Source organism: Bizionia saleffrena (assembly GCF_008086175.1).
GTDB lineage: Bacteria > Bacteroidota > Bacteroidia > Flavobacteriales > Flavobacteriaceae > Bizionia > Bizionia saleffrena.
On the sequence record NZ_VSKM01000005.1, the window covers coordinates 1 to 57,671 of the forward strand.

General features: G+C 36.3%; 41 protein-coding genes (1 of these 41 running past the window's edge). 29 read left to right on the forward strand and 12 right to left on the reverse strand.

What is annotated here, in order from left to right:
* From ES676_RS15060 to ES676_RS05610, 3 genes are all read right to left on the reverse strand, one after another.
* Nucleotides 1–5,449, reverse strand: a 5,449-nt coding sequence (locus ES676_RS15060; protein ID WP_246130312.1) for a choice-of-anchor L domain-containing protein, incomplete at its 3' end; no start/stop codon positions are given.
* Between the two features lie 161 nt (nucleotides 5,450–5,610).
* Nucleotides 5,611–7,962 (reverse strand): penicillin-binding protein 1C, encoded by a 2,352-nt coding sequence (pbpC, locus tag ES676_RS05605; RefSeq protein WP_148369207.1) that lies wholly within the window; start codon nucleotides 7,960–7,962, stop codon nucleotides 5,611–5,613.
* Between the two features lie 73 nt (nucleotides 7,963–8,035).
* On the reverse strand, nucleotides 8,036–13,615 hold the full coding sequence (locus tag ES676_RS05610; protein WP_148369209.1) for an Ig-like domain-containing alpha-2-macroglobulin family protein: 5,580 nt from the start codon (nucleotides 13,613–13,615) through the stop codon (nucleotides 8,036–8,038).
* A gap of 274 nt (nucleotides 13,616–13,889) precedes the next feature.
* Here ES676_RS05610 and amaB point away from each other — a divergent pair, with 274 nt between their 5' ends.
* The 3 genes from amaB to ES676_RS05625 all read left to right on the forward strand — a co-directional run bounded on the left by amaB (nucleotide 13,890) and on the right by ES676_RS05625 (nucleotide 17,198).
* Nucleotides 13,890–15,443, forward strand: a complete 1,554-nt coding sequence (gene amaB, locus ES676_RS05615) for an L-piperidine-6-carboxylate dehydrogenase (RefSeq protein WP_148369211.1) — start codon at nucleotides 13,890–13,892, stop codon at nucleotides 15,441–15,443.
* Between the two features lie 193 nt (nucleotides 15,444–15,636).
* The gene (locus ES676_RS05620; RefSeq protein ID WP_148369213.1) at nucleotides 15,637–16,569 is read left to right on the forward strand and encodes an OmpA family protein; all 933 of its coding nucleotides are present in this window, start codon (nucleotides 15,637–15,639) and stop codon (nucleotides 16,567–16,569) included.
* Nucleotides 16,570–16,583: 14 nt separating this feature from the next.
* Nucleotides 16,584–17,198 carry a hypothetical protein gene (locus tag ES676_RS05625; RefSeq protein WP_148369215.1) on the forward strand — a complete coding sequence of 205 codons (615 nt, stop codon included), beginning with the start codon at nucleotides 16,584–16,586 and terminating at the stop codon, nucleotides 17,196–17,198.
* Between the two features lie 217 nt (nucleotides 17,199–17,415).
* Here the strand turns inward: ES676_RS05625 and ES676_RS05630 are convergent, their stop codons facing one another.
* Together ES676_RS05630 and ES676_RS05635 are read right to left on the reverse strand one after the other, a co-directional pair.
* On the reverse strand, nucleotides 17,416–18,549 hold the full coding sequence (locus ES676_RS05630) for an ATP-binding protein (RefSeq protein WP_148369217.1): 1,134 nt from the start codon (nucleotides 18,547–18,549) through the stop codon (nucleotides 17,416–17,418).
* A gap of 62 nt (nucleotides 18,550–18,611) precedes the next feature.
* Complete coding sequence (locus ES676_RS05635) at nucleotides 18,612–19,364, reverse strand: SDR family NAD(P)-dependent oxidoreductase (protein ID WP_148369218.1); 753 nt, start codon at nucleotides 19,362–19,364, stop codon at nucleotides 18,612–18,614.
* A 299-nt stretch (nucleotides 19,365–19,663) separates the two neighbouring features.
* Between ES676_RS05635 and ES676_RS05640 the strand changes: the two genes are divergently transcribed.
* The 11 genes from ES676_RS05640 (at nucleotide 19,664) to ES676_RS05690 (ending at nucleotide 31,955) form a co-directional block, all read left to right on the forward strand.
* Complete coding sequence (locus ES676_RS05640; protein ID WP_211357867.1) at nucleotides 19,664–20,668, forward strand: AAA family ATPase; 1,005 nt, start codon at nucleotides 19,664–19,666, stop codon at nucleotides 20,666–20,668.
* A 97-nt stretch (nucleotides 20,669–20,765) separates the two neighbouring features.
* A complete protein-coding gene (locus ES676_RS05645) occupies nucleotides 20,766–21,632 on the forward strand; it encodes a DUF58 domain-containing protein (RefSeq protein ID WP_148369220.1) in 867 nt (288 codons plus the stop codon).
* A 7-nt stretch (nucleotides 21,633–21,639) separates the two neighbouring features.
* On the forward strand, nucleotides 21,640–23,316 hold the full coding sequence (locus ES676_RS05650; RefSeq protein ID WP_148369572.1) for a BatD family protein: 1,677 nt from the start codon (nucleotides 21,640–21,642) through the stop codon (nucleotides 23,314–23,316).
* Complete coding sequence (locus tag ES676_RS05655; RefSeq protein ID WP_148369222.1) at nucleotides 23,316–24,320, forward strand: vWA domain-containing protein; 1,005 nt, start codon at nucleotides 23,316–23,318, stop codon at nucleotides 24,318–24,320. The genes ES676_RS05650 and ES676_RS05655 overlap by 1 nt, the downstream gene beginning before the upstream one ends.
* 30 nt (nucleotides 24,321–24,350) lie before the next feature.
* Nucleotides 24,351–25,388: a vWA domain-containing protein gene (locus ES676_RS05660; RefSeq protein WP_148369224.1), complete on the forward strand. Its 1,038-nt coding sequence runs from the start codon at nucleotides 24,351–24,353 to the stop codon at nucleotides 25,386–25,388.
* Nucleotides 25,389–25,469: 81 nt separating this feature from the next.
* Nucleotides 25,470–26,297 (forward strand): tetratricopeptide repeat protein, encoded by an 828-nt coding sequence (locus tag ES676_RS05665; RefSeq protein ID WP_148369226.1) that lies wholly within the window; start codon nucleotides 25,470–25,472, stop codon nucleotides 26,295–26,297.
* Between the two features lie 57 nt (nucleotides 26,298–26,354).
* Nucleotides 26,355–28,127, forward strand: coding sequence for a BatD family protein (locus tag ES676_RS05670; protein WP_148369228.1), 1,773 nt, complete (start codon nucleotides 26,355–26,357; stop codon nucleotides 28,125–28,127).
* Between the two features lie 46 nt (nucleotides 28,128–28,173).
* A complete protein-coding gene (locus ES676_RS05675) occupies nucleotides 28,174–28,926 on the forward strand; it encodes a tetratricopeptide repeat protein (protein ID WP_148369229.1) in 753 nt (250 codons plus the stop codon).
* 58 nt (nucleotides 28,927–28,984) lie between these two features.
* Nucleotides 28,985–29,278 (forward strand): hypothetical protein, encoded by a 294-nt coding sequence (locus tag ES676_RS05680; RefSeq protein WP_148369231.1) that lies wholly within the window; start codon nucleotides 28,985–28,987, stop codon nucleotides 29,276–29,278.
* Between the two features lie 175 nt (nucleotides 29,279–29,453).
* Nucleotides 29,454–31,316 (forward strand): SulP family inorganic anion transporter, encoded by a 1,863-nt coding sequence (locus ES676_RS05685; RefSeq protein ID WP_148369233.1) that lies wholly within the window; start codon nucleotides 29,454–29,456, stop codon nucleotides 31,314–31,316.
* 12 nt (nucleotides 31,317–31,328) lie between these two features.
* Nucleotides 31,329–31,955, forward strand: a complete 627-nt coding sequence (locus ES676_RS05690; protein ID WP_148369234.1) for a carbonic anhydrase — start codon at nucleotides 31,329–31,331, stop codon at nucleotides 31,953–31,955.
* 70 nt (nucleotides 31,956–32,025) lie between these two features.
* Here ES676_RS05690 and ES676_RS05695 read toward each other — a convergent pair whose 3' ends face one another.
* The 3 genes from ES676_RS05695 to ES676_RS05705 all read right to left on the reverse strand — a co-directional run bounded on the left by ES676_RS05695 (nucleotide 32,026) and on the right by ES676_RS05705 (nucleotide 38,224).
* Nucleotides 32,026–34,896, reverse strand: coding sequence for a T9SS type A sorting domain-containing protein (locus ES676_RS05695; RefSeq protein WP_148369235.1), 2,871 nt, complete (start codon nucleotides 34,894–34,896; stop codon nucleotides 32,026–32,028).
* A 91-nt stretch (nucleotides 34,897–34,987) separates the two neighbouring features.
* Nucleotides 34,988–36,079 (reverse strand): HmuY family protein, encoded by a 1,092-nt coding sequence (locus ES676_RS05700; RefSeq protein WP_148369237.1) that lies wholly within the window; start codon nucleotides 36,077–36,079, stop codon nucleotides 34,988–34,990.
* Between the two features lie 12 nt (nucleotides 36,080–36,091).
* Nucleotides 36,092–38,224 (reverse strand): TonB-dependent receptor plug domain-containing protein, encoded by a 2,133-nt coding sequence (locus ES676_RS05705; RefSeq protein WP_148369239.1) that lies wholly within the window; start codon nucleotides 38,222–38,224, stop codon nucleotides 36,092–36,094.
* A 104-nt stretch (nucleotides 38,225–38,328) separates the two neighbouring features.
* On the opposite strand from ES676_RS05705, the gene ES676_RS05710 reads away from it, so the two are divergent.
* Genes ES676_RS05710 through ES676_RS05730 form a run of 5 tightly spaced genes read left to right on the forward strand, consistent with a single transcriptional unit; the run spans nucleotide 38,329 to nucleotide 43,784 of the window.
* Nucleotides 38,329–39,234 (forward strand): DUF6607 family protein, encoded by a 906-nt coding sequence (locus ES676_RS05710; protein WP_148369241.1) that lies wholly within the window; start codon nucleotides 38,329–38,331, stop codon nucleotides 39,232–39,234.
* A gap of 4 nt (nucleotides 39,235–39,238) precedes the next feature.
* On the forward strand, nucleotides 39,239–40,717 hold the full coding sequence (locus tag ES676_RS05715) for an ankyrin repeat domain-containing protein (protein WP_148369243.1): 1,479 nt from the start codon (nucleotides 39,239–39,241) through the stop codon (nucleotides 40,715–40,717).
* Between the two features lie 8 nt (nucleotides 40,718–40,725).
* Nucleotides 40,726–41,211, forward strand: coding sequence for a DUF2271 domain-containing protein (locus ES676_RS05720; protein WP_148369245.1), 486 nt, complete (start codon nucleotides 40,726–40,728; stop codon nucleotides 41,209–41,211).
* Nucleotides 41,212–41,223: 12 nt separating this feature from the next.
* Nucleotides 41,224–43,419 (forward strand): PepSY domain-containing protein, encoded by a 2,196-nt coding sequence (locus tag ES676_RS05725; protein WP_148369246.1) that lies wholly within the window; start codon nucleotides 41,224–41,226, stop codon nucleotides 43,417–43,419.
* Between the two features lie 17 nt (nucleotides 43,420–43,436).
* On the forward strand, nucleotides 43,437–43,784 hold the full coding sequence (locus ES676_RS05730; protein WP_148369247.1) for a DUF6686 family protein: 348 nt from the start codon (nucleotides 43,437–43,439) through the stop codon (nucleotides 43,782–43,784).
* A gap of 62 nt (nucleotides 43,785–43,846) precedes the next feature.
* Here the strand turns inward: ES676_RS05730 and ES676_RS05735 are convergent, their stop codons facing one another.
* Nucleotides 43,847–44,401, reverse strand: coding sequence for a CvpA family protein (locus tag ES676_RS05735; RefSeq protein WP_148369248.1), 555 nt, complete (start codon nucleotides 44,399–44,401; stop codon nucleotides 43,847–43,849).
* Nucleotides 44,402–44,572: 171 nt separating this feature from the next.
* Between ES676_RS05735 and ES676_RS05740 the strand changes: the two genes are divergently transcribed.
* The 8 genes from ES676_RS05740 to ES676_RS14675 all read left to right on the forward strand — a co-directional run bounded on the left by ES676_RS05740 (nucleotide 44,573) and on the right by ES676_RS14675 (nucleotide 53,556).
* Nucleotides 44,573–44,929, forward strand: a complete 357-nt coding sequence (locus ES676_RS05740; RefSeq protein WP_148369249.1) for a hypothetical protein — start codon at nucleotides 44,573–44,575, stop codon at nucleotides 44,927–44,929.
* Between the two features lie 155 nt (nucleotides 44,930–45,084).
* On the forward strand, nucleotides 45,085–46,101 hold the full coding sequence (gene pheS, locus ES676_RS05745; RefSeq protein ID WP_148369250.1) for a phenylalanine--tRNA ligase subunit alpha: 1,017 nt from the start codon (nucleotides 45,085–45,087) through the stop codon (nucleotides 46,099–46,101).
* A 141-nt stretch (nucleotides 46,102–46,242) separates the two neighbouring features.
* Nucleotides 46,243–46,746: a GbsR/MarR family transcriptional regulator gene (locus ES676_RS05750; RefSeq protein WP_148369252.1), complete on the forward strand. Its 504-nt coding sequence runs from the start codon at nucleotides 46,243–46,245 to the stop codon at nucleotides 46,744–46,746.
* Between the two features lie 11 nt (nucleotides 46,747–46,757).
* Nucleotides 46,758–47,879 (forward strand): efflux RND transporter periplasmic adaptor subunit, encoded by a 1,122-nt coding sequence (locus ES676_RS05755; RefSeq protein WP_148369254.1) that lies wholly within the window; start codon nucleotides 46,758–46,760, stop codon nucleotides 47,877–47,879.
* 4 nt (nucleotides 47,880–47,883) lie between these two features.
* A complete protein-coding gene (locus tag ES676_RS05760) occupies nucleotides 47,884–51,039 on the forward strand; it encodes an efflux RND transporter permease subunit (protein WP_148369257.1) in 3,156 nt (1,051 codons plus the stop codon).
* A gap of 2 nt (nucleotides 51,040–51,041) precedes the next feature.
* Nucleotides 51,042–52,448, forward strand: a complete 1,407-nt coding sequence (locus tag ES676_RS05765; protein ID WP_148369259.1) for an efflux transporter outer membrane subunit — start codon at nucleotides 51,042–51,044, stop codon at nucleotides 52,446–52,448.
* A gap of 516 nt (nucleotides 52,449–52,964) precedes the next feature.
* Entirely contained in the window at nucleotides 52,965–53,360 is a 396-nt protein-coding gene (locus tag ES676_RS05770) for a hypothetical protein (protein WP_148369261.1), read from the forward strand.
* A gap of 40 nt (nucleotides 53,361–53,400) precedes the next feature.
* Nucleotides 53,401–53,556: a hypothetical protein gene (locus ES676_RS14675; protein WP_170234429.1), complete on the forward strand. Its 156-nt coding sequence runs from the start codon at nucleotides 53,401–53,403 to the stop codon at nucleotides 53,554–53,556.
* 189 nt (nucleotides 53,557–53,745) lie between these two features.
* On the opposite strand, the gene ES676_RS05775 is transcribed toward ES676_RS14675, so the two are convergent.
* Nucleotides 53,746–54,747, reverse strand: a complete 1,002-nt coding sequence (locus ES676_RS05775) for an NAD(P)H-dependent glycerol-3-phosphate dehydrogenase (protein ID WP_148369262.1) — start codon at nucleotides 54,745–54,747, stop codon at nucleotides 53,746–53,748.
* A gap of 148 nt (nucleotides 54,748–54,895) precedes the next feature.
* On the opposite strand from ES676_RS05775, the gene ES676_RS05780 reads away from it, so the two are divergent.
* Nucleotides 54,896–55,846 (forward strand): nicotinic acid mononucleotide adenyltransferase, encoded by a 951-nt coding sequence (locus tag ES676_RS05780; RefSeq protein WP_148369264.1) that lies wholly within the window; start codon nucleotides 54,896–54,898, stop codon nucleotides 55,844–55,846.
* A 173-nt stretch (nucleotides 55,847–56,019) separates the two neighbouring features.
* On the forward strand, nucleotides 56,020–56,505 hold the full coding sequence (gene lysM, locus ES676_RS05785; RefSeq protein WP_148369266.1) for a peptidoglycan-binding protein LysM: 486 nt from the start codon (nucleotides 56,020–56,022) through the stop codon (nucleotides 56,503–56,505).
* Between the two features lie 684 nt (nucleotides 56,506–57,189).
* On the opposite strand, the gene ES676_RS05790 is transcribed toward lysM, so the two are convergent.
* Together ES676_RS05790 and ES676_RS05795 are read right to left on the reverse strand one after the other, a co-directional pair.
* Complete coding sequence (locus ES676_RS05790) at nucleotides 57,190–57,414, reverse strand: PLDc N-terminal domain-containing protein (RefSeq protein ID WP_148369267.1); 225 nt, start codon at nucleotides 57,412–57,414, stop codon at nucleotides 57,190–57,192.
* 209 nt (nucleotides 57,415–57,623) lie between these two features.
* A protein-coding gene (locus ES676_RS05795; protein WP_148369274.1) for a TQO small subunit DoxD crosses the window boundary here: on the reverse strand, nucleotides 57,624–57,671 show its 3' portion. The gene runs 984 nt beyond the window's last position; 48 of the gene's 1,032 nt are visible here — the last part of the coding sequence; the start codon falls outside the window, past its right edge; its stop codon occupies nucleotides 57,624–57,626.

A 57,671-nucleotide genomic window follows, 5' to 3' on the forward strand; every position in this document is an offset into this window, starting at 1 on the left:
CGTTAGTATAGTTTGCTCTAGAATATACTTTGGTCCCATATCTATTAAAGATTTCTAAGCTTTGTACATCGAAACTACTTAAGTCGAAAAAATCGTTTTTATTATCTCCGTTTGGCGATATACCTTGTGGAATAATACAATTTTCTAACTCGTAAACTTCTACGTCTTCGCTAGCAGTACAACCAGACGCGATGAATGAAACTTCTACAGTATATGTTCCTTGCGTTAATACTGTACTTAAAGCTAAACTGTTCGCTCCTGGAATTAATACACCTTCGTTATACCATGTAACTGATACTTCCGAAGCGTTGTAATTAACACCTGTAGCAGTTACCGTAATAGGGCTAGAGGCATTAGGACATACTTCGTAAACATTATTAGAGTCGAAAGTAGTCTCTGGTGCATCGGCAAGAATTAAACCTAAAGTAGTTGTTTCAAAACAACCTGAAGTCGCATCCTCCACTCTTACATATACAGTCGTTGGATTTGAATCAAATGCTGTAGGGTCAAGAATAGCATCGGTATTTGTTTCAGCATCAGCTAAAGTGATGTGGTATGTAAAGATATAATCTGAAGCGTTAGTAATAATACTTGCTTCGTTAACCGTTAAATTAAATAGTGAATAACCATCGCCATCATCATCACAACCTTGAACATCTTGCGGCTGTGTTAATACAGGTTTAGGTGCTAAATCGATTTCAAATGAACCTACTCCTGTACAACCCGTTGCTGTGTCTTCGGCAGAAACATAAATAGTTGTTGCTGTAGAATCGTAAGCTGTTGGCGTTGTAATAGGGTCTATTTGGTCTATTGCGTTTTGTTCTGTTAAGTAATAGCTTAATACAATGTCTGTTTGCGTTCCTATAATAATAGCGTCATTAACTGTTAAATTGAATGTTGCTATAGCATCATTACTAGAATCACAACCATAAATGATGGGTGAGTCGTTAGCAATTGGGTTAGGGAAGAACTCCACTATAATTTGATCTGAAGCAAAACAAGAAAAGTTATTGTTAAAAACAAGCTCTACAATATATACTCCTGTTTCAGTCACCTCTACTGTTGGTCCGTCTTCTCCGGCAATAGGTTCTTGAATACCATCAGCTAAAGTATACCAAGTCACTACAGTGTTAGCTGGCACAGGTACACCGACATCTAAAGTAACAGCGTCACCTTCACAGTTAGCATTACCGTCTGCTAATAAAATATCTGCCCCTAGATCTACTTCTCCAATTTGGAAACTACTCGCTGCAAAGAAAACCGCTGAATCATGCGATGTATCACCGTCATCGGCAATAACCAATTTAATATGGTATTGACGGTTAGGCACTACAGTAGAAAACGCCGTAATAGGTACCGTTCTTCCTACAAAGTTAGTAGGACTTGTAATAGGAGGCAAACCAGCACCACCATAGAATTCGCCAAACAATGCTGGATTTTCCGAAGAACAATTTCCGTTGTAAGCATTATCTCTAATTGTAAATACTGATATAGGTGTAGTCGTTCCTGGAACCACTGCGATGTTTGTTGTTACTCCTGTAACCGTATCTGTTAATAAGAAAGCAAAAGCATCAGAATACCCACATTGGAATGTTCCATATTCTTCAGCAGCAAAAATAAAGTCGAATGACATTTCGTCTATTAACGGTACGAAATCAAATTCTATTATAGAGGCATTATTACTTGAAACATTAGGTATTTCATTCTCTAAATCTGTATCCCCAGGCCAAAGAGATGTTCCTCCTGCGATGGTTCCTGTTTCAGGACCAGCTGCATCTAATACGTTTCCTGTAGTCATCATAATTCCACTTTCAAAAGGGAAAGAAGACCCGTTCGCTTCGAAGTATCCAATACCATTTACGTCTCCAAAATCTGTTCCTGTAGACCACGTAATGTTAGACACTGTAGAACATGGAGAGTTTATTAAAACATCTTCAACTAATTGATCTACCGTGTACGTAGTATCATCTACTATAATAGCAGGTGGAACACTATAGACACATAAATCGAATGTGATGTCTTGATAGTCTTCGTCTGAATTAGAATTTACTCTAATATAATAGGTGTCACCAATAGTAAGGTTGTTTACAATTAATGTGTCAGTGAACCCACAATCTATATTTGTTAAAGCACTACAATCTGTACCTTCATAAACTCCGTAATTAATAAAGAATGATCCCTGAATGTTACTAACATCAACGGCGTGGTCTGTAGAAAGAGCTTCAAAGCTAAACCAAACGTCATCGTTTGTCGTACCTCCACAATCGTTTGCTTGGGTAGATTCCGTAGCACCAAATAAAGTGCCTGATACATTATTTGTACATGTATCATCTGCATTAGCTAAGAAAGGTGTTGCGTTTATACAATCATCGTTATCTGGAGCACATGCTGGTAAGTTTAGAACGCCACTACTAATTACACAGTCTGTATTTTGATCGTTTGTTATAAAAATATTAACATCTTGGTTAAGAGGGAATGGCCCAACAGGGAAAACATCTAACGTAGAAACCGTTGTTGTTGTCCCGTCAAAATCGTTAGAAATTGTTAACGTTGATGCATCTCCAAGACTCGTTACATCTACATCTACGGTAATCTGATCATTATCACAATCTGGAACAATTGTAAATGTCGCTTCAGCTAGCGTACAAGATAACATCTGCACGTCTAAAGTAAAGTCTAGAGTTACGCCATAAGATCCATTATAACATGGATTTGGAGTCGTCATAAAATCAGCAGTTACGATACGCATTCTGTGCTGACCTATTGGCGCTGTTGCAGGCATAATAAAAGAGGCATCCAATGTTGCAGGATTGCCGTTTGTAGAAGCTCCTTGATAAACAAGTTCTCCAGCATCGAATACTAGGTTGTCATCAAAATCTATCCAGATATAGGTGTCGTAAGTATAGCCAGTTTCAAAAGTAATTTGAAGATTAGTGTTGACACCTTGAAAAACAGTAACCGCAGGCGTTGTGTGGTTTTCGTACGTAACATCTCCAAAACTAGGGAAGGCCGTAGTCGCAATGGTTACGTTACCAACTCCTGTACCATCGTTAGTTGACGGTATAGATTCGCAATACCCCGTAAAGAATGTTTCAGGACCAATCCATATGCTAGTACCATCTGTAGCTCCACAATCTGCTTGTACGTAAAAATCGTAAAATGTATCGGCAGTAAGGCCTGATAAAACAGTAGGATTAGTTGTTGTATTTAAAAGAGTACCTGTCCCTGGAGTAAAACCTTGAGGGCCATACTCGATGTTCCAGTCTGTTGCTGTTCCGTTTTCTGTCCAACTTACTTCAGTAGAGGTTAAAGATAAGTTGTTATATGCTAAGTTACTAACAGATTGACATGTCGGTAAATTATCGAATGTTACATCATCGATAGCAATATCATCAAAATAATCACTAGGATCAATAACTTCAGAGAAGATAAAACGTGCTTGAGCACTACCTGTAAATGTTAAACCACTTAAATCTATAGTTATTAATTCCCAACCATTAGTGTTGGTATTATAAATATCCATAGGGATCCAGTTTGCACCATCCCAAACTTCTACGTCTAATTGTGCGTTTGAAGACCCTTCGTTATCACTAATAATGAAGAATGATAAAGCTGGAGTTGTTAAAGTAGAAAGATCTATTAAAGGAGTAAGCAAAGTGGCAGGAGAATCTGTACCTGAACCATCTGCCCAAGCAAAATAACCACCAGAAGCAGTGTTGCCAGTAAGAGTTCCGTTGTTACCAATATGGTTAAAATCACCGTTGTCACTAAAATTCCAATCCTCACCACCGGTCATAGTCCAACATAATGGAATGTCTCCACCGTTTTCAAAGTTTTGAGTGTAAGGAGCTGTAAATAATGCACATTCCGTATCGAAGTTATAAGGACCTATCCAATCACTATTGTCACTTCCGCAAATAGCTCTAATATATACCTCATAGTTAGTTGCAGGATTTAAGCCTGTTGCTAAATATGGATTTGTTGTAGTAGCAACGCCGTTGGTTGTAGGCGTTCCTGTTCCTACAGTTTGGATTGCAATTTCCCAATCTGTTTCTAAACCATTAGAAGCCCAAGCAATATCTGCAGTGGTTGCAGTAATATTTGATGCAGAAATAGTCGAAGGGTTTGGACAGTTTGGTAACTCATCGAAAGTAACGTCGTCTATTGCAATATCATCGTAATAATCAGCCGTTACAGGCTCAGAGAAAATAAAACGCGCTTGTACGTTTCCGGTAATATTTAGTGTACTAATATTGATGGTTTTCTTTTCCCATCCAATTGTGTTCGTATTGTATGTTCCCATTAAGTTCCAAGCAGCACCATCCCAAACCTCAACGTCTAATTGTGAGTTTGCAAAGTCTTCATTGTCACTAATTTCAAAAAAAGTTATTGATGGTGTTGTTAAGCCTGAAACATCTACGTAAGGCGTCGTTAAAGTTGCAGGCCCTTGTGCTCCAGATGAATCTACCCAAGCAAAATACCCGTTAGAAATAGTGTTACCAGTTATGATACCGTTATCACCAATGTGATTACCGGCTGCAGTATTACTAAATGTCCAATCTTCACCACCACTCATAGACCAACAGGCAGGAATAGCACTAACATTTTCAAAATCTTGAGTGTAAGGTGCTGTAAAAAAAGCACATTCTGAACTAAAATTAAGTGGGCCAACCCACGGACTAAATTCACCGCCACCACAATCAGCTCTTACATAAGCCTCGTAGTCTGTTTGGGCAGTTAAGCCTGTTGCTGTGTAAGGGTTATTCGTTGTCGCATCACCATTGCTGGTTGGTTCGCCAGTTCCTGGTACTTGTACCGCAACTTCCCAATTCGTTTCAGGACCGCCAGCAGTCCATATAAGGTTAGCTTCTGTATCTGTAGCATTAACTAGTGCAAAATCATTAGGTATAGGACATATTGTATTGTAAACCTCTACGTTGTCTATCATCCAGTAGTAACCCCAAACACTATCATTATCGTACGTAAAACGGATTTGCATATTTGCATTAGAATACGCTGTAATGTTGATGTTTTGTTGGTCTGGAGTGGCATAAGATCCAGCATCAGACGTTTGATTTAAAACTTCAATCCAGTTTGTGCCATCAAAAACTTCAACCGAAGTGTACTCCGTAGTAACGCTTCTAAAATATTGAATGAAATCTAAAAATAGTGTAGTAGAACCTGTAGTGTCAAAAGCAGGTGATGTCAACGTTTCAACAAGTGTAACTGCTGAGCCTGCGCTGTCGCTGTCTACAAAAGCAGCACTAGTGCCGTCTAACGATTGTCCTGCTTGCAAGCCCGAGGCCCAAGAGTCTCCAGTTGCCGAACCGGCATCTGTAATGGTCCATGTTGCTGGAATGTTGGTGTTGAAATCCTCTTGAATATAAGTTTGCGCAGTAAGCGATAACCCAAAACAAAGTAATAACAACAGAAGAGTAATTTTTCTCATTATATAGTACAATTTAATTTATATACGGTTTATAAAATAGGCTTAAAGATATGTTAAATGTGGCACATAAAATATAACAATAGATGTAATGTAATTTTTTTCGTTGAAATGAATTTTATTGTGAAGAGTAACCGTCTGAATCACTGTGTAAATACGAGGTCTTATAAGCTTATTACCAGGTGTCTGTTAATTTCATTACCGAATGCATCTACGGCTGTTAAATTATGGGGTCCCTCTTCAGGAATAATCGCTTTTTCGTGGATGTCATTTGTTATACCAATAAAGGAGGAATCTAAATACCAATAGATTGTGGTTTCTGGTTTTGAATGGGCAATTTTCAAAATCAATGGATTGGTGTTTCCATCGAAGTCTTTTGGAAGGAATACAGTTGTCGATTCATTAGGGTAAATAAACTCCATAAACGCGGCGCTATTTGTGTTGCAATCCTCTCGAAACGCTGGTAAAGCTTTATAGAAAGGGTTTTTAGATTTGTAGTAATACGCCATTAAAGGAGGTAATACAAACCACGATTTATGAGTTATTTTGTCTAAATTTTCACAGGAAGAATTAACTTGATACTGTTCCTTTTCATCCAAATGAATTAAAATGTGATAGGGACAAGCTCTTGTTTTAAGTCCGCTAATTTGAATAAAATTCAATTCAATGTCCGGACAAATAGTGGACGCGCGATAACCGCTATTAGAACATATCTTTACCTCCCGCATTTCGTCGTAAGGTGTAGAAAACCATTCGCTTTGTGGTACTACATCGAACACGTCAAAAAGAATAGGGGCTGCAGATTGCACACCTACTAAGCCGGGGCGTCCCTCGCCATCCGCATTACCAACCCACACGCCAACCACGTAATCTTTGGTGGTGCCAATGGCCCAGGCATCTCTAAAACCGTAACTGGTTCCTGTTTTCCAAGCAATCTGTTTCGAATCATCAAAAAACTCCCAGCTCTCATTGCCTTCCGGGCGATTAACCTCTTTTAAACTTTCGTAAGTGAGATAGATAGAAGCGGCATCGAACAGGGTTTTTTCAGACGATTTTTGTCCGAAATCTATAGTTTCTGAAGCTAAAAAAGTAGGTTCGCAAAATTCATTCGAAAAATACTCTGAAGAGCTCGCATTGAAATGATTTAATGTGGAGGATAAGTTGGCATAACTTTTACATAAATCCCATAGATTGCTTTCTGCGCCTCCTAATATTAAAGACAATCCATAATGGTTAGCATTGTATTTTACATCCCGAAGTTTCAAAGCTTTTAAATAATGGTAAAAGCGATCTAACCCAAAATCTTGAAGCATTAAGACCGAAGGTACATTTAGTGACCGCGATAATGCTTTTTTTGCGGGCACTACCCCGTCAAATTCTTTGTTGTAATTTTCCGGAACATAATTCCCGAAGTTTGTGGGCACATCAGCAATTAGGGTATTGGGGAGCAAGTCGCCAGCATCTAAAACAGCCGCGTATAAAAAAGGTTTTAAAATGCTTCCGGTGCTGCGCGGTTTGTCTATAATATCAACATCTTTTTGATGTTTTTTATCGGTGGGTGCATTACCAACATAGGTTAGTACTTGTCGTGTCTTAACGTCTAAAATTAACACTGAAATATTATAAATCTCATTTTGCTTTAATATATTATAATGTTTGGAAACAATCGCGTTAGTTTGCTCTTGGAATTTACTGTTAATAGTTGTTTGCACACGTTCACCACGATGTGTTTTGGCTACTTTCTGAAGGAGATGTGGTGCTATCCGTGGCAGCGGATAAGGTTTTTGTGGTAATCTTTCAGCGATAGATAATCTGTAAGTTAAACTATCAATACTATTATTACTAAGTAGTTTCTTTAAAAGTCGATTTCTTTTGTTTAAAAGCAATTTTTGGTTTTTTCCAGGATAAATTAAGCTAGGAGCATTTGGCAAAACGGCTAAAGTAGCGCTCTCTGCCCACGAGAGTTCTTCTGCATTCCTATTAAAATAACGCCAAGAGGCCGCATCTATACCTACGACATTTCCGCCGAAAGGAGCATAACTGGCATAAAAGGCCAAAATACTTTCTTTACTATACTTTAATTCTAATCGCGTTGCTAAAATTAATTCTTTAATTTTTTCGAAATAGGTCCGCGATTGTCCTTTACGTGAGAGTCTAATCACCTGTTGTGTTAAGGTGCTTCCACCACGTTTTACACTGCCAGATTCTAAATTCTGCCTCAGTGCTTTTGCAATGGAAACAGGATTAAAACCGGGATGCTGATAGAAGTACGCGTCTTCAAAAGCAATAATACACGTTTTAAATTTATCGGGCACACTATCGCTTTTTGGAAACCGCCATTGTCCGTCGCTAGCTATTTTTGCCCCTAATAAGCGATTGGATGCACTTGTAATAACCGTCGCCGTAGGGTCTTTAAATAGCGTTCTTGGCAAACAGAAATAATAAGACACTAAAAGGAGTGCTAGCACTATTGCTTTTAGTTTGTGTCTTTTTACATATAATATAAGGCGTTTCATATATTCTGTCTGTACTAAAATAGCCGTTGCTTTAAAAGCAAAGGCTATTTTTCACTGTCCTTTTATTTGCTCTTTATTTTTCTACTGAGATCCATTTTCCTGCGCCACGAACTAAAAACTCATTATCGTACATTGCTTCAGCTTGAACACCCGGTAAATAATAAGTGCCTAAATAGGAGGCATTAAGTAACACATTAAATGTTTTTGTGCCTTTAGATTTTCCTTTGCTAGGCAAATCGAAATAGAAATTGACACGATCATCACGAATGTCTGTGTAACGTGCTTGGCTAGTAATGCTATTTCCGTAAGCCGTAAAACGTGTGTTTACAATTTCCCATCCCGATGGAAAAATCTGGGTTAAGGCAATATCGTTTACTGTTTCATCTTTTAGATTAGTTACCGTTACCGTCGCCATAAAATCTTCACCTTGTTTTAAATTATCAATAATAATGTTATTTCCTTTTAGATCTTTATAAGCGACATCGACACTCAGACCACGTTGCTCTATGTGCTCTTCGCCTAATGGTAATTTACCGGAATTTAAAACACGAACATAGACCACGTTCTCTTGGTTGTTTTTAAAACTTAAAGAATTTGCGCCGTCTTTAACTGCTAACTCACGCTGGGCAATTGCGCTATTGGTTTTAATCGTTTCTGTTTTACCATTCATAGTGTATTGTAGGTCTAACGATTTCCCGCCATTGATTGTAACCATTTTTGCCATTGCCATCAAACTATAAGCCGTTGTTTGGGTACTCATCCAGCGATCGCTAGATAAGTTTTTTGCGAGATATTTGGCCAATTTGTGCCTTCTTTTATCTTTTGTAAGCACCATAGTTTCCAGAGCCATTGCGCGATTTCTATCTGCCGAGCCATAGGTGTAATAGTTGTATTTAGGCGATTGAAATTCAATAGTCGCCGTTTTGGCAATGGTATTACTCGCTTCAATTTGTCCTGCTAAAGCATAGGCCGCGGCTAGGCGCCATTTCGCTTCGTTTGAAATCTCTGTAAATTCATTTAATCTATTCATAGCACTTAAATCGGCACTTCCGGCTAAAGCTAAGGTATATAATCTGTACGCTTGTGCTAAGTCGCTGTTAGGTGTTTTATAGCTCGGTCTCCAATTTCTAGCGGTTTCTTTTTGATATTTTAACCAATTGTTTTTAAAAGTAATTGGTAACACATAACCTTGCTTTTCGGCTTCAATCATAAAGTGGCCGGCATAACTTGTGCTCCAATCATTAACATAGTTTTCTCCAATCCAGTAGCTCATACCTCCATTTGGACGCTGAAAATTCCCTAACCGTTTTATCGCACTTTTAATATTAGAGTGAAGTTCTTGTTTTCTTTTTATAGGTAAATCGAAAATAGCTTCTAAATATAACTGCGGAAAAACGGCCGATATTGTTTGCTCTAAACACCCGTGTGGATATTGAATTAAAAACTGTAAACGTCGTGTGAAATCCATTGGAGGCATCGTAGAAAATTCTACTGTAGCAAAATTTGAGCCTATAACGCCAAAGGTTTCAAAGTTTAATTCTTCCGAAACTCTTTTTTCTAGAGTGCGATCCAATGCTTTAGAAGTAATCGGGTTTGGGTTTACAACATCAAGCTCTACAATGTAAGATGCTTTTTCGCCATTTCCAGAAGCAATAACTTCTACAGTATTAATGCCTTTTGCCTTGCTTACGTCCAATTGAAAATACGTCATTTTTTCATCTGGTTTAGCAAAAGATAGCGTTTTTGTTGCTTCACCAACGACTGCAATACCGTTGCTAAGCTTAAGTTTTAAAGTTACATTCTTAACGCGTGGTTCCATAGCGAAAACCGTTACGGGTAGGGTTACTTTTTCTCCCGGGCTTAATTTTCGTGGTAACGTTGCTAAAATCATTAAAGGCTTTTTAACTTCTACAGATTTATCGGCACTTCCGTAAGCTTCCATTTCTGTGTTTCCAGCAACCACCATAGTACGCACAGCGCCAATATAATTTGGCATTTTAATCGTGTGCGTTTTCTTGTCATTAGCTTTTAAAGTAAACGGGCCTAAAACAGTAACTACGGGCTTAAAACGGTTGGCTTTTTTTGCTTTTCCAGCAAGGGCATTACCATCTCCACCAATAGCGAAAATTTGTTCTATACTACCGCTGTAAGCACCGATAACAGCGTCGAAAATGTCCCATGTTTTTACCCCTAATGCTTCGCGAGCATAAAAAGCATCCCACGCATTTGGAGTTTTAAATCGCGTTAAATCGAGTAAACCTTCCTCTACAACCGCAATCGTATACGTCATCGCTCTATTGTTTTTTTCTGAGACGGTTACCGTGAAATCTTCTTTAGGGCGCAAGACGTCTGGCATTTTAATTATAGGCTCTAGTTTCGTGTTTTTATCTTCCACTAGAAGCGGGATAACGCCATATAAGCGTAATGGTAAATCGTTTGCTGTGCTGGCGTGAGGTTGTAATAAGGAGATGTTTACAAATGCATTGGGAGTCATATTTTTTGTTACTGGAATATTGACAACTGTTTCACCGTGTTCAGTTTCTACCCATTTATAGTCTAAAACATCGGTACCATTTTCTATACTGACCAAAGCGCGGCCAGCAGTCCCTGAAGGAAAAGTGATTTTTGCTGTTTCACCCACGTTGTATTTTTCTTTATCGGCAGCGAAAACTAGCATTTTTGCTGCTTCCTTATCACCGCTAGGTTGTTTAGACCACCAATTTTTATAAAAATAAGCAGTTCTTCCGGTGGCGTGACCGTTCTTAGGATCGAAAACACGAATTAAATAGCGGCCGCTTTCCGTTTCGGGAACATTAATTTTAAAACTCGCTTTTCCTTTGGCATCTGTGTTTACTGTCGTTTCCATAAATGGTTTATGGTAAGAGCTGGACGTGTATTTTGATAAATTATCTTCAGATGAATTCCACCACCAACGCCATTCAACCTTATAAACTTTTACTTCTAAATTGTTTTGCTGTATGGGTTTTCCTTGGCTGTTTACAGTTATAATATCGAACGTTTTGTCTTCATCTGTAAAAAAGGATCCGTACGCTTTTCCGTCAGGTGATTGTAAACCGACAAATGATTTATAAGGCGCATATTTTTTAGTAAAGGCATCCATTGAAAAATCGCCGCCGTTCTCGAAAGCACGCACTAAAAATTGAACGTTTAACATTCCGGGGGCATTTTTTCCTACTGAAAGTGAGTTTTCAATTTTCGCAAATCCATCGGCATTAACGCGACTTTCAAATACGGAAAGCTCTTCCGAAGAAAAAGTTCTCGAAGGGTCTGAAAACGCATACTTTTTATAGTTAGGAAATGGCTGATACGCATTACTGAATTTCGCTTTTATTTCTGCTTTAACACTTTTCGCCGCTGCGCCGTGCAACCAATTTACTTGCAACGTACCGTTAAGAGGTTTGCTGCTTGTTAACACCGCGTCTGTAAAATCGATCTTAATTTTTAAACGGTTGGGCTTAACGGTTTCTACTTTTAACGCTTTGTAAAAGTGAGCGCCACCAACGCTCACTTTGGCATTCCAGTTTCCGGTTTTACTATCGGTTGTTGTGGGTATAGTAAACGTGTAAAAACTATTCACGTTATTAGCGGTTATTTTTTTGTAGACTAACTTTCCGTTAGGATTGGTTACTTCCATTTTTATAGGATGCCCTTCTGGTATTGCGTTCGCATTATCATCGAGAATAAACGATAAGTAAATAGAATCTCCAGGTCTCCAAACGCCGCGTTCGCCATAAATATAACCTTTTAAGCCACGTTGTAACTGGTTTCCCGAAACATCAAATTTAGATAGGGATAGCGAATTTCCATCGTCCAGTTTAATGTAAGTCGTATTTTTTCCTTTAGTAACAATAGCGAAGGCTGCACGACTTTTAGTAGCGATAGAAGCTATGCCCACTGTGTTTGTTTTTTTTGACGTTATTTTTTGCTGCTGAAAGTTATAGAGTGTTACGCGTGCATTGGGTTCTACGTCGGTATTTAAAATATTTGTAACTGCGAATAAGTAATTAGTATTAGCTCCTTTTTTTACAATTACACCAAGGTTTGAAGCAATCAGATTTTGAGCGATAACCTTATCTTGGTTGTAATATGCATCGTGGCAAGGGTTATCGCGTTCTCTCCAATTATAACTATCGTTGCGATAGCTGTAGCCTAGGTTGTCCCAATAGTTTTCTTCCCGCAGATTTTCTTCATCAGGGCTTAATTCATCGTAATTATTATAGTCGTCGTCGTATGACGTGTTATAATAATGTTCGTTATTTTCGAGATTGGTTATATTATTAGTCACGTTACAATCGTAAAGCGAATAGTCTTTTTTAAAACTGATTTCCACTCGGTATATGGCACCAGGATTCGCGTTAAATAATGTCGATAAATCCACGCTATAGGTTTTCCATTTACTAAGATTGGGCTGGCCGTCCTCGATAAGTGTTATCGTTTTTTTCGCAATGCGGCGGCCGACGTGTCGAATCGCGTAGTTATTGCTGTCTTTTAAATTATTGTCTTGTAAAAATTGAAGCACATTATCTTCAAAGATTTTAATAACTCGAATATCAACAGCTTTTAAGTTAATCGCCTCAAAATTAAATTTTAACTGCTCAGAATTTGGTAAAATAACGCCGCTATTTACTAAACGAACTTCGGGTTTTACCTCTTCAAAAGAAATCAATTCAGAAAACGGTTGCTTTAATTTATAACCATCGGTATTTTGTATGCCTTGAAACACCTCCACTTGAAAATCTCCGTTAATCTTAGACTGCGGATAGGCTTTTAGAATATTACCATCGACAATATATTTAGGGTTTTTACTATCTTGAATACTAATTAACCCATCAAAATTTTGCTGTTTTTTTAAGGGATCAGAAAAGTTAATCGATAAATATTGCTCCGGCTCTTGAATCACATCAATTTTTGTGATGATAAAATTATTAATACCAGGAATTAACACGGTGTTTTCACCGTTATTATCTGCTTTAATAGCCTTTCCGTTCCATTCTAAAACTATTTTAGTGTCGTCAATTTCGCGATGTATGCTATCAATTTTAAATTCAAAATATTTTGCCGGTTGGCTTAATTCATTCCATTCTACGTTTAGTTTTTTACCATTTTGCGACGCTTCAATCAATTGTTTTGCTTGCTTAAGCGCAATATAATCGGCAGATTTTACGGCACCCAGTAGGTATTGCCATTCTTCATTATAAGATTGTAATTCGTTTGTTACAATACTAAAATTTGGTGCGATGGTTTTAAACTGGAACGTGTAACTATTATACTCTTCTGGGAGCTCTTTATAAATTTTTCCTAGAAAAATGGTTACGGCATATTCGGTGTCTGCCGCTAAAGTTTCGTCTGGAATAAAAGAAAAAGTACGTGAATTATTGGCCACTAATGTGCCCGACACGTGTGGCTGTATAGAGAAAATGTCGTCTGTTAGTAGTTCTTTATCTGTTTCCCAACCTTCCACAGGATTGCTTAAGTTTACTTTTATAGGGCTCGAAGCTGAAACTCTACCCGAGGTTGTATAGCTTATATAATCTCTAAATTTGAATAAATTATCGGTTTCTACAGGTGTCTTTTTACAAGAAAACATAAAGAGGACGTAAAGAAGGAGGCTAAAAACGGATTTGATAGACATTGGTTAAAATTTTTTATAAAACTAAATAAATTAGAGTTATAAAAAACACTTTTTTAGTAATTGTATTTGGACTCGCAAGAATTCGTAGTGTAACCGATAGTATTTGTTTTATGCTATAATTTAAGCGAGATAATATAGTGTAAAATTGAATAATAACACGTCCTTTTTAAAAAGTAAAGCTTAGGTTTTTTTTAAGATAGCGATGCCCTGATAAACGGCTAATTATTACTATATTCGCATTGATAATTTAATAATTCGTAAAAAACAATTAAATATGGCAGCAAATTTAGCTGATTTCGGAATAAAAGAAGCACTAAGTGAATTAGGTGTAAAAGACATAAATGAAGGATCCTCTACGGGATCAAATAGTTTTTCTAATGGAGAGCTTATTGAATCATATTCTCCAGTAGATGGAAAATTAATTGCTAAAGTAAAAGCGACGACTCAAGCAGATTACAATAAAGTTATGGATGCTGCAACTTCAGCTTTTAAAGATTGGAGAACAATGCCAGCGCCACAACGTGGTGAAATCGTTCGTCAATTTGGAGATAAGTTAAGAGAGAAAAAAGAGGCTTTAGGTAAGTTAGTGTCTTACGAGATGGGTAAATCGTACCAAGAAGGTCTAGGCGAGGTTCAAGAAATGATCGATATCTGCGATTTCGCAGTAGGTTTATCTAGACAATTACACGGGTTAACAATGCACTCAGAACGTCCAGGACATAGAATGTACGAGCAGTACCATCCAATGGGAGTTGTCGGTATTATTTCTGCCTTTAACTTTCCAGTGGCAGTTTGGGCTTGGAACACGGCATTAGCGTGGGTTTGTGGAGATGTTTGCGTATGGAAACCAAGTGAGAAAACACCGTTATGTGGTATCGCTTGTCAAAATATAGCAGCAGAAGTCTTTAAAGCAAATGGTTTACCAGAAGGAATTAGTAACCTAATTAATGGCGATCATAAGGTTGGTGGAATGATGTCTAAAGACAAACGTATGCCTCTACTCTCGGCAACAGGGTCGATTAGAATGGGTAAAAGTGTTGCTCAAGAAGTAGCAGGTCGTTTAGGGAAATCATTATTAGAATTAGGAGGAAACAACGCTATTATTGTGACTCCAGATGCCGATATTAAAATGACGGTTATTGGTGCTGTATTTGGCGCTGTTGGTACTGCAGGACAACGTTGTACCTCTACACGTCGCTTAATTATTCACGAATCTATTTACGATAAAGTAAAAGACGCTGTAGTAAAAGCTTACGGGCAGTTGCGTATCGGGAATCCTTTAGATGAAAATAATCACGTAGGACCAATTATCGATAAAGATGCCGTAAAAATGTATCAAGCTGCGTTAGATAAAGTAGTAGAAGAAGGCGGTAACGTCGTGGTTGAAGGTGGCGTGCTTTCAGGTGAAGGTTACGAGTCTGGTTGTTATGTAAAACCAGCAATTGCTGAAGCTAAAAACGATTACGAAATTGTACAACACGAAACATTTGCACCAGTATTATACTTAATTAAGTACTCTGGAGATGTACACGATGCCTTAGCCTTGCAAAATGGTGTGGGTCAAGGATTATCGTCTGCAATTATGACAAATAATTTACGCGAAGCAGAAGCATTCTTATCTGTAGAAGGATCAGATTGTGGTATTTCCAATGTAAACATAGGAACTTCGGGAGCCGAGATTGGTGGTGCTTTTGGTGGTGAAAAAGATACAGGTGGTGGACGTGAGTCTGGGTCTGATGCTTGGAAAGTATATATGAGACGCCAAACCAATACAATTAATTATACTGACGATTTACCTCTTGCCCAAGGTATTAAATTCGATTTGTAGTATTTAGATTCATAATATATTGAAAAACCCGCAGCGAAAGCTGCGGGTTTTTTGTTATGATAGCTTTATAATAAACGTTTGCCTATGTAATAGTGTTATTGGTCGAATATTAATGAAACATTAAAACAATAGTTGATTTTATGTCAATATTTTTAATAACTTAATAGTCAGTAACTTAAAAACAACTGCGAAAATGAGTAAAAAATCAACGTACATCTTAGGTCTTTTTCTAACCATTGCTTTGGGTACTTTTCTGTTTTATAATTTATGTTGTTCTACTTTGGGCGACGAAGAGGCGCTTCCGGTAATTACGGAGACGATAGTGGCAAAAGAAGAAGTGCAACCAGCAACCAAAAGTGAGTTCTCGATGGTAGACAATAAAAGTGGAGTATCATTTACGTCAATGGCTAATTTTAATTTCAGATTTTCGAATGCCATAGTGCTAAAACCAGTCGCTGAAGGATTAAAACGAGAAGTCGATAGATTGTCAACTTTTTTAAGTGAGAATTCTTTAAAGACGGCAGAAATTACTGGATTCTATCGCGGCGATGAAGTGAATACTACCGCCTTTCCGAATATAGGTTTGGCGCGCGCAAACGCTGTAAAAAGCTATTTAATATCGCAAGGTGTTTCTTCACGATCTATAAACACCTATGGAGAATTAAATGAAGATATGGTGCCCAATCAAGAGAATGCTTTCTTTGGCCCTTTAAAGTATGTAGTGTCTACACTTGCTGAAAACGATACGAGCTTAAAGGACGAATTAAATAAACTCCAAAAGGACATAAAAGAAGACCCTTTAATACTGTATTTTAACATTGGGAATACAGCTATAAACCTCTCTGAAGCACAGCGTGAAAAAGTAGCCAAAATATCGCGACTTATAGATAAATCTGTAAACGTACAGTTACAAGTGATCGGGCATACAGATAATACTGGCGATCGACAAAATAATATCGATTTAGCATTAAAAAGAGCAGGATTTATAAGAGACTATTTTGTAGATAATTTCATCTCGGAAACTAAAATTGAAACCTCTTCAAAAGGTCCAGATGCTCCTATTGCGAGTAATGATACCGAAGAAGGGCGCTCTAAAAACCGAAGAGTAGTAGTAACCATTAACTAAAAACCATAAAAATTATGAACTGGTGTATATTAATTCCTTTAATAGTAGGGCTTTTAAGTGCAATATTTGGATATTTAATAGGTAAGATTTCTGGTGGAACAACCCCGCAAGCGGAAAGACCTAATACCGATATTTATAAAAATAGAATTGCCAAACTAGAAGCCGATTTAGAGGCGTGTAAAGCAAATAGGATCACCGCTGCAAAACCGGCAGGAAAACCATCGGGAGTCGGAAATTCAGGGGCTGATTCTAGTTTTATGGCTTCAAATTCAGCAAGTCCCAAAGCAAGGGCTAAACCAAATGAAAAACCGCAATCACAAACAACGACACCAACCTTTGATGCTGTCGCTGCAAAAGCAGCTTTAGGCAAGGTTGTAAAACACAACGATTTAAAAATTGTTGAAGGCGTCGGGCCTAAAATCGCAGAATTATTTCATGCTCATAATGTAAAAACTTGGCTTGCTTTATCGCAGTGTAGCGTAGAAAAGTGTACGGAAGTTTTACGAGCTGGAGGTAAGCGTTTCGAAATTCATAAACCCTACACTTGGCCGGAGCAAGCAAAATTAGCGCACGAAGGCCAATGGTTAAAATTAAAAGAACGGCAAGACGCTTTAGATAAGGGACAGTAGTTAAAAGCTGCCGGAATAAATGACAAAAGAGTTCAGTATTTAAAATACCGAACTCTTTTTTTGTAATGTAAACCCTGCTTCAATGCCAAATTTTTCTGGGAGAAACAAGGTTTGTAAAGTTGATTAATAGCTCTGTAAAAATAGTAAATGTGTATATGAATAATTTATGCTAATGTGTGTTTGGTAATAAAAACTGTATAGCTGGTAACGATTTAATTTAACTGTATTTTACTTTCCTTAGAATCCTAACAGCATCCTTGTAATGTGAGTATACGGCGGTACTATGAGATTTTAAATACGGTTTAGCTTCTTCAAGTTTATCGATGGCTTCATGAAATAAATTTAAATAGCAGATAAGGTAGGTTGCGGGTAGATTTAATAAATCTTTTTCTTCTTCTTGATTAAGTGTAGCGTTTCGTTTTAAACGGTCTATTAGGGCATTATTAATGTTGTAAATATGATGCAGAATTTTCTTATCGAATTGCGGGGCTTCAAAAACGAGAAGAGACTCTATAGAGTAGCTGAGGTTGTCGTTAAATTGAATGAGGGTTTCTTCCAAAGGGTAATGTTTAAAGTTATCCTGAAGCCCTAAATGTACATATTCTATAATTTTAAAGCTGTCCTCCGTCATCGTAATAGATACTTTGTCTAAATTAGAATAAAACAAACGGACTTGCTCATTAATGAGTTCTATATCCACTCGTGAGAGGTACAATTCGTTTACTGTTTTCTTCTCTTCCGCAGCCCAGCATACCACGAAATACTCTTTAAACACTTTGTATTGCGGATTGTAATCTTTACGTTTATTCATAAAATCGAAAACACCATCGAGAGTATACCCGATAGTATTCTGCGAATGCTTCTCTATTTCAAAAACCGATTTAGAGTTTACATCGGTAATATCACTTTTAAATACTTTGGGCATACTTATGCTGCCTTCTCTAAAAAAGACAGCGCCACCGTAATATTTCCAGATATTTTTTCTAAGCGAGCTTAAACCTTCGGCTGCTCGAATAGTTACTAATCCTACTACTTTATTTTCAGATAAATGTGGAAACGATACATTTTCGTACTGTATAATGGGCGGATTGTGTAAGTAGGCATTAACCAGATTTTGGATTTTAGAATCGTCAAAAAAATCAACGCCAACAATAGCGCTGTCTTCATCTTCAATCCCAATAACAATAAACGAGTTGTTTTTTGGGTTGCTATTCGCTAAGGCGCACACGTGTTTAAGAAACTTAGCTTTACCTTCTTTATGGCTAATATCAATTTTACGTTTTTTATCGTAAAAACTGTTCTCGTCGTTATGAGCGAGCAGATTCTTAATAAGTAAACGTTTGTTAATCATAATCTTAAGGAGGTGGCTATCGTGAGTTCTTACCTGTGCTTTTGGTTGATATGACGAGTAAGTTACAACTCTTTTTTTACCAAAGTAGCACTCGCTTGCGCTGTTGGTAATACTAATAAGTCGGCAATATTTACGTGTGGTGGTCTGGTAATTGCAAAATAAATAATATCGGCAATATCTTCTGGTTGTAATGCAGCGAAGCCTTTGTAAACATCGTTAGCACTGTGGTCGCCTTTAAAACGCACTTGCGAAAATTCGGTTTCTACTAAACCTGGGTTTATAGCGCCGACTTTTATTCCGAAAGGATTTAAATCCATTCGCATGCCTTCAGTTAATGCTAAAACAGCGTGTTTACTTGCGCAATACACGTTACCTTTTGGGTAGACTTCTTTTCCTGCCGAAGACCCAATGTTTATAATATGCCCCGATTGTCTTTCGGTCATTTGTGGAATCACAGCTTTACTCACATAGAGTAATCCTTTAACATTACTATCCATCATCGCGTCCCAGTCGTCCAAATTACCGTCTTGAATTGGGTCTAATCCGTGAGCGTTTCCTGCGTTGTTAATTAAAATGTCGATGATTTTAAAATCTTCAGGTAAACTGTTTATGGCCTTAAAGACAGCTTCTCTATCTGTGATGTCAAAATTTAAGGTATGTACTCGGCAGTGATTTTCCAGTTCTTTTTGTAAAGCGTCCAAGCGATCTTGTCGTCTTCCGCATACAATTAATGCGATGCCGTGCTTTGCGAATTCGTGAGCTGTGGCTTGTCCTATTCCACTAGTGGCACCTGTAATTAAGGCTGTTTTAGTCATTATTTTTGTTTTATTAATGTTGAGGATACTAAGAAAGGTTGTAATTATGCTAAAAAAACAATAAACCTATAGCATTAAAGCGTTTGTTTTTTTTAAATTGTAAACCCAAAATAGTAAAAGTATTCTGTTTTAAGATTATGAAGTGATTATTACCAATTGTTATTGATTGTTTAAAAATAAGAACTATTTAATATATAATTGGCTATTATCACAGTAATTTTTAACCAATTATTAACACGGTGTCATTAAAAAAATGAACAATTTGCAGAACTTAAATGCGACTTTTAAAAACTAAGGAAATGATAGAAGAAACTAGTACAGTGGATATTAAATCTATAAATGAGAAAATTGAAAGAGAAAGTGCTTTTGTAGACTTATTAATGCTAGAGATGAATAAAGTAATCGTTGGACAAAAGCACATGATCGAGCGGTTATTAGTAGGCTTATTAGGTCGTGGCCATATTTTATTAGAAGGAGTTCCAGGATTAGCAAAAACTTTAGCTATTAATACGTTAGCTCAAGCCGTAGATGGCAGTTTTAGTAGAATTCAGTTTACGCCAGATTTATTACCGGCAGACGTTACTGGAACCCTGATTTATAATATGAAAGAGAATGATTTCTCGATAAAAAAGGGCCCTATTTTTGCTAATTTTGTATTAGCAGATGAGATAAACAGGGCGCCAGCAAAAGTGCAATCGGCATTGTTAGAAGCGATGCAAGAAAAGCAAGTTACTATTGGCGATGAAACGTATATTTTAGATAAGCCGTTTCTTGTTATGGCAACGCAAAATCCGGTAGAGCAAGAAGGAACGTACCCGTTGCCTGAAGCACAAGTCGATCGTTTTATGCTAAAAACAGTAATAGATTACCCTAAACAACACGAGGAACAACTCATTATGAGAGCCAATTTAAAAGGGTCTTGGGAGAAAGTGAACCCTGTTGTTTCAGTAGCACAGATATTAAGAGCACAAGAAGTGGTGCGTGAAGTCTATATGGATGAAAAAATTGAGAAATACATTCTTGATATTATCTTCGCGACACGGTACCCAGAACAATATAAATTAGACGAGTTAAAACCACTTATCACTTTTGGGGCGTCACCTCGTGGAAGTATAAACCTAGCTACTGCAGCAAAATGCTATGCGTTTATTAAACGCCGTGGGTATGTTATTCCAGAAGATGTAAGAGCCGTAGTTTACGATGTTTTACGTCACAGAATTGGGCTTACTTACGAAGCCGAAGCCGAGAATATAACTTCAGAAGACATTATTAGTAAAATTGTAAATGTTATTGAGGTACCCTAAATTTAGTCTTCTTAAAGTCTCGAAAGAGCGATAACCGCACACAGTAATAAGATAAAAACGATTTAAGAATCCTGAGTTTTTAAGGACTTCACTTATAATGGATACTAAAGAATTACTAAAAAAAGTACGTAAAATTGAGATCAAGACACGCCGGTTGTCCGATCATCTCTTTGGAGGGGAATACCATTCTACCTTCAAAGGACGAGGTATGACTTTTTCTGAAGTACGACAATATCAGTTTGGTGATGACGTAAGGAATATAGACTGGAATGTTACCGCACGGTATCATGAACCCTATATTAAGGTTTTTGAAGAAGAACGCGAACTGACAATGATGCTTGTTGTTGATATTTCTGGATCGAATGCTTTTGGAACACAAGAACAATTTAAAAATGAAATGGCAACCGAAATTGCAGCAACTTTAGCCTTTTCGGCAACTCAGAATAATGATAAAATAGGTCTTATTTTGTTTTCAGATGATATTGAGCTTTATATTCCACCAAAAAAAGGACGTTCTCACGTGTTAAGAATTATACGAGAACTTATAGAGTTTAAACCTAAAAGCAAACAAACCGATGTGGCTAAAGCGTTAAAGTTTCTTCATAACGTTATGAAGAAAAAAGCCATTGTTTTTATTTTGAGTGATTTTATCGCTGAAGAGTATAGCCAAACGTTAAAAATAGCCGCCAAAAAACACGATATTACTGGTATTCGAGTGTATGATAAAAGTGAAGAATCAATTCCTAATTTGGGGCTAGTACAAATGGAAGATGCCGAAACAGGAGCCTTACAATACATTAATACAGCATCGAAAAAAGTAAGAACCGAGTACGGTGCGTTTTTCAACGATAAAGAAAATTATTATAAAAACAGTTTTTCAAAATCTGGCGCAGGTTCCATAAGCTGCGCGACACACGAAAGCTATGTAAAAAAATTACTAGGCTATTTTAAACGCAGAGGATAAACAGATGATGACTTTAAAATTACAAATGACAAATCGTTTTATAAAACAACAAAAAGCCAGTGTTTTAACCTTTTTCATTGTGCTTTTCTCCTTGTCTTCTTATGCTCAAGTGTCTAATTCAATAGATTCTACTACCATAAAAATTGGCGAAGAAATTATTTATAAAATCGAAGTTAAAGCCGATTCATCAGCATTGGTTGTTTTTCCTGAAGGTCAGACATTTTCGCCTCTAGAAATGATTTCATCTTACGCTATCGATACGACTAAGCGAGAAGCGACATTTTTATTAATTAAAAAATACGGATTAACGCAATTCGATTCTGGCGCGTATACTATTCCGAAGCAAAAAATAATTATTAACAATACAACAGTTTTTACCGATTCGTTAAGAATTGAGGTTTATCCGGTTGTTATCGATACTACAAAACAAGGATTGTACGATATAAAACCAATGATAGCTGTAGAAAAAGCCGTTGGAAACTGGTGGATATATGGCTTTATCACTATCGCTAGTATCGCGGTAATTGCGTATTTAATGTATTGGTTTATTTGGAGGAAAAAACCGCTAACCGAAGCCGAAGAAATAGCTTTGTTTCCACCTTACGATCGCGCTAAAATGGCGTTAAAGAAATTAGACGATAGTAATTATCTTCAAACTGAAAACTTAAAAGAATATTACTCAGAGCTCACTTTTATTATTAGAAAATATTTAGATGAAAAAGTGTACGACCGTGCTTTGGAAAGTACTACCGACGAATTAGTAGATCGTTTAAAATTATTAAAAGAGGGTAATCAGATTGAGTTAAGTAACAACGATATTAGAAATATTGAAACCATTTTAAAGCGTGCCGATTTAGTAAAATTTGCCAAATCGGCTCCAGATGTTGCGTTAGCTGAAATAGACAGGAAAACGATAGATATAGAAATCGATCAAGTAAAAAGTGCCCTTCCGGAACCTACCGAAGCAGAGAAATTAAAAGATAAACGTTATAAAGAAGAACAAGAGCGACGTAAAAAAAAGAAAAAAGTGGTGCTCACGGTAGTGCTATCTTTAGCTTTAATATTAGCAACATTAATTGGTTTTATTGCCACTTACGGTTTTACTTATGTTAAAGATACCATAATTGGTAACGAAAGTAAAACACTTTTAGAAGGTAATTGGGTAACTAGCGAATATGGTTTTCCGCCTTTAACGATTTCTACGCCTAAAGTGCTAAAACGTAGTGAAGCGCAAACGCCTTCCGAATTGAAAGAGCAAGTTAAAAACACGATGTTTAGCTATGGAGGCTTAATTGAACATCTAAATATTGTAGTAAGCACAACCAAATATACAGCGCCACAACAGCAAACACAACAGGAACAGCAGGAACCTAAAATCGATTTAAATAAAGCAGTAGATAAAGGTTTAAAAGATTGGGAACAAAGCGGCGCTATTAATATTGTACTTAATAAAGAGAAATTTGTAACACCAAGAGGTGCCGAGGGTTTAAAAGCCTTTGGTACGGCCGATTTGCCGACAATACTATCTGGTAAAACAGAAAAAGGAAAATACGTCATTTTAAGTTTTACGAGTCAGAATATACTGCAACAAGTGCGAATTACTTGGAAAAACAATGATGATTACACCGAGGAAATTGTAGAGCGCATAATAAATTCAATAGAATTAAAACCAAAAGCTGAATAATGTTTGAAGGAATAGAATTTTTAAATAAAGCCTTTTTCTGGTTGTTCTTGACACTACCAATAGCTGTGCTATGGTATGTTTTAAAACATAAAAAACAAACAGCGCAGCTTAAAATATCGACTTTAAAAGGGTTTAAGGCATCGGGCTCTCTACTGCCAAAATTTAGGCATTTGTTATTCGTGTTTCGGTTATTAGCTTTAGGCTTTATCATAGTGGCTTTAGCACGACCGCGAACGGTAGACGTGTCCACGAAAACAAAAAACACTCGCGGTATAGATATTGTTATTGCTATAGATGTGTCGGCCAGTATGTTGGCTAAAGATTTAAAGCCAAACCGATTAGAAGCACTTAAAGACGTGGCTTCAGAGTTTATAAAGGGACGCCCAAACGATCGTATTGGTATTGTAGAATATGCCGGAGAAGCGTATACAAAAACACCCATTACTAGCGATAAAAGCATTGTACTTCGCGCACTAAGCGATATTAAATATAATACAATAATTGAAGGCGGTACCGCCATAGGAATGGGGTTGGCAACGTCCGTAAACCGTTTAAAAGATAGTAAGGCAAAAAGTAAAATTATTATTTTATTAACCGATGGAGTTAATAATTCAGGTACAATCAATCCTAAGATTGCGAGCGAATTGGCTGTGGAGTTTGGAATAAAAACGTATACTATTGGAATTGGAAGTAACGGTATGGCGCTATCGCCTGTAGCCTTGCGGCCTAATGGACAATTTCAATATGGAAGAGTAAAAGTTGAGATTGATGAGGTTTTACTAAAAGAAATAGCCCAAACAACTGGGGGAGAATATTTTAGAGCAACAAATAATAAGAAATTACAAGAGATTTACGACGAAATTAATAAGCTAGAGAAAACAGATATTGAAGAGTTTAAGTATTATAACTATCAAGAAAAATTTAGATTTTTCGTGTATATCGCAGGATTATTTTTACTGTTAGAGTTTTTCTTAAGATTTACCGTTTTTAGAAGTTTTATTTAATTTTAAATACATACAAAACACCACTTATAAATGTTTCAATTAGAAGAAAAAATATGGTTTTGGGCACTGTTAATTATTCCGGTAATTATCGTGGTGTTTTTAGCGCTTCAACTTTGGAAACGAAATACACAACGTAAGTTTGCAGATAAAAAACTATTAAACCGATTAAGTCCAGATAAATCGTTGTTTAAATCGGTTTTAAAAATAAGCATTCTCTGTTTGGCATTCGCCTGTTTTGCCATTGCACTAGTCAATCCTAAAGCAGGATCTACTCTCGAAACCGTTAAACGTGAAGGCGTCGATATTGTATTTGCGATCGATGTTTCCAAAAGTATGTTGGCCGAAGACATTGCACCAAACCGATTGGATAAAACGAAGCAATTAGCGACGCAAATTATAAACAATTTGGCAAGTGATCGTGTAGGTATTATAGCCTACGCCGGAAAAGCGTTTCCGCAATTGCCCATTACAACAGATTATAGTTCAGCTAAAATGTTCCTTCAAAATATGAATACCGATATGATGTCATCGCAAGGAACAGCGATTAATGAGGCGATAGAGTTATCTAAAACCTATTACGACGACGACGAGCAAACTAACCGTGTGCTTATCATTATTTCAGACGGAGAGAATCACGAAGGCTCTTCAAGCGCTATAGCAGAGGAAGCAAAAGAAGAAGGCATTCGTATTTATACTATTGGCGTTGGTACCACCAAAGGAGGTACAATTCCTATCCGAAGAAACGGAGTTTTACAAGGGTATAAAAAAGATAGACAAGGTGAAACTGTAATTACACGACTTAACGAAAACACGTTAAAGTCTATTGCTAGTCAAGCCGATGGAAAATATATTAAAGGTGATAATACCGATAAAGTGGTATCAGAAATTAGAACTATTTTAAATACAATGGACAAAACAGAGTTCGAAGCAAAGCAGTTTGCGGATTACGAGTCCCAATTTCAATGGTTTTTAGGTTTAGGGTTCTTACTGTTATTTCTCGATGTGTTTTTATTAGAACGCAAAACAGTATGGCTGAAGAAATTAAACTTATTTAACGAGAATTTATAAAATCTTTAACTATAAGCATCAGAGTAGTTTAATAACTTTATGAATTGCAAAAAACGAATCTTTTTCGTGTCAAAATTAATTATGAAACACAGTCTATTATACTTATTGTTTTTATGTTTTGCCAGTGTGGTCGCGCAAGATGCAGATAAGGCAAAGCAAAAAGCGATTAAAAAAGCAAATGGTTTAGTTTTTGAAGCTAATGAACTGGCTAGCAGTGATGATTTCGTATTGGCAGAAATGGAATATCGCAAAGCCCTATCGGAAGAACCACAAAGTGTTGTTGGAGCCTATAACTTAGGCCTTACCTATTATAAAGAAGGGAATTTTGAAGAAGCGCTATACCGCAATCAACAGGCTATTAAAAATACAGTGTCTAAGTCTGAGAAACATAAAGCATTCCATAACATTGGGAATATTTTAATGAAGAATGAAAAGTGCAGAGAAGCGGTTGAAGCATATAAAAATGCCTTAAGAAATGATCCTTCAGATAACGAGTCGCGATACAATTTAGCGTTGGCTAAAGACTGTGCTAAAGACGAAAAGCCGCCAGAAGAGGAAGACGATAAAAACGATAAGGATAAGGACAAAAAAGAAGACGAAAACAAAAAGGAGAATAAAGACGACGGCCAAAATAAAGAAAAGGACAATAACGAGGGCGATCAAGACAAAAAGGACGGCGATAACGAAAATGAGGATAACGCTAAGCCTAATGACGAAAAAGAGGATAAGGGCGAAGAAGGCGATGATAAGAAGGAGCAAGAAAACCCGCAACAGCAGCCTGGCCAAATGTCGCCACAACAAATAAAAAATCTGCTAGAAGCGATGAATAATGAGGAACAGAAAGTTCAGGAAAAAATGAACGCTCAGAAAGCCAAAGGTGCAAAAGTAGAAACCGAAAAAGATTGGTAACTATAAAAATTGATAGTTTGTAAGTCTTGTATTAACAAGAGTTCAAAGACATAACAAATGAAATTATTTAAACACATTACTGTACTATTGTTTTTACTAAGCACGAGTTTTGTATTCTCTCAGGTAGAATTTGAAGCGCGTGTGAGTAAGAAGAAATTAGGCGTTAACGAGCGTTTGCGTGTCGATTTTAGTATGAACCAAAATGGCGATAATTTTAGTCCGCCAAGTTTTGCAGATTTTGATATTATTGGAGGCCCCAACCAATCAGTTAGTAATTCATGGATTAACGGTAAGCGTACTTTTAAAAAAACCTACAGCTATTTTTTATCGCCAAAAAAACAAGGAAATTATAAGATTGAGCAAGCAACGATAGAAATTGAGGGCGAAACGTACTCAACCTCTGTAATAGCGATTGCGGTAACGAGTGCCGTAAGCAGACCCAACGATCCTAATACTGCCCAAACCATTCCAGAAGGCAGCATTCATTTAGTTGCAGAAGTCTCTAAAACTACGCCATATTTAAACGAAGCCATAACGGTAGTGTACAAACTTTACGTCTCTACAAACACGGGAGTAAGTAATTGGAGAGAAATAAATAGTCCGAAGTTTAACGACTTCTGGAGTCAGAATATAGAAATAAAAGGGCTTAAAATAGAAAACGGAAAATATAAAGGAGAAGACTACCGCTATGTTATTCTTAGAAAAGCTGTATTATATCCACAAAAAACAGGAACATTAGAAATTGAGCCCTTAAGTTTAAACTTAACGATTGATATCCCAACAAACCGTCGTGATATTTTTGGTGGTCGTTTAATGTCTCAAGTGCATAAAACCGTGTCTGCAGGAAGTAGAACAATTAAAGTAAAGCCCCTTCCGGAAACCGGAAAACCCTTAGATTTTGGTGGTGCTGTTGGTGAATTTAACTTTAATGTTACCACCTCTAAAGACGCTTTAAACGCGAACGAATCTTTGCAAGCAAAAGTGGCAGTTTCGGGTAAAGGGAACTTGAAATTATTTCAGCTGCCAAAACTTAATTTACCAAGTTCGCTAGAAGTTTATGAGCCAGAATATAGTGAAAAAATAAACACGTATTTAAGCGGAATGCAAGGTTCTATTACAGATACTTATACGGTTGTACCGCAGTATAAAGGGAAGTACCCGATACCAAGTATATCGTTTTCTTATTTCGATTTAAAAACGGAAAGTTATAAGCGTATTTCTTCTAATGAGGCTATTGTAAACGTTATTGAAGGGCCTGTTTACGGTGCTTCAGATAATAATATTGTAGCTGAAGGTGCACCAAACCAACGCTCTATTTTAAACAACGATGAGTTTGTGTTTGTTAAAACTGAGGCGCAATTGGTTTCAAAAGAAACCAATGATTTCTTTAACTCTACAGGGTTTTGGACCGGTTTATTGGCGCCTCTATTAGCTATTCCCTTCGCGATAGTCTTCCGAAGAAAAAAAGAAGAACGCGCAAACGATGTTGTAGGCAATAGATTAAGAAAAGCCGATAAATTAGCGAAGCGTTATTTAAGTGACGCTAAAAAAGCATTGGGTGATAAAGAAGCATTTTACGTGGCTTTAGAAAAAGCATTGCACAACTATTTAAAAGCGAGACTAAATATTGAAAATAACGCGTTTAGTAAAGAAAAAAGTAAAGAATTATTAGAGGGGAAACAAGTGGACAGCGCAGTTATTTTAGATTTCGATACGCTTTTAGAGAATTGCGAATTGGCACGTTACACACCAATTACAAATGTAGCAATGCAGCAAGATTACGATAAAGCTGCGCGAACAATACATACCATAGACAAGCAGATAAAATAAATTTATTAAGCGACACTATTAGATACTATTAATGTTTTCTAGAATTATGAAAGACATCTTTTTTATTATAATACTCTTTGTTAGTAGTTTGGCTCTAGCACAAAGCAGTGCGCTTTTTGAGCAAGGCAATGCGTTATACAACGATGGGAAATATGCTGAAGCTTTAGATAAATACACCGCTGTTTTAGAAACAAGTAATAAACATTCGGCGGCGTTGTATTTTAATATGGCCAACGCGCATTACAAGTCCAACCATATTGCCCCAAGTATTTATTATTACGAAAAGGCGAAGCAACTCGCACCAAACGATACGGATATTGAAAACAATATGGCCTTTGCAAAAAACATGACTATTGATGCGATTGCCGTAATTCCAGAAGTGGGATTAGCAAAATATGTAAAAAATCTCACCCAAAAACTTTCTTATAACAGTTGGGCTAAAACGGCAATTGGTTTTGTTGTTTTAGGAGTTGCTTTGTTTTTAGTGTATTATTTCTCACAATCGACAGCTATAAAACGTTTTCTTTTTACCGGAAGTTTGGTTTCTGCACTGCTCGTTTTCGTCACTTTAGGGTTAGCAGTTCATAACTATAACGTAGCTAAAAAAGATAATCCAGCCATTGTTTTTGCGGTATCAAGTAGTATAAAAACAGAACCAAACCCAAGAAGTGAAGAAGCCTTTACACTACACGAAGGAACAAAGGTGCAAATATTAGATACTCTAAGCGATTGGAATAAAATTAAGCTAACCGATGGTAAAATGGGTTGGATAAAAAAAGAAGACGTTAAAGAACTTTAAAATTTAAGTAACTTTAATAGCTTGTTTTTACTATTTTTACAATCTGTAATAACACAATATGCCAAAAATATCACTTTCTATTATTCTTACATTCCTATTTATTGGGTTTATTGTTACGCCAACATTTATTGTAGCAATGGATAAGACCGCTGATGTTTCTAGTTTTTATAGTATTACCGAAGAGGAAGAACAAAACAGTGTTTCTAAGAATATTGAAGTTGTACAGAATAGTCAGAACAACGAATTTTTAGTAATACACTTAACAAAAGACAAAGCCGATATTCTTTATCGCTTTAAAAACTACTCGAAACCAAACCTTAATATTATATCTCCACCTCCGGAGTATTTATAATTTTTACGACAGCACAAAATCTTAAAATGACTGCAAAGCACGGGCTTTAATGCATTTTGGTTTTGGCACTCTATACGTGTCGCTCTTGTTTAAAAGATTCAAATAAATAAGATAGTCACTAAACGTATATGAAGTAATTAATTATAAATTCATATAAATTAAGGATTAAAAACGAATGAAAAATTTATTTTCAAATATAAAGGGAGATGCTTTTGGTGGTATTACTGCCGGTATAGTCGCCTTGCCATTAGCTCTAGCTTTTGGCGTATCTTCTGGATTAGGACCTAGCGCAGGACTTTACGGCGCTATATTTATTAGTTTCTTTGCCGCTTTATTTGGTGGTACTAGTACGCAAATTTCTGGACCAACGGCTCCGATGACTGCGGTAAGTATGGTTATTATTGCAGGAATAATTGCTGCTAACGATGGGAGTCTAGAAAAGGCTTTACCTGCTATTTTAACCGTGTTTCTATTAGCGGGAATAATGCAAGTAGGGCTCGGTGTTTTAGGCCTCGGTAAATATATAAGATACATACCCTACCCCGTAGTCTCTGGATTCATGACGGCCATTGGTGTCATTATTTTACTTACACAAATTTTACCCTCTTTAGGATATTACCCTAAAGAAGATTTGGATTTTGTAAATCAGTTTAAACCGCAAGCCGAAGCGGTTATTTTGGAGAATTTATTAAAAGAAGAGGCCAACAACGGTGTTTTAGTCTTAGAAGATTTTAGTACGACCATTAATAATGCAGAATCTATTACAGAGGCAGATATTATAAAGGAATCTGAAACTCTTGCAGCAAAAGAAACGTCTGGAGTTATCGGCGCAATTAAGGCGCTACCAAGAGCTTTAAATAACATACTTTGGTTAGAGGTGATTCTGGCTTTAGGAACGATTATAATAATCTACGGATTTAAAAAAATCACAACTAAAGTGCCGAGTACTTTGGTTGCCCTAGTGATTATGTCTGGTATTGCTTTCGGTTTTGGTTTGGATTATAGACCTATTGAAGAGATCCCTGGCGGCATCCCAATTCCGCGTGTAGACATTTTTACAGAATTTAGTTTAGGAACCATTACCCCATATATTTTTACCGCATTAACTTTGGCGTTATTAGGAGCTATCGATTCTTTGTTGACGAGTGTTGTGGCCGATAATATGACGAAAACAAAACACAAACCTAATAAAGAGCTCATAGGGCAAGGTATTGGTAATAGTGTGGCGGCATTTTTTGGCGGAATTCCTGGGGCGGGTGCGACAATTAGAACGGTTGTAAACATTAAATCTGGGGGTAAAACAAAATTATCTGGTATGATTGCTGGTGTTTTATTGCTATTTATTTTATTGGCTTTAGGACCCGTAGCCTCTAAAATTCCGGCAGCCGTTTTAGCAGGTATTTTAATAACTGTGGGTATTGGTGTTATGGATTATAAAGGTTTAAAAGCTATTCCATATTTGCCAAAAGATATGAATTTGTTAGGCTTAAAATTAAGTTCGGAGGTCTTAATAATGCTCATTGTTTTATTGCTTTCTACTTTTTGGGATTTAATTTATGCCGTAGGGATTGGCTTAATTATAGCATCGCTGATGTTTATGAAGAAAATAGGAGACTTAACAGCAGCTAGTTCAGATGTGAAACCATTAAAAGAAGAAGTTTGGGCCGATGAGATAGAATTTCCAGAACATTTAAAGGAAGAAGTTTTTATTAAACATTTAAAAGGGCCATTATTTTTTGGCTCCACAAGTGATTTTCAACAATTGTATTTACAAATCCCTGCAACCGCTACAACGGTAGTATTACGTTTAGGACGTATGCCATATATGGATCAATCGGGATTGTATGCTTTAGAAGAAATGTTGCAAGATTTAAAACAGAAAGAAATTCGTGTCGTTTTTGTAAATTTACTAGAGCAACCACGTTATATGATGGAACGAATAGATATCATTCCAGATTTTGTTTCCGAAGAACACATCTTTAAAAATTTTAAAAGCTGTATGAAATGGATAAAAGATAATGTAAAAGACCGATACTAAAAAAATAAGATTATGAAATTAAAAAATGTATTTGATAACAATAAAGAGTGGATTAAAAATAAACTAGAAGAAGATAGTGCTTATTTTGATAAGTTAGGATCGGGCCAAAACCCTGAGCTGCTTTTTATAGGATGTTCTGATAGTCGTGTAACGGCAGAAGAACTTATGGGCTTAGGTCCTGGCGATGTTTTTGTACATCGTAATATTGCTAACATGTTTATGGGTACCGATCTAAATGCGATGTCTGTAGTAGAGTATGCAGTCTCTCATTTAAAAGTGAAGCACGTGGTAGTTTGTGGGCATTACGGCTGTGGGGGGGTAAAAGCAGCAATGCAATCTGCCGATTTAGGCATTCTAAATCCGTGGTTAAGAAGTATTCGGGACGTTTACCGTTTGCATAATAAAGAGTTGAATGCTATTGAGGATGAAGTGAGAAAATACGAACGTTTAGTGGAGTTGAACGTACAAGAGCAATGCGTTAATTTAATTAAAACTGCCGCCATACAAAAAGCGATTAGAGATCGCGATTTAATTGTTCACGGTTGGGTATTCGATATTCATTCAGGGAAATTAATAGACCTAAAAATTGATTTCGAAAAGATACTCGATGAAATTAGAGAAATCTATCATTTGGATTAAATTAAAAAATAGCCACTCAGAATAGAGTGGCTATTTTCTTCTTAAAGAGTATTATATTATAAAATAGTAATTATCGCAGTATTAGTTTTTTAATCGTTTGAAATTGGTTTGATGCTAATTTTATGACATAAACTCCACTTGCAAGCGATGATAAATTAAGTATATTATTAGTGTTCTCTAAAAAAGATTCATAAACAATTTGCCCTGAAATATCGTAGATAGCAATTGATGTATTTGTGTGCTTGAGAAAATCAAAAGTAATATTTACTTGCTTATTTACGGAAGGATTTGGAAACATCTTAAAGCTTGGGTTTTTCACTTCAAAAGCTGTTGTGCTTAATGTGCCTTCTTCAGCTTTATCAGACAATATAAAAGAGGTGTCTACACTCTGTACCGACCAATAATAATTAGAGGCTGTTAAATTATTTAGTGTCCAAGAATTACCGTGCACTTTATAAGAAGCTACTTCTTGTCCATTCTGTGTTGTACCTATAGTTAACCAATAATACAATCCGTTTTCTGGAGTGTGATCGTCTGTGCCATTATCCCATATAAATGTTATCGAGTTGTTTGGATTAATTACGCTAGATAAATTTGTTGGTGCGATTGGTTTCAAGTTTGCTGTTGGCGTTGTATTCGTATGCAAAACAGTTTTAGAGGCATAATTAGCATCGTCAAAGAAGCCTGAAATTAAAATATCTAGGTCGTTATCATTATCGTAATCAGCCCAAAATAAACTTGTGCCACCTCCAAGATTTGTTAATCCTTCATCGGTTTGTGTAAATACATTATTCTCGTTTTTATATAAAATTGTGACATCGTTGTAATTTACATCAGAGCCTGAAACGACTAAATCTAAATCACCATCATTATCATAATCACCCCAAGCAATTGGAGTTGTTCCACTAGAAACATCCATTCCTGCCAAAGTGGTGAATTCGGTAAACGTGCCGTTTGTATTACTATAAATTTTTGCTTTATAATCACCGTTGATATCATCTCCAATTACCGAGAAATCTATATCATCATCATTATCAAAATCGCCAAGTGCAAAACTTCCGTAATATAGACCAGGTAAATTCTGTTGTTCTGTAAATATGGCGTTCGTATTAAAATACGTTTTTAAAGTCGGACTATAATTTTCGTCTAATCCCATTACCAAAATATCCAAATCATCATCGTTGTCCAAATCTCCAAATTGTGCGTTTCCATTTTGCAGACCAATGAAACCTGCACTAGCGTCTGCAAACGTACCATCTGTATTAGTGTAAATTCGGGTTAAAGAAGATGCGCCAGTAGACGCTTGATATCCTCCAGTTACTAAAAGGTCTAAATCGCCATCGTTATCGTAATCACCAAAATCTATAGAGCCTAAAATAACGCCTTCTAGTTGTTGTTTTGTAACAAATGTATTGTTAACGTTTTCATATACTGTAAAAAAATAAGAGGTTAAATCGGAGTAGTTTTGTCCAGAAACAAGTAAATCTAAATCACCATCATTATCTATATCTATAAATTTTACAAACCCAAGATGTACATTGGTAATTGTAGGAGTGCTTATTTCGCTTAAAACACCATTATTGTTTTTGTATAATCGTACCGCGCTTTCATTGGGAGAATAATCTCCTGTTGTGTCTATTGCACCAGAGATTATTAAATCTAAATTACCATCGTTATCGTAATCTCCCCAATCAGTAGAAGGGTAGAAAAAGTTATCTACCACTGTACTTGTTTCAGTAAAAGTCAAAGAATCTGTTGTTGTATTTAAAAACACCGAGGTCGCTTTATTATTGTTTTCGTTTAAACCTGTAACAACAACATCTGGTTTTCCATCGTTATTAATATCTCCAACAGCAGCATCACCGTAATAAGACGCTGATAGTATGGCAGTATTGCTTTGCGTGAAATTATCTTCACCCATATTGTTAAATATATGGTAAACGTAACTTCCTGCGCCGGGAGTCGCGCTAGACCCGGTTATAAATAAGTCTAAATTACCATCCATGTTAAAGTCTGCCCATTCTATAGAGCTATGGGAAACACCTGGGATATTCGTATCAATATTGGTAAACGTACTATCTCCATTATTTTTATAGATTTCTGTAAATCGTTCGGCCCCACTTGTGCCACCAGCTCCCGAAATAACTAAATCGATGTGCCCGTCGTTGTTATAATCTCCCCATTCCGTATCGCCTAACCAACATTGTTGAAGGTTTATATTCGATTTGGTAAATGTATTATCGGAATTATTGGTGTAAATATGTGTAAAAAACTCGCCGTCTGTGGTGTTGTATCCACTTAATACAAAATCGTTAAAATTATCGTCGTTATAATCTGCCCACTTAATTCTACCAAAGTTCATTCCAGGAATTGTGATGGGATTAATCAATTCTGTAACTGAATTATCACCATTGTTGATGAATAACTTCGTAACGAATGTCCAAGTTTCTGTTTCAATTCCAGTTAGAGAGATGTCTATTAAATTGTCATTATTAATATCTACCATAGCAACTTCCCCCAAATACATAGGAGGCAAATCTTGCTCTAAAGCCGTAAATGTATTGTCTCCATTATTAATATGAACTTTAGTATAACCTTCAGATTCTGTATTAAAACCTTGAATTAAAAGATCTAAAAAACTATCGTTATTATAATCTGCCCAACGTGCCGACCCATTCGATACTGCTGGTAAATTACTAGAGCTTACTAATTCATATTGCCCTTCATTATAGATATATAGTCCACCAACGGTTATGTCTTGATTGTTAACTCCAGATAGGTAAGCATCTAAATCGCCATCATTATCGGCGTCCCCCATAGCTATTACAGAGTTTGCTAAAGCGGGTAATGTGGTTTGAAGTGAATTAAAAGTCTGTGCCATCATCGCCAAAGGGCTAAAGCATAGTAAAATTAGTAAATTTGTGTGTAATTGTATTTTCATAATTATATTATTTAGAATGATTCTAAGTTTTAGTTTTATGCTAAAAAAAAGAGCAGCGAACTGCTCTTTTTCCTAACTCTGTTTATTTAGACTATTGTAATAAACTATAAACAAATTGTGGGTGTCCACGTTCTCCAGCATCGTTATACATACTTAAAAATTTAATTTTGTATACGTTGCCGTCAAAATCTTTTAGTATAAAAAAGACGGTATCATAAAGTGCAGGTAACTGCCCTGGACCACCTCCAGCTCTCCAATTCCCTCCAATAGCACGTTGGTCCTCAGAAAAATTAGCATTTACCACATCTGCTTTAGTGAATTCTGAGTAAGTTAAGCCTTCGGTTTCACCATCTATTTTATAAGCTTCAACCTCAGATTTCGCGTTAATTACTACAAAATCACTGTAGCCGTAAGCACCGTAGCCGGTAATTTCATCCGTAAAAACCGTAAAGTTTAGATCCCATTCTGATTGTGCCGGCTCTACGCTTATAATGCTGTTTGTATCAAAACTAAAATGTGTAAAATTGTACCCTAAGGTTTTAGAAATGGTTACTTCTTGATGTGTTGTTGCGTCTAAGTCTGCGTATTGTAAAATGTAATCGTTACCACTTTTTAGCACTCTAATTTTTTTCCATCCTCTGTGGTCACCTTTAGTAGCAACACTTCCGGTAGCAGGAGCAGTGGTGCCTACTGTATTGCCTAAGTTTACTAAATACACAGAATTATCAGCTTCCACACTAGAAATTTCGTTAATAGCTGTTGCGTCGATAGCACCACTTGGGCCATCAATGTATGTTCCGCTTATAGCATCGTATGTTCCTACCTTAACACCTGGCTGAAGGTCTACAACCTCGGCGTTACTCGAATTAATAGCATCAATATCTGTAGATGCTAACGCTGCAGTCGCCATATAAATTGAACCATTAATGGTGACTCTAAATTCGTCACCAGAGTAAAAACCTAAATCCCAAGTATCTCGTTGTACATTTGTAGAGACATTGGTGCTTAAATCAATATATACTTGGTTTTGCTCATTGGGTCCACCAATTTGAGGAGATAAAGAAGCGCCTTCAACAATTATAGCGATAGGGCCGGAGTTTGTTATGGTATCATCATCGCTACTACAGCTTGTAAAGGCGAGTACTGAGGTACATAAGAATAGAGTAAAAAATTTGTTAATCATTGTAATTGAGTTTTAAAAATTTAAATTATATAATAGTTTTAAGTAATAAGATCGTCCATAACCTAATAAAAGCGAACTGTTTGATGCTTCGTGAGCACCACTAGAAGCGGCATTTCTTATGTTAACATTAGTAACATTTAGTAGGTTTCGGCCACCAAGAGTGGCTTGTATTTTACGGTTTAGAAATGATTTTTTTATGGACGCATCTAGCCAGCTATAGCCTTCCGTTTTAGATTTTGAAAATACAGAGTCCCCATTGGTATCCATTCCAGAAGCTACATAGTCTTTCTGTTCACCGTTGTATTTTAACAATACGGTTAATGCCGTATTCCATTGCTTTATGGCATACGTTCCGCTAGTATTTACTTGAAAGGAGTATAAGAAATTGTTTTGCGCATTAATCTCGTTATTTGCAATTCTAGAAGTCCCTTGTAATGTTGCCCCTAAATTAAATGCCCAATTTCCATTTTTAATCGTGTTTTGAGAGCTTAGACTCCATAGTTTATAAGCATCGATATTAATATACTGGTATTGCAAAGGGCTTGTATTTACAATCGCTAAATCAATTCTATCGTCAACATCTATATAGGTTAATTTTACGGCGTTAATCAATGAGAAATTAGTAAACCAACTTCTTTTCTTTAGATTTAAAAATGCAGAAAATCCTTTTTCTGGATTTAAGTTCTCGTTGCCTTGAACATCGTGGTTAGAATCCACGAAATAATAGTACAACTCTTCAAAGTTTGGGGTTCTATAAGAGGTTCCTACATTACCGCGTAATTCGAAACCGTTATTTAACAAATAGCGTGCGCTTAAAGAGGTTAATACTTGCGATTTAAATTTCGAGTTGTATTCATACCGAGCGCCTGGGCGTATTAAAAACGCGTTGGTGAGGTTTAATTCTGTAGAGGCGAATAAGGCGTAATTACTTTGCGAATTTTCTTTTTCAAGCTGCGTAATATCTCCCGAGGCTTGCGTGTCGTAGCCCTTTATATAACGTGCTTCGTAGCCTAATTCAAAGTTATAAAAATCACTTTGTATAAGATTATTTATACGTCCTTTTGTGAAAAACACCTCACTAGATTGGTAGGTGTTGTCGGTTTCGTTGGATTGGTTTCCAGAAAGAATAAAATAATTAAATTCGTTTAAATCGCGTTTTTGTGTTTGATATGAGAAGGCAGCGCTATAGTTTGCTCCACCATCAAGTTTCCCGTTTAGATTTAAATTATTTATAAACCTGTTGGTCGTAAATATTCTGTCTGTTGCTGAAGGATTACGCGTTTGGGCATCGACATCTATATTTGATCTTACTGAAGCATCGTAGAAACTAAGAATTTCATTAAAGTATTCAAATTTATAGGTAATAGTAAAGTTTTCAGAATCATAATGTAATAAACCGTTGGTGTTCATTTGTGTTTTCGGTTGCCAATCGTAACCGCGTAATCCATCGTTTTTATAATAATCTTGGCCTTGTTTGTTATTAAAGAAACCTGCAAATTGGTTGCGGTTAAAACCCACACGAGCCATTAGTCTTTCGTTAATATTATGCGCCACACTTACCGATTGAATATGCCTGCCTTGATCAAACCACTCGTATTCATCGCTTATGGTTTCTTCTTGAACAGAGATGTTAATGTCCCATTCTGTGGCAATAGATTTTTTGGTGATAATATTTATTACTCCAGAAACAGCATTGGCACCGTATTCCACACCCATTGCACCTTCCGCAATTTCGATACGCTCAATATCGTCAAGATTAATTTGGGTTAAATCGATGTTGTTTCCCAGGCCATTGTCGCTAACTAAAGGAATATTATCTACTAAGATATTAAAATATTGAGAGTCTAATCCGAAGAAAGACACCGTAGATTTTCCGGTTTGACTATTAGGGACTACTGTTAAATTTAAATTAAAGTTTAATAAATCGGCTAAATTATTTGCGGCTTGATTCTCTATTTGCGCTCTGCTTATTACGGTAACATTGTGTACAGACTTTTTTATGGACTGCGGATTGTACTGTCCGGTGATTACAACTTCCTTAAGTGCTTCAACCTCTGTGGAATCCTTATCAGCCTCCTGAGAAAAAGAAATGCCGCTTAAAAGAAGTGCCAAAAAAAGCACCAGATAATTTTTATTTAGACTCATTCTACTTTATATTTGCTGCAAATATAGAACCTTATTTTAATTCATTCTAAATAAGAATAAGGAATTTCAACTTTTTTTTAAACACATAATTCAAGACCATTTAAATGAAACAGTTAACAATTTTCACACTACTTGCAATCGCATTTATTACTAATGTAAATGCTCAGAACAAGAAAAAACAAGATCAAAAAGCCATAAAGGATATGTGCGGATGCTACGACGTGTCTTTTAATTTTGCCGAAACTTTTGAGTATGTTGAAGATTCTACCTATGTGCCTTCCAAAGTAAAACACGATAGAGGTTTGGAATGGGTAGCGTTAGTTAAAGATGAAAAAGATGAGATTGTATTACAACATTTGTTAATTGTAGAGACGAAGCAAGGGCCTTATATCGTAAAACATTGGCGACAAGATTGGGGGTTTCAAAACACAGAGTTATACACCTACAACCACGATAATAAATGGGACTTTGTAACACTTCCAAAAAAGGATGTTAAAGGACAATGGACGCAAAAAGTGTTTCAAGTGGATGATAGTCCGCGTTATGAGGGCTCAGCCTCTTGGATACACGTTGATGGGAAAAGCTATTGGGAAAACACAACGGCAGCTCCGTTACCAAGACGAGAATACACAAAACGTAGCGACTACAATGTAACGGTAAGAACAAACAGACACGAAATTACAGATGCCGGTTGGGTTCACGATCAAGATAATAATAAGGTCTTACGCGAAACTGGAAAAGAAGATGTGGTTATAGCGCAGGAAAAAGGACACAATGCATACGTAAAAGTAGCCGATAGTAAATGCATTGCAGCACAAGAGTATTGGAAAGAAAATGCGGAGAAGTGGGCCGTAGTACGGGCGAAATGGGATACTGTTTTCGAAAGAAATACTAATCTGTCGCTTGAAGAAAAAGTTGATAATAAAGTATTATTTAAATATTTGTTTGATGAAGAGAATTATAAAACTGCCGAGCAAATTAATCCAGTTATAGAATCATTTGTAAAATAGTACGATGAAAAATTTAAAACAATTAGCTGTTGCCTTAACCCTAATTTTAGGGTGTGCAGCGCAAGCACAAGAAAACGCTTTTTTAAGCCAAGATTTTTGGAAGACAAATCCAACAATCGAAATGGTTGACGCTAAAGTTAAAGCAGGAAACGATATTTCAGAATTCAATGGACGGTCGTTTAATGGTGTTGTTTACGCTATTTTGCAAGACGCGCCTTTAAAAACTATAAAACATAGTGTCGCTTTAGACGGAAATAAGGTAAACAAATTAACGCACGACGGAAGAACTTATATTTTCTGGGCGGCTTATAAAGGAAACGTCAAGCTAATGAAACACCTTTTAAGTAAAGGAGCAAAAACAGATATCTTGGACGATAAAGGAAGTACAATCCTTAATTTTGCAGCCGGATCTGGTCAAACCAACACAAAAGTGTACGATTTATGTTTGGCAAACGGTGCCAATCTTAAAAAAGACCTAACGCCTTACGGTGCAAATGCCTTGTTATTAGTAGCGCCTTCTGCTAAAGATTTTACTTTAATAGAGTACTTCACAAAAAAAGGATTACCTATTAATAGTGTCGATGCTAAAGGTAACGGTCTCTTTAACTATGTAGCTAAAAGCGGAAACATAGAGCTGTTGAAGCAATTAGTAAACAGCGGTATTACAGGTAACGATAATGCTTTTATTACCGCAAGTCAAGGCACGCGCTCTACAACAAACGGTGTAGACGTTTTTAATTATTTAGAAAGCGCAGGGTTGCATCCTAATGTAACAACAGACACTGGAGAAACACCTTTACACGCTTTAGCTTCTAGAACAAAAGAGAGTGCAACTCTTACTTATTTTATTGAAAAAGGAGTAGATGTAAATCAAGAAGATACATCTGGTAATACCGCTTTTTTAAATGCTATACAACGTAATGACTTAGATGTTATTCAGTTGCTTTTTAAACACGTAAACACGATTAACCACCAGAATAAAAAAGGAGAATCTGCATTAACTTTAGCGGTAGCACACAATACGCCAGAAGTGGTCAATTTCTTAATCGCAAATAACGCAGATGTTATGGTAACTGATGCTAACGGCAACACGTTAACGCCCTATTTAATGGAGTCGTTTTCAGTAGCTAGAAAAGAGGCTTTTAAACGTAAACTTAATGCTTTATCTGCAAAAGGCTTAGAGGTTGCAAAGGCTCAAAAAAATGGGAATACCGTATTTCATTTAGCATTAGATTCTAATAATTTAGAACTTATTACATTTGCAGCAGGACTTAATACCGATGTTAATGCTGAAAATAATGAGGGTTTAACGCCGTTACATAAAGCAGCAATGTTAGCTAAAGATACCGAAATTCTTAAATATTTAGTCTCTATCGGTGCAGAAAAAGAGACGGTAACCGATTTTGAAGAAACAGCATACGATTTAGCCTCAGAAAACGAAATCTTAAAAGCGAATAATATCGCGATCGAATTTTTAAAATAGTATATATAATGAAGACTTATAAACAATTATTGGTAGTAGGAGTGGTTCTATTCGGACTATTATCTTTTACACTCCCCTCGGAAAGCACGACGTATAAATGTATGATTCAAATGACGAATTACACCGGAGAATCGGCGTACGTTGTGGTGTCTTTAATTAATCCTAAAGGTGATTATGAAGAAACACTTTCCGTTCAAGGTGACGACGACGAGTGGTACCACGATATTTCTGAGTGGTGGAAATTCTACGGAAAAAAAAGGGGTAATATTGATGCGATAACCGGAGCGACAATAGCTGGTGGTGCCCGCAATATTAGTATTATCGCTATTGACGATTCTAAAATTGATGCGGGTTACAGTATTCGTTTTGAAACAGCTGTTGAGGATCAAGAATATTACACTAAAGATGTCGCGTTTCCATTAACTTCAGAAACCGTAAAAAGTAAACAAGAAGGCACCGGTTTTATACGTTATGTGCGTATAATGCCTAATTAAACGGTATTTAATATGACTATTTCAATTTGGAGATACAGCCACCTTGCGCTAGCTGTATCTTCTTTTGTTTTTATTTTTCTAGCTTCCGTTACCGGAATTGTTTTAGCTTTTCAGCCCATTTCAGAGCAAATACAGCCGTATAAAAGCGATGGGTTTGACACGGTTTCTTTGGCCGAAACACTATCGGTATTTAATAAAGCGTACCCCGAAGTGACCACCCTAGAGATTGATACTAACGATTTTGTTTCGGCGTCCGTTATTAGTGAAAACGACAAAAATTTAAATGGTTATTTTAATCCTATTACTGCTGAATTTCTTGGTAAAAAAATTGAATCGTCTAAGGTGTTTCAATTTGCAACCACTTTGCACAGATCGTTGTTTTTAAAAGGTGTAGGCCGTTTTTTTATGGGGTTGTGTTCGTTTTTACTCTTTTTAATAGCCGTTTCGGGTGCTGTTTTAATACTTAAACGTCAGCGCAGTATTAAAAAGTTCTTCGCAAAAATTGTCAACGATAATTTTGCGCAATATTGGCACGTCGTTTTAGGCCGATTATCTTTAATTCCAATTATAATAATTACCGTTACTGGTGTTTATTTATCGCTTTTAAAATTTAACCTGTTACCAGAAAGTAACATGTCGCAGTCTATAAATTACGAGGCAATTACAGAGCGCCCTAAACAAGATATCGCAGCGTTTGCTGTTTTTAAAAACATTAAACTTACCGATGTAAAATCAGTCGAATTTCCCTTTTCTAGCGATGTCGCAGATTTTTATACTATCTATTTAAAGGACAAGAAAATTGTAGTGAACCAATTTACGGGCGAAGTACTAAGTGAAATTAATTATCCGCTAGTCACGCTATTGTCAACGTTAAGCTTAAACTTACACACAGGAAAAGGTAGCATTATTTGGTCTTTAGTTTTAGCGTTTGCGAGTATAAACATACTGTTCTTTATCTATTCTGGTTTTGCAATGACGCTAAAGCGCCAAAAAGCGAAACTGAGAAACAAGCTTAAAAAACATAAATGCGAATATATTGTTTTGGTGGGTTCAGAAAATGGGAGCACTATTCCATTTGCCAATGCGTTTTATAAACAATTATTAAAAGCAGGGAAAACCGCTTATATCACAGAACTTAATAAGTACCAAACGTTTAAAAAAGCAAAACATATTATTGTGTTTACGGCCACGTATGGCGAAGGCGAGCCGCCAACCAATGCCAATACCTTTTTACAGCAATTAAAAAACACCGAGCAGTTACAACCTCTGTCTTTCTCGGTTGTGGGTTTTGGGTCGTATGCGTACCCCGACTTTTGCCAATTTGCACTAGATGTCGACCGTGGGTTTACAGCGCAGCACGCACATCAGTTTTTGCCGCCGTTTAAAATTAACGACCGCTCGCTAGAAGCTTTCAACCAATGGGTTTCTTCTTTTAACACAGCATCAGGTTTAGCATTACACATTCCGCAGAAAAAATTAGTAGCACCACCAAAACGTACTAAAGCATTGCAAGTTGTGCGTAAAACAGAAGTGAAGACAAACCCAGATAACACGTTTATTGTAACCTTAAAACCAGCAAAAAATCTGCGATTTAATTCGGGCGATTTATTGGCCGTATATCCAGAAAACGATTACCGCGAACGTTTATATTCTATCGGTAAAGTAGCTGGAAATATACAACTAAGCGTAAAACATTATGCTAATGGTTTTGGTTCTAATTATCTCAACTCACTTCAGCAAAATACCGTGTTTAAAGCACGAGTTATAAATAACGCGGCCTTTCATTTTCCTGAAAAAGCGACACGCGTGCTTCTAATTGCAAACGGAACGGGGATCGCTCCTTTTGTGGGAATGTTGCACGAAAATACGTCTAAAATCGACACCCATTTGTATTACGGGTTGCGCGAACAAGAATCTTTAATCGTGTATAAATACGATTTAGATGTTGTCCTTAAAAATAAACAATTACACCAAATACACCTGGCGTTTTCAAGGGTTGGAAACACGAAGTATGTTCAAAATTTATTACAAAATGACGCGGTGTTTGTAGCAGAAACACTTCAAAATAATGGAGTTATAATGCTGTGCGGATCGCTAGCAATGCAAAAAGGAGTATTGGAAACCTTAAACGCTATTTGCGAAACGCAGAACCAAAAACCATTGCGTTACTATCAAGAAAAAAAGCAATTAAAAATGGATTGCTATTAACATTAAAAACAAGTATTATGTGCCATAGTCTAAAAATATTATCCAAAGGAAAAAGCGGAAACCTTTCTGTTTGCCATAACTGCGATGTGTATCATTTAGAATTTAACAACTTGTATTTTGAGTTTGACAACGATCAATTTCAGCAATTTCAGCATTTTGTATTGGAAGTCGACAGTGAGTACTGGGAAACCAAGTACGCCCAAGTAGATATTAAGAGAAAAATACCTATACCGTCGGTGCAAGAGAATTTAGTGCTAATGTTTAACCGTCAAGAAATACAAGAGTTAAAAGCGCTAATGCTTTATAAAAAAAGCAATGGTTTTTTATCTGTAGACGATATCGACTACAAACTTATTTTAAATTAATGAGTTTTTGGGTGACTGAGTTTAACAAGCACAAACGATCATTATAAACTTACCAAAGACAGTTAAGAAGTGGTCTCTGCTTCCGTTTCTGGTGTTTCGTCGGGTGTTGTTTCATCTTCAAATAAGTCATCGGCTTCAGTTTTAATAATACGCGGTAAAACTAAGGGCGCCAAACTTTTTACAGGCTCGTAGAGTAATGAGTCTTCTAGCTCTTCTTCAGATAAAAAGGGCAAAGAATTATTCATTGTATTAAAAACAATAAGTAAAATGCTTAGAATCAATCCAATTTTTAAAACGCCGAAGACAGCACCTAGTAAGCGGTTTAAAATTCCTAAAGCAGCAAAATTGGCGAGTTTGGTTAACGCTTTTCCTGCAATAGAAATCACCACAATAATCACCACAAAAGTAATAGCGAATGCGGTTACATTAATAGTTTGCTCGTCCCATTCTGTTTTGTTTTCTAAAAAAGAACCGGCGAAATGACTAAAATGAATTGCCCCATAAACCCCAGCGACCAGAGCAACCAGCGAGGCAACCTCTACAAATAATCCTTTCATAAAACCACGCACCAAACCAAACAGTAATAAGGCCGCCAATACAATATCAATAACACTCATAATACATCAGAATTTTAACAAATATAAATTAACTTTGCCACTGCAACCAAATACCTTTGTGTTTAAGGTTGTAGAAACCCATTTTAGCACTTAAAACCACTGTTTTTTGTTGCCAGAATGTAAAAGGAATATAAATAATTAAAGAAATTTCCTAAACATAGGAATCACTATATGTCAAGAGACACAGAATTAAAAGAACGCTGGGAATTGCTGGTATTAAAGCTATCCAACCAGTTTGCAGACGGAGATCCGTTAGAGTTAGACGCCATAATTTACCTGGTTGGCGTACAAGAATTAGGGCAGTTACATCGCAGCTTTAAAAAAGACCATAAACTCGATTTAATGCACATAGCAATTTGTAAATTACTAAGCCCATACGGCTATTACAAACTCGATTATGTCGACGATGAAGGCTGGCCACATTACACAATAGAAGAAGAATTACCACATTTAAAAGCTGGAGAACAAAGCGTTTTAATGAAAGAAGCATTGGTAAATTATTTTGTAGAAAACGACTTTATAAATTAGCAATTAGGGCGTTACCCAAAGGGTCAGGCTATTCGCTAAATCTTTTTGCGAAAAAGCAAAAAGGATATCGCTGCTATCCTTAACGCAAAAACCACAATAAATCAGTAAATTTGCAGCCATTTTAATTACTAAGTGACCGGTAATCACAAGATATTATGATAGATAAGATAAAAGAACTTATAGCAGAAGCAGATGCTTTTACAACACAGTCTCAAGAAGAAGTAGAGGCTTTTAGAATAAAATTTTTAGGCAAAAAAGGACTCCTTAATACGTATTTTGCCGAGTTTAGAAATGTGGCAAACGATCAGAAAAAAGAATTTGGTCAAGCCATAAATCAGTTAAAAAACACGGCCCAAGATAAAGTTAACACCTTAAAAGAAGGGTTAGCAAATTCAGAAGAAGCTGTTTCTAGTGGCGACCTGTCAAGACCAGGCGATCCTGTTTCTATTGGAGCAAGACATCCTATTTCTATAGTTAAAAACCAAATTATCGATATCTTTTCTAATATCGGTTTTAACGTTAGTGAAGGTCCGGAAATAGAAGACGATTGGCATAACTTTACCGCATTAAATTTGCCAGAATACCATCCGGCACGCGATATGCAAGACACGTTTTTTATTCAAACCAATCCCGATATTTTATTGCGTACGCACACCAGTTCTGTGCAAGTGCGTTATATGGAAAATAACGTACCACCTATTCGTACTATTTCACCGGGACGTGTCTACAGAAACGAGGCGATTTCGTCCCGTTCTCACTGTTTCTTTCATCAAGTAGAAGGTTTGTATATCGATAAAGATGTTAGTTTTGCAGATTTAAAACAAACGCTTCAGTATTTCACTACAGAAATGTTCGGGAAATCTAAAATTAGACTCCGTCCGTCGTACTTTCCATTTACAGAACCAAGTGCAGAAATCGATGTGTATTGGGGGCTAGAAACAGAAACCGATCATAAGATTACAAAAGGTACAGGGTGGTTAGAAATTGGAGGTTGTGGTATGGTAGATCCTAATGTTTTAAAAAACTGTAACATCGATCCCGAAGAATATTCAGGGTTTGCTTTTGGAGTTGGAATAGATCGTATTGCGATGCTGTTGCACCAAATTAGCGATATTAGATTATTAAGTGAAAACGATGTGCGCTTTTTAGAGCAATTTAAAAGTGCTTTATAAACCGTACTCATAACTTTATTATAGACTTAAAACCGATAGCAATATCGGTTTTTTTATTTAACATTTTTTTAACTTCGCTTAGTTCGGGGTAAACCGAACGTGTTGTATTTTTGCTCACTTACTAAAAAATTAAAGACGTAAATGACTAACCCTATTTGTGACAAGAAAAGTGAACTCGTCGAGAAGTTGGGGGTTCATATGGAAAACACAGAGCATCTCGCTCCTGTGGCTGCCAGAATTTTAGCCTACATCATTCTTACAGGAAAAGTGGGTACTACCTTTGAAGATCTCGTTTTACGTTTATGTGCAAGTAAAAGTACTATCTCTACACATTTACATCATCTACAAGATTTAAGTAAAATACAATACTTTACTAAAGTGGGAGATCGTAAAAAGTACTTTGTAATTAATCCAGACAAGATTTTACAAAAGATTGATGATATGCTGTCTACTTGGTGTGAGGAAAAACAATTACACGTAGAAGTAAAAAGTTACAAGGAATCTATAAACGCTTTAGAGCAAATTACTCCGGCAGAAACTTTCGATTTAAGTTTCCATAATGATTATATCCAATTTATAGACGAAGCATCAGCCTCGATGAGACAATTAAAAATAAAAATAGACAATAATAAATCTGAAATATAAACGCCAAGACAATGAAAATTAATTCAATACAAAATCTAGTCGTGCTAAGTTTAGTGCTTATTTTATCAAGCTGTGGCAAAAACGAACCACAACAAAAGGCACCGCAAGTATTACCATTCCCGGTGTTTACAGTAGGGCATAAAACGATAACATCTTACAATAGTTTCCCAACTCGAATTGAGGGGGAGGTAAATAGTGATGTTAGACCTAAAATTTCTGGATACATAAAAAATGTATTGGTAGATGAAGGTGAAATTGTAAAACAAGGTCAGTTATTATTCAAATTAGAAACGGCTTCTTTAAGCCAGGATGCCGAAGCTTCAAAAGCGAATGTAAATGCGGCACAAGTTGAGGTGGATAAACTAAGACCGTTAGTAGAAAAAAACATTATTAGTAACGTACAACTGGAAACGGCAAAAGCGCGATTAGCACAAGCAAAAAGTAGTTATAACGGTGTTACTGCCAATATTAATTATGCCAATGTAAAAAGTCCGGTAGACGGTGTTGTCGGTTCTATAAATTTCAGAAAGGGCGCTTTAGTAAGTGCTCAAGACCCTATGCCTATAACTAATGTCTCTTCTATTGAAAATGTGATCGCGTATTTCTCAATGAACGAAAAACAATTTATAGAGTTTATGGCTGCAGCCGAAGGAGAATCGTATCAAGATAAAATTTCAAAATTTCCGAAAGTGAAATTAAAATTAGCAAATGGTGCGTTTTACGAACAAGAAGGAACGATAGAAACCATTACAGGAGATATCAATCAACAAACCGGAACGATCACGTTTAGAGCTAAGTTTTCAAATAAAACAGGTTTACTTAGAAATGGAAGTAGCGGAACCGTTTTAGTGCCTAAAACGTTTAAAAATGCTATAGTAGTTCCAGCAGAATCGACATTTGAAAAACAAGGAAAGTACTACGTTTATCGTGTTCAAGGTGATTCTTTAATAGTTAAGACTATTTCGGTAAAAGCAACAGCCAACCGATTATATATTATCGACAGCGGTATAGAAGAAGGTGAAACTATATTAGCAAAAGGAATTAATAAAGTAGGCCCTGGAAGTAAAATAAAACCTATACCAATGGCAATGGATAGTATTATAAATTCATTTAATACCGTTTTTAAATCGTAAAAGTATGTTTAAGAAATTTATAGAAAGACCGGTATTATCCACGGTCATATCCATCGTCATAGTTATTTTGGGAGTCTTAGGATTAACCCAATTACCAGTAACTCAATATCCTGATATTGCACCGCCAACGGTACAAGTAAATGCGTCTTACCCAGGGGCGAACGCAGAAACGATACTAGAAAGTGTTATTGTGCCTATCGAGGAACAAATTAATGGTGTGGAGGGCATGACATACATAACCTCTACAGCGAGTAACTCGGGGTCTGCCTCTATTCAAGTGTTTTTTGAGCAAGGTTACGATGCAGATATTGCAGCGGTAAACGTTCAGAACAGAGTGTCTCGTGCTAATGCCTTATTACCATCTGAGGTAACACGTGCAGGAGTTATTACAGCTAAACAACAAAATTCAGCATTATTATATGCGGCTTTATATTCTGAAAACCCCGAATACGACGATACCTATATTCAGAATTATTTAAATATTAATGTCATCCCAGAACTACAACGTATTAACGGTGTGGGAGCGGTAAATGTTTTTGGAGCTAAAAATTACGCGATGCGTATTTGGTTGGATCCAGCAAAAATGGCGGCTTATAAGTTAGAGCCCAAAGAGGTTACACAAGCTATTAATGAGCAAAGTTTAGAAGCGGCCGCTGGATCTCTAGGTCAGAATGCAGGGAAATCTTTCGAGTATGTTATAAAATATAAAGGCCGTTATAAAACCGCCGAGGAATATGGTAATGTCGTTGTAAAAGCTTTAGGTAACGGTCAGTATTTAAGAGTTAAAGACGTTGCTAAGGTAGAGCTTGACGCGTTTTCTTATTCTTCGTTATCCCGTTCTAAAGGGTTTCCAGCACTAAACTTTGGTGTGTTTCAAACGCCAGGGTCTAATGCACAAGATATTATTGAAGATATTTATGAGAAGTTAGATGACTTAAAAGAAGATTTCCCGGAAGGAATCGATTACTTAGTTAATTACGATACCAATAAATTCTTAACGGCATCTATTGGAAAAGTAAAAACCACTTTAATCGAAGCCTTTTTATTGGTGTTTCTTGTAGTGTTTATCTTTTTACAAGATTTTAAATCTACTTTAATACCAGCGATTGCAGTTCCTGTTTCAATTATAGGAACCTTCTTTTTCTTAAATGTTTTTGGGTATTCTATAAACCTATTAACGTTGTTCGCTTTAATTCTCGCCATTGGTATTGTAGTCGATGATGCCATTGTGGTCGTCGAGGCTGTTCACGCTAAACTGGAAGGCGGCTATACAGATGCTAAAAAAGCGTCTATTTCGGCGATGAGCGAAATTAGCGGCGCGATCGTATCGATTACTTTAGTAATGATGGCGGTATTTGTTCCGATTACGTTTATTAAGGGCCCCTCAGGAGTGTTTTATGAACAATTTGGGGTGACTTTAATTATAGCTATATTTATTTCAGCATTAAATGCATTAACCTTAACACCTGCTTTGTGTGCTATTTTCTTAAAACCACGTAAAGACAGTCCTAATAAAAAGAAAAGTGTTTTACAACGCTTTTACGATGCTTTTAATGCAGGATTTAATGCGACAACCAATAAATACGTAGCTTCATTAGGTTTTTTATTAAAGCATAAGTGGATTACAGTAGTAATATTAGGAATTAGTGTTTTCGGTATTTTCTGGATGAATAATAATATCCGTACAGGATTTGTACCCACAGAAGACCGTGGTGTTATTTTTATGAATGCGGAATTGCCTCCAGGGTCGTCGTTAGATCGCTCCTTTGAAGTAACGGAAAAACTATATGAAAGCATTAAGAACATAAAAGGAATTAAAGGCGCTTCGTTTATTAGTGGTCGAAACTTCTTCTCTGGTGAAGGAAGCTCGAATGCAATGGGCTTTATAATTCTTGAAGGGTGGGAAGACCGGACGACGGAAGACGAATCTGTAGATGCTATTATCGGACAATTATTTGGGAAGTCAGCGATGATTCCGGATGCTAAAATTTTGTTTTTCACACCTCCAAGTGTCCCCGGTTTTGGTAGTGCTGATGGTTTTGAAATGCGATTATTAGATCGTGCAGCCAACCCGTTAACAGAACTAGATGCGACAGCAACCGAATTTGTAGGTCTGCTAAATCAACAACCCGAAATTGGTTTCGCATCGAATTCATTCAGTACTAATTTTCCGCAATTAGAGTTAGATATAAATATCGAGCGTGCCGAAGAAGCCGGTATCGCAACCAGTTCAATTTTATCTGCATTGCAAGGGTATATTGGTGGTAATTATGTGGCCGATTTTAGTCGCTTTGGTAAACAGTTCCGCGTGTTTGTACAAACGCTACCGGAAGATAGAACAGACGAAGAGAGCTTAAACAGTATGTTTGTAAAAACACCTAGTGGTGAGATGACTCCAATTTCGCAATTTGTAACCTTAAACAGAACTTATGGGCCGCAAACTGTAAACCGTTTTAACTTGTTTAACGCTGTTACGGTAAACGGTTCTACAGCGCCAGGTTATAGTTCCGGAGATGCGATTGCTAAAATTAATTCGCTGGCAAAAGAAAGTCTGCCAGAAGGTTATAAAGTAGAATATTCAGGAATTACAAGAGAGGAGATTGCCTCTTCTGGTCAGTCAACTGTTATTTTTATGATTAGTATTCTGTTCGTGTATTTCTTTTTAGCGGCACAATACGAGAGTTATTTTTTACCATTAGCAGTCATTCTATCGTTACCAATTGGTGTCGCTGGGGCGTATTTAACAACTTATTTCTCAGGCTTGGAGAATAATATTTATTTTCAAATTGCTTTAATAATGCTGTTGGGTCTGTTAGCTAAGAATGCGATTTTAATTGTAGAGTTCGCTATTCAAAGACGACAACAAGGCTTGTCGCTTGTTGATGCGGCCATCGATGGTGCAAAAGTAAGATTGCGTCCTATTTTAATGACGTCTTTCGCCTTTATCTTAGGGTTATTACCTCTAGTTTTAGCAAAAGGAGTCGGTGCAGAAGGAAACAATTCTATTGGAACTGGTGCCGCTGGAGGGTTATTAATAGGAACCATTGTTGGGGTATTTATTATACCAGTATTGTATGTGGTTTTCCAATGGTTACAAGAACGCTTTACGGGTGCTCCAGTAGTAGAGAACACGAATGAAACACCTTCAGAAATTAATTAATTATGAGAAAACAAAGTTTATATAATATAGTCCTTTTATTAGGTGCGTCTTTTGTGTTAACCTCTTGCTTTGTTGCAAAAGAATACGAACGACCAGCTTTACAAGAAACGGAAGCGTTATACCGTACCGATAATTTGCCAACCGATAGTTTATCGATGGCTGAGGTGTCGTGGACCACGATGTTTACAGATCCGTATTTAAAGCAGTATATAGAAGAAGGCTTACAGAATAATATTGATGTAAGAATCGCTCTTCAGCAACTCGCAGCTGCCGAAGCTTATGCTTTACAAGGCAAAGCGGGCTATTTCCCTACGCTAAGTGCGGGAGCGAGTATTACACACCAAGAATTGTCTAAAAACAGTCAATTTGGAGCGTTTTTGGCGGATACCTCTACCGATCAGTTTGATTTAACAGCTAATTTATCTTGGGAAGCAGATATTTGGGGTAAAATAAGAAGTAATAAGCGGGCGACACAAGCGGCTTATTTACAAAGTGTTGCAGGACATCAAGCCGTAAAAACGCAACTTATTTCTAGTATTGCTATCGCCTATTACAATTTATTGGCTTTAGATACTCAGTTAGAGATTACTAAGCAAACAATTTTAACGCGAGATAGTAGTGTGGTTACTATTAAGGCACTAAAAGACGCCGGGCAAGTTACGCAAGTAGCAGTAGACCAGAATATCGCACAATATAATAATGCAAAAGCGTTGCAAATAGACTTAGAAACGGCAATCTTTAAGATGGAGAATACCTTGAGTATTTTGTTGGGAAAAGGCCCTCAAGAATTTGAAAGAAGCACTTTAGGCGTTCAAGATATCGATGAAGACATTCGTTTGGGAGTGCCAGCAACTTTATTAAGTAATCGCCCAGATGTTATGGCGGCAGAATACGGTTTAATACAATCGTTTGAGCTGACTAATGTCGCACGTAGTAATTTTTACCCGTCGCTTAAATTAACGGCTACGGGCGGATTTCAAAGTCTGGAATTAGATAAGTTATTAAGTGCAAACTCACTTTTTGCATCGCTTGTTGGTGGTTTAACGCAACCGTTGTTTAATCAGCGAAAAATAAAGACTCAAAATGAAGTGGCTATTGCCCAAAAAGAGCAAGCTTTACTGCAATTTAAGAAAATACTATTAGTGGCAGGAACAGAAGTGTCTAATGCCTTATACACCTACGAAGCTGAAACTAAAAAAATAGAATTTAGAGAATTGGAAGTCGCAGCATTAAAGAACGCGGAAGCCAATTCTGAAGAATTGCTTAAAAACGGTTATGCCAATTATTTAGATTTATTAACGGCAAGACAAAGTGCGTTAAGTGCCGAATTAAATAGTGTAGACAGTAAATTACAGCAACTCATTGCTATGGTTAATTTATATGAAGCTTTAGGTGGCGGTTGGAAATAAGTAAATGAAGAAACAGAAAAGCGATTTTTTGGAAGGTTCAATTCTGAACGTCCAAAATTACAAAGCGTATGTTTTAATCGATTAGTTTACAACTGAAATTAAAGAAATTACAGAGCAACACACTAACGTGGGTAGTGTATCTATTACTTTAATTTATAAAAGAGGGTTTTGAGTAGTAAAATACTTAAAACCCTCTTTTCTGTTTGCAATAAAAAGGAATTACCACACGTGGATTTGGCTATAGAAGTCTTTAGAAAATATTTAGTATTTGCTCTTGTGTTTATAGAGCTTAGAGTAACCTAAAGCGGAAGGACACCTAAGGCTGGCTATAAATATAAAATTAATTCCTGAGTTGTGCTTTATAAGAATTGGAGCCGTTTCTGTTAAGTAAAATTCTCTTTTTAACGTCTTTGCTTTAAACGTTATTTTAGAGCATAGTATAATCTGTCATTTAAGAGCGATAATAACGGTACCGTATTCTAGCCCTTATTTTGAATAGATTTGTATTTTTGCAGTATGAAAAAAGATATCGAAATTCCAAAAGTTGAAGGTGTTTATGTGGCTATTGTCAACGAATACAACGCGATTTATAAAACGCAGGACTGGAACGCTTACATTATTAATGACAATGATGCCGATTTAGAAATGGTAATTATTGTTACCGATGGCTATTCGGAAAGCAAGATAACGTCTAAGTTTCGCAAGAAAGTAGAGGTGCTACCAAAAAAGAGTTACGCTAAAATTGAAATGATTCAAGAAGAATTATTTACGTTAAACAATCAATTTAAAGTCACCTATTTTAAAGACAACACGATGTTCGATAAGGTGTACACGTTTAAAAAGAATACTATTAATTTAGAGGCCTTGCAAGCGGTGCCGCTTATGGAAGCTCGCGGTGTTGTTGCCAAGTAATGGGAGCAGTGCTGTTACGTAAATTACATAAACACAGAGAATGAAAAAAATAAGCGCTATTGGGTTTAATTTAGTGGTAGTAGGCGCTATTGTACGCTTTTATTTCGATAGTGACGGCATCGACTTTATTACTGGGTTTTTATTAGGGGCGGGCATTGCTTTAATAGTAGTAGGACTAATTAAAAAGAAAGTCTAAATCTTTTAAAATAAGTTTTAAATAATTAATGATAATCTTAAACCCTAAAACAGTCTCGTTTTACGTCAATCTCCGCGTTAGGGATTGCAGCATAAATCCTTTTGGCGTGGGACGAGCCAAAAGATTGGAGCGTAAAGCCCGACCTTTGGTAACGCCCAAAAAGCAAATGTAAATCGGTTTAAGGTGTTACTAATCGAGTTTGTCGGCGAGTTTTATAAATTCTTTTTTAGGATCTTTCCCTTGGTATAGAATATTGTAAACGGTGTCTATAATGTGAATTTTGGTTTTCTTTTTATTATTTTGATTAATTAAGTAAGCGCTTTTGGTGGCATAATAGCCTTCGGCAACCATACTCATTTCCATTTGTGCCGATTTTACGGTGTAGCCTTTTCCAATCATATTACCGAACATACGGTTTCTAGAAAATAAAGAGTAACCAGTAACGAGCAAATCGCCTAAGTACGCCGAGTTGTTAATGTTGCGTTTCATTTTATGTTTTTTCTTTATAAAACGCTTCATTTCGCGAATGGCGTTACTCATTAACACACTTTGGAAATTGTCACCATAGCCCAATCCGTGAGCAATACCGGCGGCTATGGCATAAATATTTTTAAGCATAACGGCGTATTCGGTACCAATGACGTCGTCGCTAATTTTTGTTTTAATATAATCGCTAGACAGGGCGTTGGCAATGTATTGCGCTTTGGTAGCGTCGTCGCACGAGATGGTGAGGTACGAAAGACGCTCTAAAGCGACTTCTTCTGCGTGGCAAGGGCCAGCAATGACAGCGATGTTCTCGAAAGGTACATTATAGGTGTCATGAAAATGCTCGCCTAAAAGCAAACCAGTTTCTGGAATAATACCTTTTATTGCCGAAACGACTGTTTTATTGGTGATGTCGACCGTTAATTTTTCTAATTCTGAATAGATAAAAGCAGAGGGAATAACAAATATTAAAACATCGGCATAGTTAGCGATTTCGTTAATATCGTTACTTAGTTTTAATTGCTCTAAACGAAACTCTACAGAGCTTAAGTAACTAGGGTTGTGCTGCTCCTTAATTAAATGTTCTTTTGCATACACACTGCGCATATACCAGCCTACCTCGGCTTGGTTCTCGCATAACATTTTTACTATTGCGGTGGCCCAACTTCCAGATCCAAAAACGGCATATTTTAATTCGTTGCTCATATTCTCTTTTTAAAACCTATAGTGTCTTTAAAGTAAGCTTCAAAAATACAAAAATATTAATGATAGCTAAACCCTTGTTACAATAGCTTTTCTATTTCTGGCACAACTTTTGAAAAACGTTAAATAGCAATCCATAAAAACGACAGTTATGAAACAATTAAAACGAATTCTTGGTGTAGTGCTTTTGGCACTAATAGTAACGTCTTGCCAAACCGATGTAATTGTTCAAGACGATTATGTACAAACGACGCCACCGCCGTTATCTTTAAATCAAGTACTAAATTCTTACGAGCTTTGGTATGTAGATATTAATGAAACCATAGGGTATGGAGAAACACCGTTTTTACAAATCGCATTTACCGTATCGTTTAGAAATGGCGTGTTGTATGCAAATAATAATTTAGTGGGTATTGGCAGTCAAGGCAACGGCTTTGGTATTGCGATAGGGTATTACGACGCGTATAATAGAATTTTAGATACCGATCATGACATTGACGGTTTTGATACTTTTGATGTGTATCAAATAGATTATAATACCATTGAATTATATAACCCGTATACGGATACGTCTTATTTCTTAAACGGATCGCAGCGTGCAACATTTGATTATGATTATGTGTTTTATGATAATATTCATTATTTTTTACAAGAATATGAAGCTTGGGAGAAAACATTTACTAGTAATTATGGTGCATTAAATGCTTTTGATGATGAAAACTATTTACAGTTTTTAGCAGGAGGTAACGATGTAACCTTTAGAAGCTCTCAAGACGTAGCTAACACTCCCCCAAACTCATTGTATTGGGATTTTACAGGAGTTTATGGCGTTGGAGATGTAGTGGGGAATAGGTACTTAAAAACGCTAACTCTCGATTATGATTATTTCGATAATGAATTTTTTGAGTTGGATGTTAAAAACGACCAAACTATAGAACTTTTTCATGCCGATTCTGGAACGCTTTATAGATTTAAAGGTCGCGGATATATTCAGTATTTAAAAGAGGGCACGACTATAAATACCACTAAAACCTCGGGAGATAAAAAAAGAAAGCAGCGCACAATTAAAAAAGAAAATGCGCGTAACAGTACAAGAAATTAATAATTTTTTATTAATTAGATAAACCTAGAACTACTCAGCCTAAAATGGTTAAGTAGTTTTTTTTCTTGTTTAGTCGCTATTAATTCCTCTTAATAATAGGAATTAAGAAAGATTTTTTTAAACTTTACAACAAGTGAGCACGCGAATTATTAACGATAAAATCAATAAACATTATGGGATTATTTTCATTTATTAAAAATGCAGGAGCCAAAGTATTTGGAATAGGAAAAACGGATAAAGAAGAACAAGCCGAAGCGGAAGCAGCAGAATTAAAATTAGAGGAAATGGCTGCTATAAAATTAAAAGAAACAGTGCAAGATCTCGATTTAAAGGTCGAAGGACTTACTATTTTAATTGATGATGATAAAGCGACACTATCTGGTAAAGCGGCAGACCAATCGACGCGCGAAAAAGTGATTTTAGTAGTGGGTAATAGTGATGGAATAGCGACAGTAGACGACCAAATGACGGTAGAGCATAAAGAGCCAGAAGCGCAGTTTCATACTGTGGTTAGTGGTGATACGCTAGGTAAAATAGCGAAAAAATATTATGCTAACGCAATGAAATATCCAGTTATTTTTGAAGCTAATAAACCAATGCTTAGCGATCCAGACAAAATTTATCCAGGCCAAGTATTACGTATTCCAGCTTTGGACTAGTACTTTAAACACGAAAAAAAAGTCACCTCTAATAGAGTTGGCTTTTTTTATTGATTATTATGTAATAAGAATATTTATCGAGGGATGTTTTTATACGATTACTGTTTATTAAGTACCTGTAAAAAACAGAATGTAGAACCTATAAATGGAATTCCTAAGATAATGCAAATCCAGATTGTTCTGTTTAGTTTTTTTTGCTCGTTTTTGTTTACAAACCATATGCTAAGGGTAATGTAACCAATTAAAGATGTAAATATCAGTAGTAAGGGTATTGGGTTTACTGCCGTCATAGTTTTTATAATTTATTCAAAATTATAACATAATAACGTTCTAGAAGATGACTTTTGTTAGCTTCCGGCTTTATTAAGTTTTTTATGAAAAGATAGGAGGCGTGTCAACTTTATCACATATTCTCAATGTCTAAGTACAAGCGCGTGTTTGGAGCGGAAACGGTTCTGTATATTGTTTTTTTTGGCTTAGACCCATCTTATAACTCTTAAAAATATAAGTAAATAACGCTACGCTTTTAGTGGTAGTGAGGACTCTCGTAATATTTAAAGTGAATGGTTTAAATGTGGTCTTTAATAATGCCTTAGCGTTTGTTCTCTTGTGTATTAAGGCCTTTTAAGTGGGTTGGATGTGTGTTAATTTATTTTTTTGTTAATCAGTATCATAGAATAAAAATTAGGGTGTATTGTTTGGGCTTATTTCTGTACTGCCGCTGTCTATAAAGTACTTTAAAAAATAAATTGTAGAGCCTAAAAATGGCAGACCTAAAATAAGGCAAATCCATATTATTCTGTTTAATTTTTTTTGCTCGTTTTTGAATACAAACCAAATACTAAGGGCGATATATCCAATTAAAGATGCAAATATAAGTAGTAAAGTTAAGGGGTTTACTGCTTTCATATCTATTAATTTTATGTAAAGCTATCGGATTGGAAAGGGTTAACACAACTGTTAATCGGTTTTTTTTGCTGTTTGTCTAAAACACGTCTTTTTTACGCTTTTTCATTACGGCAAAAACCGTAATTGTATGAAAAACCCTACTTTTTAAAAAGAAGAATAATCAAAAAAGCCCAACGTAAATGCGTTGGGCTTTTATTATAGTATAAAAATTAATTTGAAATAGTAATAGTTTCATTCCAAACAGTACCGCTAATATC

Bases quoted from the DNA above. Each gene is read 5' to 3' on its own strand.
- ES676_RS05645 (WP_148369220.1), top strand. From the start codon at position 20,766: ATGGATACTAAAGAATTACTAAAAAAAGTACGTAAAATTGAGATCAAG.
- ES676_RS05670 (WP_148369228.1), top strand. From the start codon at position 26,355: ATGAAATTATTTAAACACATTACTGTACTATTGTTTTTACTAAGCACG.
- ES676_RS05780 (WP_148369264.1), top strand. From the start codon at position 54,896: ATGAAACAATTAAAACGAATTCTTGGTGTAGTGCTTTTGGCACTAATA.
- ES676_RS05685 (WP_148369233.1), top strand. From the start codon at position 29,454: ATGAAAAATTTATTTTCAAATATAAAGGGAGATGCTTTTGGTGGTATT.
- ES676_RS05750 (WP_148369252.1), top strand. From the start codon at position 46,243: ATGACTAACCCTATTTGTGACAAGAAAAGTGAACTCGTCGAGAAGTTG.
- ES676_RS05635 (WP_148369218.1), bottom strand. From the start codon at position 19,364: ATGACTAAAACAGCCTTAATTACAGGTGCCACTAGTGGAATAGGACAA.
- ES676_RS14675 (WP_170234429.1), top strand. From the start codon at position 53,401: ATGAAAAAAATAAGCGCTATTGGGTTTAATTTAGTGGTAGTAGGCGCT.
- ES676_RS05655 (WP_148369222.1), top strand. From the start codon at position 23,316: ATGTTTGAAGGAATAGAATTTTTAAATAAAGCCTTTTTCTGGTTGTTC.
- ES676_RS05620 (WP_148369213.1), top strand. From the start codon at position 15,637: ATGAGTAAAAAATCAACGTACATCTTAGGTCTTTTTCTAACCATTGCT.
- ES676_RS05640 (WP_211357867.1), top strand. From the start codon at position 19,664: ATGATAGAAGAAACTAGTACAGTGGATATTAAATCTATAAATGAGAAA.
- ES676_RS05695 (WP_148369235.1), bottom strand. From the start codon at position 34,896: ATGAAAATACAATTACACACAAATTTACTAATTTTACTATGCTTTAGC.
- ES676_RS05680 (WP_148369231.1), top strand. From the start codon at position 28,985: ATGCCAAAAATATCACTTTCTATTATTCTTACATTCCTATTTATTGGG.
- ES676_RS05720 (WP_148369245.1), top strand. From the start codon at position 40,726: ATGAAGACTTATAAACAATTATTGGTAGTAGGAGTGGTTCTATTCGGA.
- ES676_RS05660 (WP_148369224.1), top strand. From the start codon at position 24,351: ATGTTTCAATTAGAAGAAAAAATATGGTTTTGGGCACTGTTAATTATT.
- ES676_RS05650 (WP_148369572.1), top strand. From the start codon at position 21,640: ATGACTTTAAAATTACAAATGACAAATCGTTTTATAAAACAACAAAAA.
- ES676_RS05725 (WP_148369246.1), top strand. From the start codon at position 41,224: ATGACTATTTCAATTTGGAGATACAGCCACCTTGCGCTAGCTGTATCT.
- ES676_RS05790 (WP_148369267.1), bottom strand. From the start codon at position 57,414: ATGAAAGCAGTAAACCCCTTAACTTTACTACTTATATTTGCATCTTTA.
- ES676_RS05625 (WP_148369215.1), top strand. From the start codon at position 16,584: ATGAACTGGTGTATATTAATTCCTTTAATAGTAGGGCTTTTAAGTGCA.
- ES676_RS05730 (WP_148369247.1), top strand. From the start codon at position 43,437: ATGTGCCATAGTCTAAAAATATTATCCAAAGGAAAAAGCGGAAACCTT.
- amaB (WP_148369211.1), top strand. From the start codon at position 13,890: ATGGCAGCAAATTTAGCTGATTTCGGAATAAAAGAAGCACTAAGTGAA.
- ES676_RS05700 (WP_148369237.1), bottom strand. From the start codon at position 36,079: ATGATTAACAAATTTTTTACTCTATTCTTATGTACCTCAGTACTCGCC.
- ES676_RS05755 (WP_148369254.1), top strand. From the start codon at position 46,758: ATGAAAATTAATTCAATACAAAATCTAGTCGTGCTAAGTTTAGTGCTT.
- ES676_RS05665 (WP_148369226.1), top strand. From the start codon at position 25,470: ATGAAACACAGTCTATTATACTTATTGTTTTTATGTTTTGCCAGTGTG.
- lysM (WP_148369266.1), top strand. From the start codon at position 56,020: ATGGGATTATTTTCATTTATTAAAAATGCAGGAGCCAAAGTATTTGGA.
- ES676_RS05765 (WP_148369259.1), top strand. From the start codon at position 51,042: ATGAGAAAACAAAGTTTATATAATATAGTCCTTTTATTAGGTGCGTCT.
- ES676_RS05760 (WP_148369257.1), top strand. From the start codon at position 47,884: ATGTTTAAGAAATTTATAGAAAGACCGGTATTATCCACGGTCATATCC.
- ES676_RS05630 (WP_148369217.1), bottom strand. From the start codon at position 18,549: ATGATTAACAAACGTTTACTTATTAAGAATCTGCTCGCTCATAACGAC.
- ES676_RS05710 (WP_148369241.1), top strand. From the start codon at position 38,329: ATGAAACAGTTAACAATTTTCACACTACTTGCAATCGCATTTATTACT.
- ES676_RS05740 (WP_148369249.1), top strand. From the start codon at position 44,573: ATGTCAAGAGACACAGAATTAAAAGAACGCTGGGAATTGCTGGTATTA.
- ES676_RS05705 (WP_148369239.1), bottom strand. From the start codon at position 38,224: ATGAGTCTAAATAAAAATTATCTGGTGCTTTTTTTGGCACTTCTTTTA.
- ES676_RS05715 (WP_148369243.1), top strand. From the start codon at position 39,239: ATGAAAAATTTAAAACAATTAGCTGTTGCCTTAACCCTAATTTTAGGG.
- ES676_RS05610 (WP_148369209.1), bottom strand. From the start codon at position 13,615: ATGTCTATCAAATCCGTTTTTAGCCTCCTTCTTTACGTCCTCTTTATG.
- ES676_RS05675 (WP_148369229.1), top strand. From the start codon at position 28,174: ATGAAAGACATCTTTTTTATTATAATACTCTTTGTTAGTAGTTTGGCT.
- ES676_RS05690 (WP_148369234.1), top strand. From the start codon at position 31,329: ATGAAATTAAAAAATGTATTTGATAACAATAAAGAGTGGATTAAAAAT.
- pheS (WP_148369250.1), top strand. From the start codon at position 45,085: ATGATAGATAAGATAAAAGAACTTATAGCAGAAGCAGATGCTTTTACA.
- ES676_RS05735 (WP_148369248.1), bottom strand. From the start codon at position 44,401: ATGAGTGTTATTGATATTGTATTGGCGGCCTTATTACTGTTTGGTTTG.
- pbpC (WP_148369207.1), bottom strand. From the start codon at position 7,962: ATGAAACGCCTTATATTATATGTAAAAAGACACAAACTAAAAGCAATA.
- ES676_RS05770 (WP_148369261.1), top strand. From the start codon at position 52,965: ATGAAAAAAGATATCGAAATTCCAAAAGTTGAAGGTGTTTATGTGGCT.
- ES676_RS05775 (WP_148369262.1), bottom strand. From the start codon at position 54,747: ATGAGCAACGAATTAAAATATGCCGTTTTTGGATCTGGAAGTTGGGCC.